The 55,145-nt window shown below is 56.5% G+C and carries 57 protein-coding genes and 1 pseudogene (1 of these 58 running past the window's edge); 36 read left to right on the forward strand and 22 right to left on the reverse strand.

Annotated elements, in window-relative coordinates; all coding sequences use genetic code 11:
• Positions 1 to 154 precede the first annotated feature (154 nt).
• The 4 genes from MWR57_RS09055 to MWR57_RS09070 form a co-directional block, all read right to left on the reverse strand.
• The gene (locus tag MWR57_RS09055) at positions 155 to 382 is read right to left on the reverse strand and encodes an addiction module protein (protein ID WP_423124488.1); all 228 of its coding nucleotides are present in this window, start codon (positions 380 to 382) and stop codon (positions 155 to 157) included.
• Positions 383 to 575: 193 nt separating this feature from the next.
• Positions 576 to 2,168, reverse strand: coding sequence for an imidazole glycerol phosphate synthase subunit HisF (gene hisF / locus MWR57_RS09060; protein WP_423124489.1), 1,593 nt, complete (start codon positions 2,166 to 2,168; stop codon positions 576 to 578).
• Between the two features lie 582 nt (positions 2,169 to 2,750).
• The gene (locus MWR57_RS09065; protein WP_423124490.1) at positions 2,751 to 3,758 is read right to left on the reverse strand and encodes a radical SAM protein; all 1,008 of its coding nucleotides are present in this window, start codon (positions 3,756 to 3,758) and stop codon (positions 2,751 to 2,753) included.
• 11 nt (positions 3,759 to 3,769) lie between these two features.
• Positions 3,770 to 4,279 (reverse strand): nucleoside deaminase, encoded by a 510-nt coding sequence (locus MWR57_RS09070; RefSeq protein ID WP_423124491.1) that lies wholly within the window; start codon positions 4,277 to 4,279, stop codon positions 3,770 to 3,772.
• 354 nt (positions 4,280 to 4,633) lie between these two features.
• Between MWR57_RS09070 and MWR57_RS09075 the strand changes: the two genes are divergently transcribed.
• Positions 4,634 to 4,936, forward strand: a complete 303-nt coding sequence (locus MWR57_RS09075; RefSeq protein ID WP_423124492.1) for a hypothetical protein — start codon at positions 4,634 to 4,636, stop codon at positions 4,934 to 4,936.
• A 92-nt stretch (positions 4,937 to 5,028) separates the two neighbouring features.
• Here the strand turns inward: MWR57_RS09075 and MWR57_RS09080 are convergent, their stop codons facing one another.
• Entirely contained in the window at positions 5,029 to 5,847 is an 819-nt protein-coding gene (locus MWR57_RS09080) for an SDR family NAD(P)-dependent oxidoreductase (protein ID WP_423124493.1), read from the reverse strand.
• A gap of 37 nt (positions 5,848 to 5,884) precedes the next feature.
• Positions 5,885 to 7,405, reverse strand: a complete 1,521-nt coding sequence (locus MWR57_RS09085) for a lytic transglycosylase domain-containing protein (RefSeq protein WP_423124494.1) — start codon at positions 7,403 to 7,405, stop codon at positions 5,885 to 5,887.
• A gap of 558 nt (positions 7,406 to 7,963) precedes the next feature.
• Here MWR57_RS09085 and MWR57_RS09090 point away from each other — a divergent pair.
• The 8 genes from MWR57_RS09090 (at position 7,964) to MWR57_RS09125 (ending at position 15,650) form a co-directional block, all read left to right on the forward strand.
• On the forward strand, positions 7,964 to 10,273 hold the full coding sequence (locus MWR57_RS09090) for a chemotaxis protein CheA (protein WP_423124495.1): 2,310 nt from the start codon (positions 7,964 to 7,966) through the stop codon (positions 10,271 to 10,273).
• Between the two features lie 93 nt (positions 10,274 to 10,366).
• A complete protein-coding gene (locus tag MWR57_RS09095; protein ID WP_423124496.1) occupies positions 10,367 to 10,870 on the forward strand; it encodes a chemotaxis protein CheW in 504 nt (167 codons plus the stop codon).
• 189 nt (positions 10,871 to 11,059) lie between these two features.
• The gene (locus MWR57_RS09100) at positions 11,060 to 11,920 is read left to right on the forward strand and encodes a CheR family methyltransferase (RefSeq protein ID WP_423124497.1); all 861 of its coding nucleotides are present in this window, start codon (positions 11,060 to 11,062) and stop codon (positions 11,918 to 11,920) included.
• A gap of 57 nt (positions 11,921 to 11,977) precedes the next feature.
• Positions 11,978 to 12,457 (forward strand): chemotaxis protein CheD, encoded by a 480-nt coding sequence (locus MWR57_RS09105; protein WP_423124498.1) that lies wholly within the window; start codon positions 11,978 to 11,980, stop codon positions 12,455 to 12,457.
• Positions 12,454 to 13,299, forward strand: a complete 846-nt coding sequence (locus tag MWR57_RS09110) for an HDOD domain-containing protein (RefSeq protein ID WP_423124499.1) — start codon at positions 12,454 to 12,456, stop codon at positions 13,297 to 13,299. Before MWR57_RS09105 ends, MWR57_RS09110 begins: the two co-directional genes overlap by 4 nt.
• A gap of 243 nt (positions 13,300 to 13,542) precedes the next feature.
• On the forward strand, positions 13,543 to 13,980 hold the full coding sequence (locus MWR57_RS09115; RefSeq protein WP_423124500.1) for a response regulator: 438 nt from the start codon (positions 13,543 to 13,545) through the stop codon (positions 13,978 to 13,980).
• Between the two features lie 116 nt (positions 13,981 to 14,096).
• On the forward strand, positions 14,097 to 14,555 hold the full coding sequence (locus MWR57_RS09120; protein WP_423124501.1) for a chemotaxis protein CheX: 459 nt from the start codon (positions 14,097 to 14,099) through the stop codon (positions 14,553 to 14,555).
• 63 nt (positions 14,556 to 14,618) lie between these two features.
• Positions 14,619 to 15,650, forward strand: a complete 1,032-nt coding sequence (locus tag MWR57_RS09125; protein ID WP_423124502.1) for a protein-glutamate methylesterase/protein-glutamine glutaminase — start codon at positions 14,619 to 14,621, stop codon at positions 15,648 to 15,650.
• Between the two features lie 7 nt (positions 15,651 to 15,657).
• Here MWR57_RS09125 and MWR57_RS09130 read toward each other — a convergent pair whose 3' ends face one another.
• Positions 15,658 to 16,206, reverse strand: a complete 549-nt coding sequence (locus MWR57_RS09130; protein WP_423124503.1) for a methylated-DNA--[protein]-cysteine S-methyltransferase — start codon at positions 16,204 to 16,206, stop codon at positions 15,658 to 15,660.
• A gap of 524 nt (positions 16,207 to 16,730) precedes the next feature.
• Between MWR57_RS09130 and MWR57_RS09135 the strand changes: the two genes are divergently transcribed.
• Complete coding sequence (locus MWR57_RS09135; protein ID WP_423124504.1) at positions 16,731 to 17,651, forward strand: D-alanyl-D-alanine carboxypeptidase family protein; 921 nt, start codon at positions 16,731 to 16,733, stop codon at positions 17,649 to 17,651.
• Between the two features lie 80 nt (positions 17,652 to 17,731).
• On the forward strand, positions 17,732 to 18,436 hold the full coding sequence (locus MWR57_RS09140) for a 5-formyltetrahydrofolate cyclo-ligase (RefSeq protein WP_423124505.1): 705 nt from the start codon (positions 17,732 to 17,734) through the stop codon (positions 18,434 to 18,436).
• A gap of 16 nt (positions 18,437 to 18,452) precedes the next feature.
• On the opposite strand, the gene MWR57_RS09145 is transcribed toward MWR57_RS09140, so the two are convergent.
• On the reverse strand, positions 18,453 to 19,286 hold the full coding sequence (locus MWR57_RS09145; RefSeq protein ID WP_423124506.1) for a YkgJ family cysteine cluster protein: 834 nt from the start codon (positions 19,284 to 19,286) through the stop codon (positions 18,453 to 18,455).
• A gap of 181 nt (positions 19,287 to 19,467) precedes the next feature.
• Between MWR57_RS09145 and tatC the strand changes: the two are divergent.
• Positions 19,468 to 20,225, forward strand: a pseudogene (gene tatC, locus MWR57_RS09150) (twin-arginine translocase subunit TatC).
• 21 nt (positions 20,226 to 20,246) lie between these two features.
• Here the strand turns inward: tatC and MWR57_RS09155 are convergent.
• From MWR57_RS09155 to MWR57_RS09175, 5 genes are all read right to left on the reverse strand, one after another.
• Positions 20,247 to 20,549, reverse strand: a complete 303-nt coding sequence (locus MWR57_RS09155; RefSeq protein WP_423124507.1) for an addiction module antidote protein — start codon at positions 20,547 to 20,549, stop codon at positions 20,247 to 20,249.
• Entirely contained in the window at positions 20,546 to 20,854 is a 309-nt protein-coding gene (locus tag MWR57_RS09160; RefSeq protein WP_423124508.1) for a type II toxin-antitoxin system RelE/ParE family toxin, read from the reverse strand. Before MWR57_RS09160 ends, MWR57_RS09155 begins: the two co-directional genes overlap by 4 nt.
• A gap of 110 nt (positions 20,855 to 20,964) precedes the next feature.
• Positions 20,965 to 21,342: a type II toxin-antitoxin system VapC family toxin gene (locus MWR57_RS09165; RefSeq protein ID WP_423124509.1), complete on the reverse strand. Its 378-nt coding sequence runs from the start codon at positions 21,340 to 21,342 to the stop codon at positions 20,965 to 20,967.
• Complete coding sequence (locus MWR57_RS09170) at positions 21,339 to 21,578, reverse strand: type II toxin-antitoxin system Phd/YefM family antitoxin (RefSeq protein ID WP_423124510.1); 240 nt, start codon at positions 21,576 to 21,578, stop codon at positions 21,339 to 21,341. Before MWR57_RS09170 ends, MWR57_RS09165 begins: the two co-directional genes overlap by 4 nt.
• Positions 21,579 to 21,734: 156 nt before the next feature.
• Positions 21,735 to 22,043 (reverse strand): hypothetical protein, encoded by a 309-nt coding sequence (locus tag MWR57_RS09175; protein WP_423124511.1) that lies wholly within the window; start codon positions 22,041 to 22,043, stop codon positions 21,735 to 21,737.
• 483 nt (positions 22,044 to 22,526) lie between these two features.
• Between MWR57_RS09175 and MWR57_RS09180 the strand changes: the two genes are divergently transcribed.
• From MWR57_RS09180 to sat, 7 genes are all read left to right on the forward strand, one after another.
• Positions 22,527 to 24,005: a flagellin N-terminal helical domain-containing protein gene (locus MWR57_RS09180; RefSeq protein ID WP_423124512.1), complete on the forward strand. Its 1,479-nt coding sequence runs from the start codon at positions 22,527 to 22,529 to the stop codon at positions 24,003 to 24,005.
• Positions 24,006 to 24,095: 90 nt separating this feature from the next.
• The gene (gene fliD, locus MWR57_RS09185) at positions 24,096 to 25,508 is read left to right on the forward strand and encodes a flagellar filament capping protein FliD (RefSeq protein ID WP_423124513.1); all 1,413 of its coding nucleotides are present in this window, start codon (positions 24,096 to 24,098) and stop codon (positions 25,506 to 25,508) included.
• A gap of 28 nt (positions 25,509 to 25,536) precedes the next feature.
• Positions 25,537 to 25,998, forward strand: a complete 462-nt coding sequence (fliS, locus tag MWR57_RS09190; protein WP_423124514.1) for a flagellar export chaperone FliS — start codon at positions 25,537 to 25,539, stop codon at positions 25,996 to 25,998.
• A 33-nt stretch (positions 25,999 to 26,031) separates the two neighbouring features.
• Entirely contained in the window at positions 26,032 to 26,328 is a 297-nt protein-coding gene (locus MWR57_RS09195) for a flagellar protein FliT (protein ID WP_423124515.1), read from the forward strand.
• Between the two features lie 168 nt (positions 26,329 to 26,496).
• The gene (locus tag MWR57_RS09200; protein ID WP_423124516.1) at positions 26,497 to 26,910 is read left to right on the forward strand and encodes a flagellar protein FlaG; all 414 of its coding nucleotides are present in this window, start codon (positions 26,497 to 26,499) and stop codon (positions 26,908 to 26,910) included.
• A gap of 99 nt (positions 26,911 to 27,009) precedes the next feature.
• The gene (locus tag MWR57_RS09205) at positions 27,010 to 27,576 is read left to right on the forward strand and encodes a hypothetical protein (protein WP_423124517.1); all 567 of its coding nucleotides are present in this window, start codon (positions 27,010 to 27,012) and stop codon (positions 27,574 to 27,576) included.
• A gap of 400 nt (positions 27,577 to 27,976) precedes the next feature.
• Positions 27,977 to 29,254 carry a sulfate adenylyltransferase gene (gene sat, locus MWR57_RS09210; protein WP_423124518.1) on the forward strand — a complete coding sequence of 426 codons (1,278 nt, stop codon included), beginning with the start codon at positions 27,977 to 27,979 and terminating at the stop codon, positions 29,252 to 29,254.
• A 92-nt stretch (positions 29,255 to 29,346) separates the two neighbouring features.
• Here the strand turns inward: sat and MWR57_RS09215 are convergent, their stop codons facing one another.
• Positions 29,347 to 29,817: a winged helix-turn-helix domain-containing protein gene (locus MWR57_RS09215; protein ID WP_423124519.1), complete on the reverse strand. Its 471-nt coding sequence runs from the start codon at positions 29,815 to 29,817 to the stop codon at positions 29,347 to 29,349.
• Positions 29,818 to 30,001: 184 nt separating this feature from the next.
• Here MWR57_RS09215 and aroB point away from each other — a divergent pair, with 184 nt between their 5' ends.
• Positions 30,002 to 31,081, forward strand: coding sequence for a 3-dehydroquinate synthase (aroB, locus tag MWR57_RS09220; protein WP_423124520.1), 1,080 nt, complete (start codon positions 30,002 to 30,004; stop codon positions 31,079 to 31,081).
• A gap of 93 nt (positions 31,082 to 31,174) precedes the next feature.
• Here the strand turns inward: aroB and MWR57_RS09225 are convergent, their stop codons facing one another.
• Positions 31,175 to 33,271 (reverse strand): formylglycine-generating enzyme family protein, encoded by a 2,097-nt coding sequence (locus MWR57_RS09225; protein WP_423124521.1) that lies wholly within the window; start codon positions 33,269 to 33,271, stop codon positions 31,175 to 31,177.
• Positions 33,272 to 33,564: 293 nt separating this feature from the next.
• On the opposite strand from MWR57_RS09225, the gene MWR57_RS09230 reads away from it, so the two are divergent.
• Positions 33,565 to 36,195, forward strand: coding sequence for a DNA topoisomerase (locus MWR57_RS09230; RefSeq protein ID WP_423124522.1), 2,631 nt, complete (start codon positions 33,565 to 33,567; stop codon positions 36,193 to 36,195).
• A gap of 45 nt (positions 36,196 to 36,240) precedes the next feature.
• Here the strand turns inward: MWR57_RS09230 and MWR57_RS09235 are convergent, their stop codons facing one another.
• Together MWR57_RS09235 and MWR57_RS09240 are read right to left on the reverse strand one after the other, a co-directional pair.
• On the reverse strand, positions 36,241 to 36,849 hold the full coding sequence (locus tag MWR57_RS09235) for a phospholipase D-like domain-containing protein (RefSeq protein ID WP_423124523.1): 609 nt from the start codon (positions 36,847 to 36,849) through the stop codon (positions 36,241 to 36,243).
• Positions 36,837 to 38,561 (reverse strand): FAD-dependent oxidoreductase, encoded by a 1,725-nt coding sequence (locus MWR57_RS09240; protein ID WP_423124524.1) that lies wholly within the window; start codon positions 38,559 to 38,561, stop codon positions 36,837 to 36,839. Before MWR57_RS09240 ends, MWR57_RS09235 begins: the two co-directional genes overlap by 13 nt.
• A 234-nt stretch (positions 38,562 to 38,795) precedes the next feature.
• Here MWR57_RS09240 and MWR57_RS09245 point away from each other — a divergent pair, with 234 nt between their 5' ends.
• The 3 genes from MWR57_RS09245 to MWR57_RS09255 are packed head-to-tail and all read left to right on the forward strand — an operon-like array spanning position 38,796 to position 40,686.
• Entirely contained in the window at positions 38,796 to 39,206 is a 411-nt protein-coding gene (locus MWR57_RS09245) for a DUF302 domain-containing protein (RefSeq protein ID WP_423124525.1), read from the forward strand.
• Positions 39,207 to 39,257: 51 nt separating this feature from the next.
• Positions 39,258 to 40,244 (forward strand): arsenic resistance protein, encoded by a 987-nt coding sequence (locus MWR57_RS09250; protein ID WP_423124526.1) that lies wholly within the window; start codon positions 39,258 to 39,260, stop codon positions 40,242 to 40,244.
• A gap of 37 nt (positions 40,245 to 40,281) precedes the next feature.
• A complete protein-coding gene (locus MWR57_RS09255; protein ID WP_423124527.1) occupies positions 40,282 to 40,686 on the forward strand; it encodes a NifB/NifX family molybdenum-iron cluster-binding protein in 405 nt (134 codons plus the stop codon).
• 2 nt (positions 40,687 to 40,688) lie between these two features.
• Here MWR57_RS09255 and MWR57_RS09260 read toward each other — a convergent pair whose 3' ends face one another.
• Positions 40,689 to 40,994, reverse strand: coding sequence for a DUF134 domain-containing protein (locus MWR57_RS09260; protein ID WP_423124528.1), 306 nt, complete (start codon positions 40,992 to 40,994; stop codon positions 40,689 to 40,691).
• A gap of 458 nt (positions 40,995 to 41,452) precedes the next feature.
• Between MWR57_RS09260 and dsrA the strand changes: the two genes are divergently transcribed.
• The 4 genes from dsrA (at position 41,453) to MWR57_RS09280 (ending at position 44,956) form a co-directional block, all read left to right on the forward strand.
• A complete protein-coding gene (dsrA, locus tag MWR57_RS09265; RefSeq protein ID WP_423124529.1) occupies positions 41,453 to 42,739 on the forward strand; it encodes a dissimilatory-type sulfite reductase subunit alpha in 1,287 nt (428 codons plus the stop codon).
• A gap of 64 nt (positions 42,740 to 42,803) precedes the next feature.
• On the forward strand, positions 42,804 to 43,934 hold the full coding sequence (dsrB, locus tag MWR57_RS09270; RefSeq protein ID WP_423124530.1) for a dissimilatory-type sulfite reductase subunit beta: 1,131 nt from the start codon (positions 42,804 to 42,806) through the stop codon (positions 43,932 to 43,934).
• Between the two features lie 117 nt (positions 43,935 to 44,051).
• Positions 44,052 to 44,285: a dissimilatory sulfite reductase D family protein gene (locus MWR57_RS09275; RefSeq protein ID WP_423124531.1), complete on the forward strand. Its 234-nt coding sequence runs from the start codon at positions 44,052 to 44,054 to the stop codon at positions 44,283 to 44,285.
• A gap of 128 nt (positions 44,286 to 44,413) precedes the next feature.
• Positions 44,414 to 44,956, forward strand: coding sequence for a YkgJ family cysteine cluster protein (locus tag MWR57_RS09280; protein ID WP_423124532.1), 543 nt, complete (start codon positions 44,414 to 44,416; stop codon positions 44,954 to 44,956).
• Between the two features lie 45 nt (positions 44,957 to 45,001).
• On the opposite strand, the gene MWR57_RS09285 is transcribed toward MWR57_RS09280, so the two are convergent.
• From MWR57_RS09285 to MWR57_RS09295, 3 genes are read right to left on the reverse strand one after another with little or no spacing between them, the layout of a single operon-like run.
• On the reverse strand, positions 45,002 to 45,565 hold the full coding sequence (locus MWR57_RS09285) for a tetratricopeptide repeat protein (RefSeq protein WP_423124533.1): 564 nt from the start codon (positions 45,563 to 45,565) through the stop codon (positions 45,002 to 45,004).
• On the reverse strand, positions 45,558 to 46,706 hold the full coding sequence (locus MWR57_RS09290) for a DVU0298 family protein (RefSeq protein ID WP_423124534.1): 1,149 nt from the start codon (positions 46,704 to 46,706) through the stop codon (positions 45,558 to 45,560). The genes MWR57_RS09285 and MWR57_RS09290 overlap by 8 nt, the downstream gene beginning before the upstream one ends.
• 2 nt (positions 46,707 to 46,708) lie before the next feature.
• Positions 46,709 to 47,332: a tetratricopeptide repeat protein gene (locus MWR57_RS09295; protein ID WP_423124535.1), complete on the reverse strand. Its 624-nt coding sequence runs from the start codon at positions 47,330 to 47,332 to the stop codon at positions 46,709 to 46,711.
• A 459-nt stretch (positions 47,333 to 47,791) separates the two neighbouring features.
• Here MWR57_RS09295 and MWR57_RS09300 point away from each other — a divergent pair, with 459 nt between their 5' ends.
• Together MWR57_RS09300 and MWR57_RS09305 are read left to right on the forward strand one after the other, a co-directional pair.
• Positions 47,792 to 49,189: a cobyrinic acid a,c-diamide synthase CobB gene (locus MWR57_RS09300; protein ID WP_423124536.1), complete on the forward strand. Its 1,398-nt coding sequence runs from the start codon at positions 47,792 to 47,794 to the stop codon at positions 49,187 to 49,189.
• A 101-nt stretch (positions 49,190 to 49,290) separates the two neighbouring features.
• Entirely contained in the window at positions 49,291 to 49,785 is a 495-nt protein-coding gene (locus MWR57_RS09305; RefSeq protein WP_423124537.1) for a DUF3617 domain-containing protein, read from the forward strand.
• 19 nt (positions 49,786 to 49,804) lie between these two features.
• On the opposite strand, the gene MWR57_RS09310 is transcribed toward MWR57_RS09305, so the two are convergent.
• Complete coding sequence (locus tag MWR57_RS09310) at positions 49,805 to 50,167, reverse strand: hypothetical protein (RefSeq protein WP_423124538.1); 363 nt, start codon at positions 50,165 to 50,167, stop codon at positions 49,805 to 49,807.
• A 295-nt stretch (positions 50,168 to 50,462) separates the two neighbouring features.
• Between MWR57_RS09310 and MWR57_RS09315 the strand changes: the two genes are divergently transcribed.
• The 6 genes from MWR57_RS09315 to MWR57_RS09340 form a co-directional block, all read left to right on the forward strand.
• Positions 50,463 to 50,648 carry an ATP-binding protein gene (locus tag MWR57_RS09315; protein WP_423124539.1) on the forward strand — a complete coding sequence of 62 codons (186 nt, stop codon included), beginning with the start codon at positions 50,463 to 50,465 and terminating at the stop codon, positions 50,646 to 50,648.
• Positions 50,649 to 50,769: 121 nt separating this feature from the next.
• Entirely contained in the window at positions 50,770 to 51,201 is a 432-nt protein-coding gene (locus tag MWR57_RS09320) for a hypothetical protein (protein ID WP_423124540.1), read from the forward strand.
• Between the two features lie 19 nt (positions 51,202 to 51,220).
• Entirely contained in the window at positions 51,221 to 52,375 is a 1,155-nt protein-coding gene (gene alr, locus MWR57_RS09325) for an alanine racemase (protein ID WP_423124541.1), read from the forward strand.
• Positions 52,376 to 52,401: 26 nt separating this feature from the next.
• Complete coding sequence (argS, locus tag MWR57_RS09330; protein ID WP_423124542.1) at positions 52,402 to 54,060, forward strand: arginine--tRNA ligase; 1,659 nt, start codon at positions 52,402 to 52,404, stop codon at positions 54,058 to 54,060.
• Positions 54,061 to 54,128: 68 nt separating this feature from the next.
• Positions 54,129 to 54,716: an SPOR domain-containing protein gene (locus MWR57_RS09335; RefSeq protein ID WP_423124543.1), complete on the forward strand. Its 588-nt coding sequence runs from the start codon at positions 54,129 to 54,131 to the stop codon at positions 54,714 to 54,716.
• A gap of 223 nt (positions 54,717 to 54,939) precedes the next feature.
• Positions 54,940 to 55,145 carry the 5' portion of an N-acetyltransferase gene (locus tag MWR57_RS09340; RefSeq protein ID WP_423124544.1) on the forward strand. It continues 262 nt past the right edge of the window, so only the first 206 of its 468 coding nucleotides appear in the window; its start codon is at positions 54,940 to 54,942; its stop codon lies beyond the right edge, outside the window.

Raw genomic sequence — 55,145 nt, forward strand, 5'->3', positions numbered from 1 at the left:
GATCAGGTCTTCCGGCTTTTTGTAATCGGCAATCAGTTGGTCAAGCACTTCTTTGGAAATGGCCATATCTCTCTCCTTGGTTGGGGGCGAACTTTTCTACCCCCGGAATGGCCATTTACACAATCCTTTTTACACCCTCGAAAGACGACCGCTTTCATGTCAGCGAGGCGTAGGCATTCTTGAATACGGAATCTGCATCGCGTAGCTGGCTTGCGGAATTGTCAACTTCAGCACAGCGTCGCCGAATTTCTTCTTGCCATTCCGCCGACAGGGGATTGTCAGGCATGTCAAGGCTCTCTATCAGTTTTTCGGCCACAAACGCCCGGAGTGCAGGGGGAAGGCCCATGGCCTCATGCATAATTTTTTCTACTGTAACAGCCATAGTTTCACGACTCCTTTCTCCCCTGAATTCGAGGGGAATGCCGAATTCGGATGAACGCCATCAGGTTTTTGGTGACTGATTTCCACCTGTACGACATTCTTTAACAGAATATGGAACACTAAAGAAAAAGTAAAGCGAAGTTCCGTTTAGCTCATCCTGCTCATTGCCATCGGTCGCCCATTCAAGGGGAAAGCTACCTCGTTTCAATCCCTTTTTCGCGCAGATGCGCCTTCACCGCGCTGATGGGCACCTCCTGTCGGTGAAAAATCCCCGCTGCCAGGGCGGCCTCGGCCCCGGTCTCCGCAAAGACCTCGGAGAAATGTTCCACCCGACCTGCGCCGCTTGAGGCGATGACCGGGATGGAAACCGCCTGTCGCACCTGATTGATCAATTCGAGGTCAAAGCCCGAATTGGTGCCGTCCTTGTCGATGCAGTTCAAGAGGATTTCCCCCGCGCCCAGGGCCTCGCAGGAGGTGGCCAGCTCCAGAGCATCGACCTCGCGGCCTTCGCGGCCTCCCTTGATCGTGCACTGATACCAGCAATACTCTTCGCCGTTAGGTCCGGGGAATTTGGTTTTGATGGTGTGGCGCGGGGTGTCAGCCGGCGATTTTACGTATACCCGGCGCGGATCAACGGAGATCACCACGGCCTGGTTGCCGTACACCGCCGAAATCTGCTCGATGGAGCTGGTCCCGGACTTTTTGCCGGTTTTCAGGTATTCCTCCGCAATCAGCACCGCGTCGCTGCCGATGGAGATCTTGTCGGCTCCGGAGCGGAAGTATTCCGAGGCCACGTCCAGGGCCGAGTAGTGTTTGCCGGTGGAGTCGGTGAACTCGCGGATGCCGCCGCCGATGGTGAGCGGCACGAAGACCTGCTCCGAGGTGCGCTGCAGGACCTCAAGCATGGGCTGATCCTTCATGGGGAAGTCCCTGAAGCCGGTGATGTTCAAGAAGGTGATTTCGTCGGCGCCTTCCTCGTAATAGCGGCGGGCCAGCTCCACCGGCTTGCCGAGATTGCGCACCTCGCCCTTGTCGCGCACATCGTACTGGTCGCCCTTGGTCACCACCAGGTCGCCGTTGTCGTTGCTGCGCACATCGAGGCAGGCGATGATCCGTTTGGCGAGCCGGGTTTCCGCCGGGGCGGTGGAGATTTCCATGGGGCTCACAGCGGAAAGATCCGTGGCTTCCAAAAAGTTTTTAAGGATCATAAGCCCGGCGGCGCCGCTTTTTTCCGGGTGGAACTGGCAGGCCGCCACATTGCCCTTCTGCACCGAGCTGATGAACTCCTCGCCGTAGTTGGTGGTGGTCAGCACCCATTCCTCGTTGCCTGCTTCGATGGCGGCCCGGTAGGAGTGGACAAAGTAGAGCTTCTCCTCCGCGAACCCGGCCAGCAGCCGGGAGGGTTTTCTGATATTGATGCCGTTCCAGCCGATCTGCGGCACCGAAAGGGTTGTCTCGGTGAATCTTCTGACCTGGCCCTTGATGATCCCCAGCCCGGCCACGCCCAAGGCCTCCTCGCTTCCTTCGAACAGGGTTTGCAGCCCCAGGCAGATGCCCAGGAATGGCCGGTCGGCCCGGAGGTATTCCAGCAGGGGCTCGACATAGCCGAATTGGTGCAGCCGCTGCATGGCGCTGCCAAAGCTGCCGACCCCGGGGAAGATCAGCTTTTCCGCGGCCAGGATATCCGCCGGAGTTTTGGCGTCGGTAACGGTGAAGCCGAGTTTTTTGATGGCGTTGCGGACGCTGCGGACATTGCCGGCCCCGTAGTCCAGAAGTGTTATGTTCATGGCTGTTCCCAAAAAAAGAGGGGATGCGTCCCCGAGAGCGAAAAGGAAAGACGCTATATTAGACGATTAGCGCGCAGGCAACAATGGGGAATTTTCCCCTTGGTTCGTGTTCGTAATGCTTGCGATAATGAGCGGAAAAAGGCATGATGAAAGCATGTGTTGCGCCGCCTCCATGGCATTGCAGTTCGCCGGTCGCGGTGCGGACCTAACCTCAACCATCAGGAGCATCAATCATGAGTAAAGCCAAGGACACCCAAAAAGCAGTCAAAAAGGAACCGGCTAAGAGCATGAAGGAAAAGAAGGCAGCCAAGCAGGCCAAAAAAAGCGAAAAGACCAAATTCACCCCGCAATGATTAGGCGGAGGCGGCTGCTTCTGGCAATGCTGTTTTTGATTGCCACTAATCTGCAGCCGGTTTTTTGACGTCATTCCCGCGCAGGCGGGAATCCAGAGGAATTAGCCAGGTTGCATGGATTCCCGCCTGCGCGGGAATGACTTGGCTGTGCCGAACGAACATGTGGCGAAAATTTGTACAGGCGGTTGCGGCGCAAGCCCGGCCGCCTTTTTTGCGTGCGGTGTTCTGACTATTTCGGCCGGATTTCCTGCTTGAGCAGGCAGCAGGAGATTCGGTGGCGCGGGCTGCCGTCCGGCAGGTATTCGAGGTTGCCGGGTTGCAGGAGTTTGTTCATCACGCAGCCCTCGGGGATGTCCAGCGAAAAAAGCTTTTTTTCGGTGATCCCGCTGTTTTCAATCAGGCAGTTGTCTTCAATGCGGAAGGTGTGCAGGGGGAAATCCTCGCACAGCGGGCAGAGGTAGACCCGGCCGTTGGGGAAGATGAAGTAGCTCTCCGCCACATTGCCCGCGCACTGAAATTCCTCCCCCGGCTCCAGGAAAACCTTGGGATAGATGACATGGATTCCCCTGCGGGCCGCATCCTTGGCCACTCCGGGGATCACGGCCAGCCACTCTTCCGGGGAGACCTGCAGCTTTGCCTCCTGTTCGCTGGCCGATTTGCCGCGCAACCCGATAACCTGGATGAAGAACCGCTTGCAGCCCAACCGCTCCAACAGCTCGGGCATGGCCGCCAGATGCTGGATATTCAGTTGGCTCACCGTGTAGATCACGCTCACCTCAAAACCCAGACCAATGGCCTTGTGCAGATTGGCGGTGCAGATGGCGAAAACCCCCTCCCCGCGCAGGGCATCGTTGACCGCCGGAGTCGGCCCGTCCAGGCTGAAACTGAGCACGGCCTCGTCGGGTTTGAGCCGGTTGAGCAGGTCGTGGTGCAGAAAGCCGTTTGAATCCACGGTGATGGTTTTGTAGCCCAGGGCCCGGGCATGCCGGATGCCGTGGATCAGGTCCGGGTGCAGGGTCGGCTCGCCGCCCAGGAAGATGACGTTGCTCTCCTTTTTGGGATCATAAAAAAGGGTGAGCCATTGCTCCATGGTTTCGCGGGAAACGGTCGCGGTGCCGTGCTGGGCCGGGTTGATGTAGCAGTGTTTGCACGCGAGATTGCACGCGGTCAGGATATGGAAGAAGATATTGCGTTCGTGCGGCTTAAAATGCAGGGTCTTGGCGACAGGCTGGTTCATGCGGGGGCCGTTCAGGGTTGGGCCAGGGTGTATGCTGCCAGCAGGCTGCCCTGCCAGTAGTTGTTTTCCGGGCCGGTGAAAAAGGATTTGAAAAGGTCCAGACTTTCCTGGCGCAGGATATGGGGCAGGATATGCACCTCCGGCCCCATGGCCTGGTACAGGGGGGCGAGATGGGTGAGCGGTAAGTTCGTGCCGCCGCCCATGGCGTCTTCATACCCATAGACAAAGGTGCGGATGCCGTTGAGCAGCATGGTGGAGTAGCACATGAGACAGGGCTCCATGGTGGAATAGACCGTGAGGGAGTCTCGGGCGATATCCGGCCTGCGGGCCAGCAGATCCCGCAGGGCGACGATCTCGGCGTGATCCAGCTCGTTGGCTGTTTCGTTCCGGCTGTTGGCGCGCCTGCCGAAAGCCACCGGTTCGTTTCCGGCAACAATGACGGCGCCCACGGGAAATTCGTTGCTGGCCAGGGCCTGTCGTGCCTGTTGCAGGGCAAGGTGCATGAATGTTTCGTGCTGCATGGGCAACCTTTAAGTGAGAAGTGAGCCTCTTGCAAAATTCTGCCAAATTGAATGCCCCCTCCCTTGACGGGAGGGGGTCAGGGGGTGGGTGAACAAGCAACCTGCCGATTTCATAGTTGTTTCCCCCTCACCCTAACCCTCCCCCGCCAGGTAAGCGCAGACTCCGAGGGGGAGGGAACTTTTTGGATTTTTGCAAGAGGCTCAAGTGGTTTTGTCTTACCAGTCTGCCCGGAAGCCGTCAAGCCGGAAAGCGGGCGAAACACCATGCTGACGAGGATCAGGGAATGCTTGAAAAACGCCCAAAAATAAGGTAGTGAGTACGGCTGAAAATCAAAAAAAAGCGAGGAGAAACCGATGAGCGCGGAAGATATGCAATGCATCCCCTATGAGGTGGCCAAGAAACTGGTCGGCGCGGTGATGGAAGAGGAGCACCTCCAAGAAACAAACCGGCGGGTGTTGACCGTGTATGGCACCAACGACCAGGAGCTCTGCTGGTTCGACGCCGAGGATATTTTTGCCGAAATGGCGGCCACCGAGGGCGGCGTCCCCAAAAACGACGACGACATGAAGGCCAAGGCCGTGGAGCTGATTCTGCATCAGATCCCGAAATGGGCGGTTGAAGATCTGCTTATAAAAATGGGGCTCGACAAGAAGTAAGGGGCAAGGTGAAAGGGGCAAGGTGAAAGGTGACTAATTTCAACGAATAGTGGTATTTCTGTCTCAAACCTTTAGCCTTTAACCTAGCACCTTTATCCTTTCACCTCGTTTGGCATGGGCGGGATTTTTTCGCCGCCCAGCACATAGCCGCCGTCCATCCGCAGCACCGACCCGGTCATGTAAGTGGCGTCTTGTAACAGAAAGAAGACTGCCGCGATGATTTCTTCGATTTTCCCGGTCCGTTTGAGCAGGATATGCTCACGGATCGCGGCCTGTTGCTCCGCGCTGAGCAGCCCCCAGCCCCGAGTCTGCTCTGCGTGTCTGGTTTCAAAAAATCCCAGCATCAACTCATTGACCCGCACGTTGGGCGCGCCTTCCCTGGCCCAGGTTTCCGTAAAGGAGGAGATGGCGCGATTCGCCGCGGAATAGCCATCGTTAAAGATGAGGCCAGCCGGGCCGCAGCGGCCGACAATCCCGGCGATGGAAGAAAGGGTGATAACCGCGGCTTCGGGATTTTCGCATAAAAGCGGGAGGGCGGAACGCATGACCCACCATTTGGCCCGTAGGGTGGTGGCCATCTCAAGCTCCCATTGCTCCGGGGTGTAATGGCCGTGGACAATGGGCATGCCGCCGCGTTCGATATTGTTGATCAGGATGTGGAGTCCGCCGTAGCGGGTCTGGATGGTGGCGAAAAGCTCCTGGATGGCGGCCGGGTCGCGCAGATCGACCTTGATCGCCAGATGGTCCCCGCCGAGGGCGGCAAGCTCATCCCGCATGGCGGCTGCTTCTTCCGGCCAGTCATGGTGGGTAAGCACAACCGTGGCTCCACCCTTGGCCAAGGCAAAACCGATGGCCTTGCCGATCCCCTTTGCCCCTCCGAGAACAAGGGCTGTTTTGCCTTGAAGTTTCATCAGCGATCCAAGCCTCTGGCAATAGCCGGGGAACGGATTAACCCTTTTTGCCGGCGCCGGTTTTCTTGGGCAAGGGTGCCGGAGATTTCTTTTTCTTTTCTTTCTTGACTGGCGATTTTTTTCCCTTTGCCGAAGGGGAAGCAGCTTTTTTTTGTGATTTTTTCTTTGTAAGGCCGCGGGATTTTTTCTTCTTGCCGACGGGAGGGCCGGAGGGTTCCACGCTCAAGGAAAGCAGGGGGATGCAGGCGACATTCCGGTCCAGGTGAAACGGTTCATCGCTCAGTTTGTAGTCGGTGGTTTGATAGGGGATTCTCAGATGTTGCCCCAGGGAGAGCCGCTCCTGCTCAAGATTGTTGGCCTTCAACAGGGTGGTTTTGCTCAGCTTGTATTTTTTGCGGATGGTGGTCAGGGTTTCCCCGCGTTTCACCACGTGCGTATTGAACTTGGTGACCGTGACCACGCGAACCTTGGGCAGATTCTCGATCACCGACTCCTTCGTGCCAGGCGGCACCCGCAACGGGTAATCCGCTTCGGAAGGCGGGGTGATGGCCTTGGACAGATGCCGGTTGAGGGCAAGAATTTCCTCATCGGGAAGATTGCAAGCCAGGGCGACCGCCTTGATCGGAGTTCCTCGGGGCACGCGGACAGTGTCGTATTCCAGCGGCTCGTCGTAATCAATGTCGTCAAACCCGTACTTCTCCGGATCCTTGGCAATCATGATGGCGGCGATGAGCTGCGGGACATAGAGCTTTGTTTCCGAATGGATATACTGGCTCTGGGCGATCTCCCAAAAATCCTCGGTGTCGGACTGCTTCATGGCCCGTTTGATTCGTCCTTCTCCGGCATTGTATGCGGCCACAGCCAGATGCCACGAGTCAAACTGCTTGTAGAGGTTCGAGAGATAGGCGACCGCCGCCTTGGTCGATTTGACCGGATCCCGCCGTTCGTCAACATACTTGTTGACCTCCAGTCCGTAACTCTTGCCGGTGGCCCGCATGAACTGCCAGGTGCCCACCGCGCTGGCATGGGACGAAACCGTGGGGTTGAAGCCGCTTTCAATCATGGGAAGGTAGGCAAGATCCTCGGGTAGTCCGGCCAGGGAAAGCTCTTTTTTTATCATGGGCAGATAGCGGGACGAGCGGGCGAGCCATTTGGCAAAGGTCTTGCGATGACGGTTCTGAAAATAATCCAGGTAATATTCCACCTGGTTATTCATGGCGAGGGGGAAATCGTAGGGTGCCGCCTCTTCTTCCGCGTCGAGCAAGGGAAGCGTATCCCAGGCGCTGAGTTGTGATAGTTCCCGTATTTCCGGGCTTACTGCAAGGTTGAGCGCGTGAGGGTCCGCCTTCGCCAGGGGTGATTTTTCCTCCGGCGGGGGGGAATTTCTCTGTTTTTCGCGGCTGGGCATGGTTTCCACGGTACTCACGGCAGGGCCGTGATGCTCCAGCGGCGCACAGGCGGCGAAGCTCCCCAGAACCAGGACGGCAACGGTCAGGATGAGAAAATGTCTGGGCCAGAGAGGAAGTGTGACCCTGAAAATCCGTGAATGGGTATGCAAGCAGTGTTTCCCTGCGTGGTAAATTTTCAGGCGTCAACCAATCCGGTATGCCTGGGGGAAAATCATAGAGTGGCTCATGCAGACTGATCAAAAGAATGCTGGGTTTTCCCATCGGGAAATTCTTGCACTATACCAAAATAACGCTCCGCCACTTTTACAGGACAACCTCCTTTCCTGCAATCAAAAAACAGGACGTTGCGCCTTTGTTGCCGCTATTTATATATTTATTTCAGCAAGTTAAGTCGTGTTCGATTTTGGGTGGAGCAGGGGGGCGCTTCTCGCGTCAACATGGATTTCGTTTCCGTGGAAGCGGAGTTTGCTCATTTTCAGGAAAACTCCGCTGCGAGATTTTTAATCAACCGTTATGGTGGGAAAAGAGGGGCGACATGTTGGCGCCCTTTGGCTCCATTGCGTGGCGTGGCAAGAAAAAACTTGCAATATTCATTGATGTTTGAGCAGGATGGAAGCATAATATGATACTGTCTCCCTGCTTTCTGGGGAAGCGGACGCTGTTTCCTGTGGGTCGTTGATTTTTTTCGTTTTGCAAGGAGTGCATGTATGGCAGATGGTCATAAACCATTGTCGGATCTTCTCGATGAAATGGCCTTGAAGATTCTGATGATTGAACCGGGTGACCTTTCCATTGTGGGAGAGTTGCTTGACCTGATAGAACAGTTGTTGCCAGGGCGCGCAGCCGCGGATACGCCGGTGGTTATCCAGCGAATGGCTACCGCGTTCAAGGGCGCTCTTGAAAAATTTATCATGGGCGAGCTGGCCGACTCCGCGGAAAACTATGAGTATCTCGGTCAGTGCATCACCGAAATGCAGGAATCTGCCCGAAAAGAGGGACATCCCGGCGAAAATATTCTTGCCCAATTCTGCGATAACATGAAAAAAATCGGCCTTGCCGTGGATCCCTCCTCGCTTTTGGGCGGCACAGACGCGGCTTTTGCCGGGAAAGGTGATGAGGAAGACGGGCTTCAGGCCGAGGAAGAATGCCTTGTCGCCGCACCTCCGCACGATTCCGGTCCGGCGCAACCCTCTGGGGGCGGCGGGCCGGGTCAGGAGGCAATTCCCGACTTCCTGCAAGACACGGACCTGCTTGCCGGGTTCATCGAGGAAGCCTTTGAGCATCTTGAATCCATCGAAGTCAACGTGCTCGAACTGGAGCAGAGTCCGGATGACCAGGATATCATTAATAATATCTTCCGGCCGTTCCATACGATCAAGGGTGTCTCCGGCTTTCTTAACCTGAAAACCATCAACAGGCTTGCCCATGCCACGGAAAATCTGCTGGATGATGTGCGCAATGGCAAGCGGCCCATGGATTCCGCGGTTATCGACATCGTCCTGACCGTCGGTGACGCGCTGAAATCCATGGTTGAAGACATCAAGGATGTCTTGCAGAATGGGCCGGCCAATTACAAGGATATCGATATCAGCGGTTTTCTGGTTAATATTACCCAGTTGCAAGAGGGAGGGGCTGAAGCCCCGCCGGTTGAACAGATCTCTGCTCCAGAGCCGGTTTCCCAACCGGAGGTTTTCGATGCCGAGGAAGAGCCTGAACCTCCCGCCGTCGAGGAGGAAGCCCCCGTTGCTCCGGCCAGGCCGGCCACCGTTCGGGGGGGCGTCCAGCCTGCCTCCGTTTCGAGGGTTGCCCCCCCGGCGAGTCCAGCCGCCCGCGCTTCTGCTGATTCTGCCCCGAAGAAAATCGGCGCCTCCATCAAGGTGGACGTGGAAAAACTCGATGCCTTGGTGAATGCGGTGGGGGAGCTGGTGATCATGCAATCGCTGGTTCGCCAGAACAAGCTCGTTTCCCGGATCGCCGACCCCAAGCTTACCAAGGATTTTTCCCAACTGACCCGGATCACCTCCGAGCTGCAGCGCACGGCCATGTCCATGCGCATGGTTCCCATCAAGCAAACCTTTGACAAAATGATTCGGTTGGTCCGGGATCTTTCTAAAAAATCAGGGAAAAAGGTTGACCTGATCATGGAAGGCGCCGACACCGAGATTGACCGTAACATGGTGGACTCGATCTATGATCCGCTTGTCCACATGATGCGAAACTCCGTGGACCATGGCATCTCTCCCCCGGCCGACCGGGCGCAGTTCGGCAAGCCGGAAACCGGCACCGTCTATCTCCGCGCCTACCAGAAGGGCGGCAGCATGATGATCGAGATCGAGGACGATGGCGAGGGCCTCAACACCAAGAAAATCAGGAAAAAAGCCATTGAACGCGGATTGATCAGTGAATCCGATGCCCTGTCTGATTTTGAATTGAACAACCTTATTTTTCTTCCAGGGTTCTCCACAGCGGACAAGATTACCGATGTTTCCGGCCGCGGGGTGGGCATGGATGTGGTGAAAAAAGCGGTGGAAAAACTGCGGGGCAAGGTGGAGGTGCAAAGCCAGTCGGGCAAGGGCTCCCTCTTCGTGATCCGTCTGCCCTTGACCCTGGCGATCATCGATGGGATCATTGTCCGGGTCGGCAGTGAGCGGTATATCATTCCCACCATTGCCATTCAGGAGTCCATGCATCCCGAGGAGAAAAACTACAGCACCGTGCATGGCCGAGGAGAGAATCTCTTGGTGCGCGGCGATCTGGTGCCCATTATCAGGTTGTATGAAATTTTTGGCGTAGCCCCTACCTATACCGACCCCTGTGATGCCATTGTCGTTGTGGTGGAGAACGAGGGGCGGCGTCGCGCCTTGATGGTTGATGAACTTCTGGGCAAGGAAGAGGTGGTCATCAAGAACCTCGGCGGCCTTGATGTGCCAGGCGTTGCCGGCGGCACCATTCTTGGCGACGGCAGGGTTGGGCTTATCCTTGACCTGGCTGGAGTCATGGCCAGCAAGGTTGATTGAGTTTTTTCGCAAACAGGCGGAATTGGGGAATGTTTTCATCCCCAGGGGCGGAGCAATCGCCCCGTGGGTCTTTCATGAAAAAGGAGGATGTTGATGGAAGCAGCAAGCGTAGCGCAGAATTTAGGCCCCGGGGCCGAACTGGCAGGGAAATACCTCACCTTTTCCTTGGGAAACGAGGATTACGGGGTGGGCATTCTCAGCGTCAGGGAGATAATCGGGGTCATGGAGATTACGGCTGTGCCGCATACCCCGGCGTATATCAAGGGGGTTATCAATCTGCGGGGCAAGGTCATTCCCGTGCTGGACTTGCGGCTCAAATTCAATATGAACCACAAGGAATATGACGAGAGAACCTGTATCATCGTGGTCGAGGTGCAGGGGCAAACCGCTCCGGTGCAGGTGGGCATGGTTGTGGACTCGGTTTCGGAGGTTTTGAATATCGCCGCCGCTGAAATAGAGCCTCCGCCCTCCCTGGGTTCTTCGTCGGAAACCGAAAATATTCTGGGTATGGCTAAAGTCAAAGGCGAGGTCAAGATCCTGCTCGATGTGGACAGGGTTGTTGGCGAAGGGCTTTTGCAGCAGTTCGCCGCCCAGTAACACCCAGTACAGCGAGCAAGCTTTCCGAAGAGGTGTTGGCGTTGCCTGTGGGGGGCGGGCAGAACCAGTGGGGCTTGGCTGTGGGGATTGTTGTGCGGTAAGCAAACCTAAGTCGCAGGCCGAGAAAGAGTTGTATCTGATTGCAGAGGGGAAGTGAATCTTCTGCAAGGATAACAAGGGAGCGGCTTTGTGGTATTGAACAGTGAAGGACCAAGCAATATTCGTTATCAGCAGCTCAACGACGGGTTGTTTCAGAAATTCAGCGACCTGGTGTATGAAAAAACCGGGATCTTTCTGAAGCCGGAAAAAAAGGAGCTGCTGAACGCCCGCCTCGGCAAGCGGCTGCGAGCCACCGGAATAACGTCGTTTAAGCAATACTATGAGTATGTCATCAACGACAGGTCCGGGGATGAGCTTGTTCATCTCATTGACAACGTTTCCACTAATTTCACCTCTTTTTTCCGGGAAAATTCCCATTTCGAAATCTTGAGCTCCACGGTTTTGCCCGCCTTTGTCAAGGAGGGGCGGGGGAAAAGCAAGGAGATTCTTCTGTGGTCCTCCGCCAGTTCCTCCGGGGAGGAACCATACACCATGGCCATGGTGGTGGAGGACTTTGTCAGCCGCCATCCGGGGATGCGCTACCGCATCATGGCCACGGACATCTCCACCCGGGTTTTGGCCCAGGCGAAGCGAGGCGTGTATGCCGATGAAAGAGTGACCAAGGTTCCCACGCCGTTCTTGAAAAAATATTTCCAGAAAGGGGTGGGAAACTCCGATGGCTATGTGAAGGTGAAGGATGAACTTCGGAGGATGGTGCACTTTGACCGGTTCAATCTCATGGGCGATTTTCCTTGGCGTGCGGCCATTGATGTTATTTTTTGCCGAAACGTCATGATCTATTTCAACCGGGAAACCCAGCAGGAGCTGGTGAGCAAATTCCATGAGGCGCTTACCCCGGGCGGATATCTTTTTATCGGCCACTCCGAAAGCATCAGCGGGTTGAAGCATAATTTCACCCAGGTTGACGCAACCGCGTACATGAAGCGATGAAGGTTGTTGCCTTGGGGGAGACGCCTGAGGCAATGACGGTTACAGGACAGAGAACGCATGAAGATAATCGTTGGCATTTCAGACATGAAAGTCAGCAACAAGCCAGAGGATGTCCTGATCACCTATTCCCTCGGTTCCTGTATCGGCGTGGTGATCTGGGATCCGGTGGCCAAGGTGGGTGGGTTGCTGCATTATATGCTGCCGGATTCTTCCCTTGACAAGGAAAAGGCTGAACTCAAGCCCTTTATGTTTGCGGACACCGGGATACCCAGGTTGTTCAAGGAAACGTACAAGTTCGGAGCCCTGAAAAACCGTTTGATCGTTAAGGTGGTCGGCGGCTCGCAAATCATGGACAGCGCCGGGATCTTTAATATCGGCAAGCGAAATCAGGCGGTTCTGCGCAAGATGTTCTGGAAGAACCAGATCATGCTCGCCAAGGAAGATGTCGGTGGCACGGGGAACCGCACGGTGAGTTTGGAAATCGGAACAGGGATTACCCACTTGAAGGTTTCAGGAAGAGGGGAGTTTGAGTTATGAGCCGTCTGGATGAGATACTTTCCCTGGTCAAGCATGTCCCGCCTTTTCCCAAGGTGGCCCAACGTGTTTCGGAGATGCTGAACGATTCCGAGGTGAGTGCTGCGGCCCTGGCCGAGGTTATCCAATACGATCAGGTGATTACGGCCAATGTGCTAAAAATCTGTAACGCCGCCTATTTCGGTCTCTCCCGCAAGGTTTCTTCCTTGGATGAGGCATTGGTTATCGTGGGCAATGACACCCTCAAGGATATCATCATTACCAGCAGCAGCGCCCGCTTTTATAAGGGCGCCGCCGGAGAGGGGTATAAGCTGGATCAGGGCGAGTTGTGGAAGCATTCCATTGCCGCCGGCATAATGGCCAAGGAGCTGGTCAACTATGTCAAGGGCGTTGAGCCTGGAAGCGCGTATACCGCCGGGCTGTTGCACGACATCGGCAAACGGTTTCTAAGCAGTTTTGTTGCCGATGATTTTAAGAAAATCATGATGAAGGTGGTTCAGGACAACTGCTCTTTTGTCGAGGCGGAGAAGGAGCTCTTGGGAGCCTCCCACGCCGAACTCGGCGGGATGATCATGAGCCAATGGGATTTCCCCAAGGAGATAGAGTTGGCGGTTTTGCAACACCATGAACCCGATGCCTTGGAAAAGGATCCCCTCACCGCCATCGTGGCCCTGGCCAATGCCCTGGTGATCAGCATGGGGATCGGAGTCGGCGCCGATGGCCTGTCCGTGAGAGTGCAGGGGGGAGGGCTGAAAAGATTTGGCATTACGCCAATGCATCTTGAGCTCTGCATGGCGAATCTTCTCACGGAACTCGATCGGGCTCAGGAACTTTTTCATATTTAGAAGGGTTAGGTGAAAAAAAACAGTGCTTGCACGGGAAGTTTTCACGGTTGGGCATGCCAGACAGTATTTCGGCGCCGTTGGCACTGCGGTTGCGTTTTTGTGCAAACAACGGTTCGGCAAAAGTAAATTCATCCCCTGCGTAGGCGCCGGCCTACTGGTCCGGCTGGAGCAGCAGGGGACAGGACAGGCGTAAGACAACGAATGTCCAGAGTGGGATAATTCAAGAAGGCGGGAGAGAGGGCGATGGCTTTCAATATTTTGGTGGCAGATGACTCTGAGACCATGCGGGCCGTGATCAAAAAAACCGTGAGCATGTCCGGAGTGCCTGTCGGTGAGTTCCATGAGGCGTGTAACGGCAAAGAGGCCTTGGCTATTTTGGCTGAAACCTGGATTGATGTTATTTTGTCAGACATCAACATGCCGGAAATGGGCGGGATGGAGCTCTTGAAAAAGGTCAGTGAAGATGAGGATCTGAGGAAAATTCCCCTGATCTTCATTACCACCGAGGCCAGCGATGCCCGGAAGGAAGAGGCGCAAAAGTTCGGGGTTGCCGGTTATGTTAAAAAACCCTTCCAGCCGGAGACCATCAAGGCCATTCTGTACGAAGTGCTGGAAAAGGCTTACGCGCACAGGCTTGAAGAGCAGCCCGGCGCGGAAGATGCCGGCGAGAGTGATTTTTAGAGGAAGATTTTTCTGCGCAGCCATGTGAACAAGGGACGGCATGGGCTTTGCGGCTGACCCGGGGCGCAGGATACGGGTGATCGATTATTGGGGAAAAAGCCGGGAGGATGGCTGACATGGATCAGGATTTGCGGCGGGTTATATTTGAAACGTTTTCAGAGGTGTTTGAGACCATGTTTTTCACTTTTCTGGAGCCGCTTGAAGAGACGCCGGGAAAGGAGGATCTCGGCCAAGGCAGATTTGTTGAAGCAGCGATCAGTTATTCCGGCGGTTGCAATGGCAGATTCCTTTTTTATTTTCCGTGGGAGCTTGGCAAGAATATTACCGTGAATTTTCTCGGGGTTGACGAGGATGAGGTGCAGGAAGGGCAGGTCAAGGATACGGCGGCGGAAACAGCAAACATGGCCATCGGCGGTTTGCTGGGCAAGCTGGATCCTGGCGGCAAGGCTTCGCTGGCTATTCCCCAAGCCCGGGTGCTTGCGGAATTTTCCCCAGAGACCTTGCTTGGCGAGTCGGGCCTGTGCATGTTTAACACCGAATTCGGGATTCTCTGGGTTGTGGGAATACATGCGTAGAATGGGTAAATCCGGAAAATAGCGCGTTGTTTTTTTGAACGAGCAAAAAGACAAGAAGAGATTATGAGAAAAATACGCGTACTTGTGGTGGATGATTCCGCGGTGGTCCGTAAGGTTTTCAGCGAGGAATTGTCACACGAAAAGGACATCGAGGTTGTGGCCACGGCCCCGGACCCCTATGTGGCAAGAGATAAGATCGTTGCTCTCAAGCCTGATGTGGTGACGCTGGATGTGGAAATGCCACGGATGGACGGCATTACCTTTTTGAAAAAGTTGATGCGGTATTTTCCTCTTCCGGTCATCATCGTCAGTTCCCTGACCAAGGCGGGGGGGGCCCTGGCCATGGAGGCCATGGACAGCGGGGCGGTGGATGTCATCTGCAAGCCGGGCGAGGCCTATTCCGTCGGCGACATGAGCGCCCAGCTTGCCGAAAAAATCCGGGCCGCCTCCCATGTCAACATGGCGCAACGGGCCATGCACCTTGCCTCGGTTCGACCCGCCGATGCGCCCAGGCTTTCGCTGACCAAGACGACCAATAAATTGATCGCCATCGGCGCTTCCACCGGCGGCACCGAAGCCCTGAAGGATGTTCTCACCCAGTTTCCTGCGAATACGCCGGGGATCATGATTGTCCAGCACATGCCCGCCAACTTTACCACCAGTTTTGCCGAGAGGCTGAACAGCCTGTGTCAAATCCGGGTAAAAGAGGCGCAGGACGGTGATTCCGTGGTGCCGGGCACCGCATTGCTTGCCCCAGGGAATTTTCATATGGTGCTGCGGCGAAGCGGCGCCCGCTATTATGTGAATATCAAAAGCGGCCCGCTGGTTTGCTATCAGCGCCCGGCCGTGGATGTGTTGTTTAATTCGGTGGCTGCCTACGGCGGGGCCAACGCGGTTGGCGTTATCCTCACCGGCATGGGCAAGGATGGCGCTCAGGGCATGCTGAAGATGAAAGAGGCCGGTGCGCAAACAATCGCCCAGGATGAAAAAACCTGTGTTGTTTTCGGGATGCCCAAGGAGGCCATCGCCGCCGGCGGAGTGGATAAGATTGTGCCGCTGCTCGATATCCCCGCCGAAGTCATGAAGATGCTGTAGCGCTTGTCTATAAAGAAATAGTATGTGCTCGCAGTAACGTCTCCTGTTCCAGAAGAAGCAGTGCTTTTTTCATCGCCTGCCCCCCGGCAAATCCTCCCAGCCCGGAAGAGCCTGTTACCCGATGGCAGGGAACAATAAGGGCGAGCGGATTTGCGTTGCAGGCCTGTCCCACCGCCCGTGCGGCGCCGGGATTTCCCAAGGCCTGCGCCAACTCTTTGTAAGTTTTTGTCTCTCCATATGGGATTTCGGCAATGCGCTCCCATACGGATTTCTGAAACATGGTCCCCTTTTCCACAAATGGCGATCTGGGCAGCGGCGGAAATTTTCGCCGCTGCCCCTCGAAAAATTCGCCAAGCAGTTCGGCAAAACAAGGGGAGCGGGTCGTTGCTGGCATGCCTGTCATCCCGAGGCGGGTGTGCAGCCACTGTTTTGCCATTTCGTGTCTTTCCGGGGAAAAAGTGAGATGGATCGGAAAGCCCTCAAGGCAAATTATCTGGCAGCGTATTTCCCTGAAAGCATAGGGGAAGGCAAGATAGTGAGTCGCGTGGTCCGGCATCGTCGTTCTCCTCAAAATATTGGGATATTGTCTTCATGATAACACGGCTGCGTTCGATAAGAGGGGTACGGAGAAGGCTTCGGCGCGGGTTTGTGAGATTGGCGGCCCCAGGCACCATCTCCGCTTGACACGGGACACCATGTTTCGCCCGGAGTGAACATGTATTTTTTTAAAGGCTGGAAAAACAATAAATCAACAAGATGGGATAAAAACCTCAAAAAAAACTTGATTTTACAGGCAAGTATAAATTATAGCTAAATACAGATCTAGTAATTTGAAATTATACGCTTTTTCCGAATTAACTTTTTTTGCCGGGATGTGGATACGCCATGGGTTCTTTTTTTTGCCGACGCCTTCTCTCTGTTTTCTTGCTTGTTTTTCTGCTCGCTTCTCCGGCAGGTGCGCAAAATGATGTAAAGAAGACCAAGGGGGTATCTCTTAAAACGTCGCACAAGTTTGTGCCGAAGCAGGCCAAGGCAAAGAAAAAACAGTACAAAAAGGCTCGGACAGCCAAGCGTCCTTCCGTGCAAGAATTGAAGCGCAAGGTGGCAGAGCAGTACAATGTCGTAGCCGCCGAGGTTCCCACGGAGCTGCAAGGGAAACTTACCTGCCGCAGCGCATATGTCATGGATGCCAAAACCGGCAAGGTTTTATACGACCTCAGTGCGGATCGGCCTGGTCAGCCGGCCAGCACCATTAAAGTGCTCACCGGACTCATTGCCATTGAAAGTTTTACTGGCAATGAGATGGTGCGCGCCAGCGCCTATGCCGCAAACATGCCGGCCTCGAAGATATATCTGAGAAAAGGCGCTTCCTATCAGGCCAGCGATTTGATTAACGCCGTGCTGCTTGCTTCGGCAAACGATGCCAGCGTGGCCCTGGCGGAAAAGCTTGCCGGTTCCGAGCAGGCCTTTGCCAGATTGATGACCAAAAAGGCCGAGGCGCTCGGCGCGCAGAACACCATCTGTAAAAGTGCCAATGGCTTGACCCGTCCCGGTCAGCAAACCACGGCCCGTGATTTGGCCACGGTATTCAACCGGGCCATGCGCAACCCCGAGTTTGCCGAGCGCATGTCCACCCTCAAGGTGCACACCAGCGACGGCAAGGTGTTGCGGAGCCATAACAAAGCCCTGTGGACTGTGGATGGCGCGGTTGGGGGGAAAACCGGTTATACGGCGGCGGCCGGGAAAACCTATGTCGGTAAGTTCCAGCGGGATGGCCAGGCCATTGTTGTTGCCTTGTTGGGCAGCGCCTCCATGTGGAATGATATCGCCACCCTGGTTGAGCACGGGTTTAGCAAACAGGAAATGATCGCCTCCCGTCACGATGGGGATGCTGTCGCTGGAGTACAGGTCTCGCAGGTCAGCCGGCAGGACCCTGGCGAGAAACATGTGGATTATGCCATGTTGACCCTCTCCGGGCAGAAGAAAAAAATCAAGATGTAGCAGTTTCCCACCAGAACACAAGCAAAGCCGACAGGAATCAGCCTGTCGGCTTTTTTTGTTGAAAGCGACAGCGTGGAATTATGATTACCAAGGAAGCAGTGAGGGCGGATTTTTCGGCTGCGGCGGAAGGGAAGGCCTCGGGCAAGTCCGCGGAGCTGGTGCGGCGTCTTGAGAAATACCGGGAGGCCAAAAGGATATTCGTCGGACCCACCGCACGATTGCAGCAGGTCAGGATCAACGCCCTGACCGACGGCAAGGAGCTGTTGGTGCCCGCGCCGGGCTTGAAGGAAGGGTTTTACCTTCTGGCCCCATACGAAATACCCTTCAAGCACCTGGCCTATGCCGTTGGGTATAAGGGACTTGCCCAATACGGTCGCCGGGTTGCGGTGGAGGAGCTGTGTCAGGGACCTGTCGGTCTGCTGGTCACCGATTGTCTGGCCGTGGATCCGGGGGGATATTTTGTCGGTGATGGCAAGGGGTTTTTCGACCTTGCGGTTGCCATTCTTGCCGAGCTGCGCGGTCTTGCCCCTGAAGCCGAGGCCTATGGCCTGGGAGAGCAGGCACAGATTCTGGACCAGGAAATCGAGCGGGGCGCCTGGGATATCCGCCTCAATGGCTTCATAGCGCCGGAGGGCATTGCCCTGAGCAGCGCGGGCACCCATGTGGACCGGCGGGTCTTGTGGGACGAGCTGGAGCCGAAAAGGGTCCGCAAGATAACCCCGCTGTGGAAATTGAACATGCAAATCAAGGATGCATTGAGCCAGGCGGCGGAAAATCGAGAGTGAAGGGGGCCGGTTAGGTTCAGGCCTTGTTCCATTTGAAGATCGGGGTAAGGCCGCAGAGCTGCGCGTAGGCGCCGATCTCCTCCCGAAGCTCTTGTACATAGGGGCAATCCCATATTGCCAGCAGCTTGCGGCGGGCGATATATGCCGGTCTTTCAACGGTATCATGCTCGGGCAGCCGTTCCAGCGCATAGGGGAAAATCTGTGGCCGTCTGCAGGTGTCAGGTCTGTCCGGATATATCGTGCATCCGCCGCTGGTTCGCTCAAGGTTGGGGCAGGCGCCCTCTTTCGGCAGAATGAGACTCCAGTTTTTCTTCCAGTGGTACAGGGCCGGAGGGGCCTGAAAGAATGGCGCGCCTGCCACCAGCAGCGGCGGCTCGGCATAGGGGTCGGTTTGCCTGCTTTCTTCGGTGTCGATTTTGGGGATGCTGAACAGGGTGGTTTCTTGCTCGTGCAGGGGGATCTCAAAAAAAACCTGATCCATCTCCCCGCTCGGCCCCAGGCAGCAGAGCGTGCAGCCGCACGGCCCGCACAACAGGCTGTTGATTTTTTCCAGCTCACGGGCGAGGATCTGCTGGGTCACCAGAAGTTCAAGGGATTCGAACCGGTCCAGAGGCTTCAGGGTTTCGTCGAGGACCAGCGGGTCCTCTTGCCCGGGATATTTAAGCTGCTCGAACAGTTGCAGGTCTTCAAGATAGGGTAGGAGCAGCGCTTTGGGATCAGGGTAGGTGCTGGCCGCCATCTCCACCGGTTCGTTGAATTCATCGAGAATCGGAGCGATGCGCTCAAAAGGGCCGGTGATATAGAGCATCTGGACAATGCGGACCAACGGGAGGATGGGGTTGGCCAGCATGGCTGCTCCCGTTGCGAATAGTGGGGATTTTTTATCGATCATGGCGCCAAGTAATACCGACTTTTGCCCCCCAATGCAAGAGGGGGATTTTTTCTCCGGCGCTCTTTCTTGACCGGGTTGGGGAGAAGGGGTACTATGGCGGGGCTTGGATTTTATCAACGAAACGGTCTTGGTGGTTGGCATGGATGATTTTCAAAAACAGGCACTTACGGAACATCTGACCGAGCTGCGCACCTGCCTGATCTATTCCCTGCTTGCCACGGTGGCAGGGTTTGCCTTGTGCTATTCCTACAGCAAGGAGCTGGGGCAGTTGCTGTTCAAGCCGCTGTATGCGGCCATGCCGGAAAATTCCAGCCTGATCTTCACCTCGTACCAGGAAGGGTTTTTTTTTATCTAAAGCTTTCCCTGGTTGCGGGGCTTCTCCTGGCCAGCCCGGTGATCTTCTACCAGCTCTGGCGTTTTATCGCCCCAGGACTGTACCAGCATGAAAAACGGGTGATGCTGCCGTTCACCCTGCTCTCCTCGCTGTTCTTTTTCGGCGGCGCCGCCTTTGGCTATTTCGTTGTTTTTCCTCCGGCTTTCAAGTTCCTGCTCGGGTATTCCAATGACTTCTTGAGCCCCATGCCCACGGTAAAGGAATATTTTTCCCTCTGCCTGCGTTTGCTCATTGCCTTTGGGGTTATTTTCGAGCTGCCCGTCTTCATGGTGCTGCTGGCCAAAATGGGCGTGGTGAATGCGGCTTTTCTCAACCGGCATCGCAAGTATGCCATCCTGCTTTCCTTTGTCATCGCCGCGATCCTCACCCCCACCCCGGATGTGATAAACCAGTGCCTCATGGCCCTGCCCTTGATCGTGCTCTATGAGGTGAGTATCGTCGCGGTCTGGTTGCTGGGGAGAAAGCGGTTGGCCGGGTTTGGTGAAACTGGGAAGATTGATTGATGGGATTTGGTGGGCAAAGTGTCAGTCATGAGTGGCTTCGGCGTGCAACTTCAAGCCCAGGGCATGCACGACTTTGAGGATGGTGTCAAAACCTGGGCTGCGCTCCCCGGAAAGTGCTTTGTACAAACTTTCGCGAGACAGGCCTGCATCGCGTGCTACCTGGGTCATGCCCTTTGCGCGAGCAATATCCCCCAGAGCCTTGGCAATAAATGCCGCATCGCCGTTAGCCTCTTCAATGCAAGCCTCTAGGTAAGCTGCCATTTCTTCGGGGGAGCGAAGATGCTCGGCGACATCATAGCGTGTAGTCGTTGTCTTGGTTGTCATTCGGTTTTATCCTTCTGCAAGTTGCAGGCGAGGTGTAAGGCGGTTTTGATGTCGCCGGCTTGTGTGCTCTTGTCGCCACCAGCCAGCAAGATTACCAGCTCGCGCCCGCGCTTTGTGAAATATACCCGGTAACCGGGGCCGTAATTGATCCGTAATTCCGAGACGCCTTCGCCTACCGGTTTGACATCCCCGGCGTTTCCTGCCGCTAAACGCTCAACCCTAGCCTGGATGCGTGCGCGTGCTTTAATGTCGCGCAGCCCATCAAGCCACCGGGCATATTTTTCCGTTTTCCGGATTTCGATCATGCAATAAGTGTAGCCACCAGGATACATAATGTCAATACGGAAAACGGCTGAGTGGGTTTGGCGAGGGCGGGAAAGTAGATGGGGCCGCAGAGTAAACGCGTCGATCTTTTTTATACGAAAAGAACCAGCTCTGAATATTGAATAAGCACTTTGTCGGCTGTCATAAGGTTGAGCGGTTCGCTGACCGCTTGGGCGATCAGCATCCGGTCAAAAGGATCACGGTGGATGTCGGGAAGACGCCGCACTGTGTCGGCATGCTCCCAGGTTACGGGTAATGGCTCGAACCCGGTCGCGGGCAGCGCCTTCATAAAACGGTCTTGATCGATCTTGAGCTTGCCCAGGGCCGCTTTGATGCTGACTTCCCAAATGGACACCGCGCTGGCATACACCACGGTTGCCTTGCTGATTGTCTCTTTTGCCGTCGAAGTCAAGGCGGCATCGTTTGTCATAACCCAAAGCAGGACATGGGTATCGAGCAGTAACCTCATTTGGCGCCCTCAAAGCCAGCCAAAACATCTTCGGGCAGCGGGGCATCAAAATTCTCGGCAATTTCCACCTCGCCTTGCATCAACCCGAATTGAATTTTCCGTACTGCTTCACGCAGGGGAACCAGCCGAGCCGCTGGTTTTCCTGCCTTGGCGATGATGATTTCCTCCCCGTGCATGGCTGTGTCAACCAGTTTTGAAAAATGGGTTTTTGCTTCGTGGATATTGACATTGCGCATGGCGTTCTCCTTGTCCGATAGTGATCCTGGATTCTAGACTTAGTCTAGTCGAGTCCGTCTAAATTTTCAAGCCCTACAAAAAACGCAGGGTTCTGGTTGGTTGCTTGGGCAGTCTTGCTGGTTGGGATGTGGAAAAGGAGGGGGAAATAATGGGGCTCAGGCAACCACATCGATGGCTTTGCCGCGCAATTGCTGCTGGCTGGCCCTGGTCGCCTGCTGTTCATCGGCTTTGGCCGCCCGAACCCTTTCGGCGGCTTGTTGTTCTTCGGTTTTGGCTGTTTGCAGCCTTTCGCGGGCAGCGTCTGCCTGGGCCCTTGCCTTGTCGGTGTCTTGGGCCTTTTGTTGCCGGTAGTCTTGGGCCTCGCGCACCTTCTGCGCTGCTTCCCGGCGGGCCGTGTCGTACAAGGGAGAGCGGTTTGCTGATTGGGGGGGCTGAGTTGATAGCCTGTCAATTGGGGGCGCCATCTTCTTTTCCTCCACTACTCAAGCTATATTCATTCCGCGGGCAGTGCCTCTGGATTGTTTCCTCGAGACTCTTGCGAAACTCTTTCAAATTGACTCCCCCTCCCCTCGACGGGAGGGATTTTTTGAGGAATTTTGCAAGAGCCTTCAATACTATTTCTTATATCATATATAATAAGCTGTAATCAAGAAAATGCCAGGCGTGATTCTGCGCGATGTTTCAGCCGGTTGGGTTGACCCCCCCTGCGGGCTTGATGGTTGGGGGGAAATGTAAAAAGAATGAAAAAGGTTTAAGTTGGCGACGGCGCTATCCGATATGAAAATCATGGGGACAATAAGAACCAAGGAGGTGCCGCCACCGAGAGATAAAAAACTGATTGTTCGATGATCGAGTACTTTGAACTAGCACAAGCTGTATAAAGAAGAAGTTGGTCCAGCAAGGATGCCGGGCCTGCTCGTAACACAACCAAACATGGAGGTTTCATCATGGCTATTGTCGTTAACACAAACATTTCTTCACTCACCGCCCAACGGAATCTTACCGGCTCTGGCAAACTTTTGAGCCAATCTCTGCAACGGCTCTCTTCCGGTCTGCGGATCAACAGTGCCAAGGACGATACCGCAGGTCTGGCCATCTCCACCCGGATGAGCGCCCAGGTTCGTGGTTTGAATCAGGCCGCCCGGAACGCCAATGACGGTATCTCCCTAGCCCAGACCGCTGAGGGTGCCATGGGCGAGATCACCAACAACTTGCAGCGTATCCGTGAGTTGGCCATTCAGTCCGCCAACTCCACCAACACCGCCACGGACCGCGCTTCTCTGGATGCGGAATCGACCCAGCTCATCGCGGAAATCACCCGTGTTGCCACCCAGACCCAGTTCAACGGCCTGGGTTTGTTGGATGGTACCTTCACCAGCAAGGCCTTCCAGGTCGGCGCCAACGCCAACCAGACCATTACGATCGACAGGATTGCCAATGCACAAGCCACCGCATTGGGAAGCAACACCTTGACGGGTGCTGGCACGATCATTGGCGCGGGCGGTGTTGGTGCCACCAAGGCCGCTGCAGCGGACCTCACCGGCGGTAACCTCGTGGCCATAGAGTCTGATCTCACGATCACCACCCTCAACGGCGGCACTACATCTGCTATCAGTTATGCCGCCCTTGCCGATGCCAAGGCCATCGCCACTGCCATCAATAATGCCGGAGCCGGCGTCGGTGTGACCGCCACCGCCACGAACACCGCTAGTATAGGCACCTTGGGCTCAGCCGGCGATATCACCATGACGCTTAACGGGAGTGCCATCTCGGCGACCGTCGCTGATACGACCGACCTTACGGCCTTGATGGGCGCCATCAATGGTGCGCAGGCCGCCACCGGGGTGACCGCCACTTTTACCAGCTCCACCTCGAAGGCCGCGTTGACCCTGACGACGGCCGATGGCCGTGATATCAGTGTTCTGGACTTCACCAACACCGGTGCCACCAAGACCGTTAATTTTTCCGGTGTAGTGTTGACCGGCGGTGCGGCTACCGACTCCTCCATCAAGAGTGGTGTGATTTCGCTTGCAAGCACCAAGGGCGCCATCACCCTGGCCAACGCAAACCTCGATGTGTTTAGTACAGCGACCCAGCAGAGTGCGTTTTCTGCTGTGGCCAACCTTAGCCTGACCACCGACACTGGTGCGCAGGCTGCTATCGCTGTCGTTGATGCCGCGTTGGGTCAGATCAGTAGCTCTCGAGGCAATCTCGGTGCTATCCAGAACCGTTTTGAGTCCACCATTTCTAACCTGATGAACGTATCTGAAAACATTTCTGCCGCGCAGTCTCGGATCGTTGATGCCGACTTTGCGGCGGAAACCGCCAGTTTGACCAAGGCTCAGATTCTGCAGCAGGCTGGTCTGGCCATGCTGAGCCAGGCTAATCAGGTACCGCAGGCAGCTCTGACCTTGCTTCAGGGCTAATTAGGTAGTCGTTCGTAATTATTAAAATCCCCATTGGGGAGGCGGATTTTCGCCTCCCCAATGGGGGATTCCGCAAGGCGGGAGAAAACCATGGCTATCGGTGTAAACGGCTTAATGTCCGGTCTCGATACCGAGTCTATTATCAGCCAAATGATGTCGGTTGAGCGGCGTCCTATTTCGCTCCTCCAACAGCAGGGAGCTGTTTATCAGGCGAAGATTTCCGCCCTGGGAACCCTGAAGGGGGCGTTGGCCGATGTGCAGACTGCGGCGGCTGCCCTGAAGGAGACCAATCTTTTTGCCGGTTTTTTGGCAACCACAGGTGATGCCAATGTGTTGACTGCCTCTGCCTCTGACGCGGCGGTGGCGGGGACCTATCAGGTGACGGTCAGTACCTTGGCCAAGGCTCAACAGGTGAGAGGCTCAGCCTTTACGGCCAGCAGCGAGGTGGTGGGCACCGGCACCCTGACTATTCAGGTGGGGACCAATACCGCGGTTAATGTAACGATTGATGGCACCAATAATACCTTGGCAGGCATTGCCCAGGCCATCAATGATGCAGGCACCGATGTTACGGCCGGGGTGGTCAACGATGGACTCGGCAACTACTATTTGACCTTGGCCAGCAAGGAAACCGGAACCAGCAACACCATCAGCCTGACCATGGCGGATGATGACTTAGTTAATGACGACGCCAACGGGTTATCCAAGCTTTATGACAACCCTGCAGGGCAGAGCATGTTCGAGACTCAGCCTGGGGGCAATGCCGCGCTTAAGGTGAACGGCATTGATGTAGTGCGGGCAAGCAATACCATCGATGACCTGCTGGAAGGCGTCACGCTGACCTTGAAGGCGACGGACCCCGATCCGATTGAGGTGAAAGTTTCAAGGAATGTAACCAGTATTACAAGTAAGATTACGGCCTTTATTGATAAATATAATGCTGCCCTGACCCGCTTGAAAGACTTGCAGGTTTCGGATCCGGAAGGCGGGGTGGTCGGTATCCTGCAAGGGGACGCCACCGCCCGTATTCTTCAGGCCAGGTTGCAGAATTTCCTCTATTCCCCGGTGAGTGGGGTTGACAGTGCGGTCAACACTCTGAGCGCCTTGGGGGTGAGTGCGGACAAGGAGGGCAAGCTGAGTTTGGACTCCGCTGTCTTCAGTGCCGCGTATGAAGAAGATCGAGAAGGTGTGGTGCAGTTTTTCACCCAGACCACTGCGGGTAGTGAAGGGTTTGCAGTCCAGGTGGATTCCTTTTTGGATGGTTATCTGCAAAGCACCAGTGGGTTGTTGTCCGCCAAAGAGGATGGTCTTGAACGTTCCGTTGAGCATATCGAGGACCAGATAGGAAGGATTGAATTGCGGCTGACCAAGCGGGAAGAAGTTTTGCGGCGGCAGTTCGAGTCGCTGGAATTATTGATGGGCCAATTTCAGAATACTTCTGGCGCGTTGAGTCAGCAGTTGGATGCGCTCAGTAACCTGAATGCGCAGATTTCCAAAAAATAAAACTTTAATTGCCAAAAGGGTACTCTCTATGAATGCTTACGCGAAGAACGCTCGTGCCGCCTATGTGAAAAATAACCTGGAGAACCTGAGCCGGGAAGAGATCGTGGTGAAGCTATACGAGGCCTTACGTATCAGGTTGCAGGCGGCCATTGAAGAAATCAATGACGGGAATATCGCGAAAAAGGCGGAACATCTGAGTCGGGCTCTTGCCATCGTTCTTGAGCTGCAAGCTTCGTTGGACATGGAGCAGGGCGGCGAAATCGCCGCAAACCTGAACGATTTGTATGATTATCTGGTGTCCGACTTACTCATGGCTAATTTGAAAAACGACACGCAGAAGATCGAGGAGGCCCTGAAGGTGGTGGAGCCCCTGCTTGAGGCGTGGACCGAGATCGCCAAGGGAAAAAAGTCGGAGGCAAAGTCGGCGGATGATGCAGTTGGCTATGTCGCGGATAATACTGACATGGGCTTTAAGGCGATCAATTATTAAGCCTCGGTTGTTCCGGGGATGATGGGTGGAGCGATGTACAAGTGGATTCTTGAGCTCACCGAGGAGATAGAGACCGTTATCCCCACCGATGACCATGCTCGGTTGGAGGAGCTTCGGGTCCGTCGTGCCGAGGCCTTTGCCGCGATCGAGGCGCAAGGGGAGCAGGCTTCGCAAGAGGCAATTGCGCTCATCGAGAAGATTCAGGAATGCGAAAAGCGTTGCCGGGAGCAGGCGCTCCGCAAGCTGGCTACGCTGAAGAAGGATATGGATGTAATCCGCAAAGGCAAGCGGTTGGAAAAGGCGTATGGCCGGTTCGTCGGCAATGTTTGAAATTGTTTATTGAGCAGGGATTAAATGAGTCATGCCCGAATTTTTTAGTCGGGCATCCACCCCCTGGACTCCCGCCCCGTCTCCGATCTGGCCGAGGGCAGACTCTTCGTGGGAATGACGGTTTACACATTTAATCACCGAGGCAATTTTGAGGAGTGGAGGTTGATTATGGATATCGCAAACGTCAGGCCAGAGATGAGCCGGGAGATTGTGAGTGGAGTTCCCGCGCAGCCGGTGGATCGAGAGGCACAGGTGAAAGCCCAGGTCCGGCCGGTGGAAAGAAGCGCGGAGGCCGCGCGGAATGCTTTGGATGAGAAGCGGTTGCGCCGCGAAGAAGATCGGGGCAAAAGCAAAACTTCCCGTGCCGAGCTGGAGGATGCGCTGAACGAGGTTCAGGCCCGTATGGATCAGATGGGCACCAATCTGCAATTTGCCATGGACAAGGTGGCGGAAGACATCGTTGTCAAGGTTACCGACAAAGAAAGCGGCGATTTGATCCGGCAGATTCCCTCTGAGGATGTGGTCAAGCTCAGAAAGAAGCTGGAAGAACTCTCCGGGCTTTTGTTTGACGAAAAAGCCTGATTGCGCGGTAGAAAGTCCGTATACTTGGGATGTTCGCACCGGCATGCGGCAGGGCTGGCAATCTTTAGTGCCGAGCAACTCTTACCATGGAGGTGGATCATGACGGAGATCGGGAAAACTCCATTGCCGGGCCAGCCTTTCAAGGCGAGGCAGGATAAACTTGTCAAAGAACAGCCTGTCAAGGAAAAACGCGGACAAGCCTCGGGACAGGCTGAGGTTGCGGATGCGTCTCTTGCCATGAAGGCGAAAATTGTCGATTTTCTGCTGGTGGTAAAGAGCAAGGGCGCCGAAGGTTTCGCGATCCAGTCCGGCGTATCGCAGCGGGTTGCCGGAGAGGGGCTTGATCTGGAAAAGCTCCAGTATAATGGTAAGTCCTTGGCTGAATTGAGCCCCACCGAGGCGCAGACCCTGATCGCCGAGGACGGCTACTTTGGCGTGACAAAGACGGCAGAGCGCATCGCCGGTTTTGTTTTGGCCGGAGGCGGCGATAGCCTGGAGAGATTGCAGGCCGGGCGTGAGGGTGTTCAGCAAGGGTTTCAGGATGCGGAACATGCCTGGGGCGGAAAGCTACCCGAGATCAGCTACCAGACCTTGGCCAAGGCCCTGGAGATGATCGATGCCAGGATCAATGAGTTGGGTGGCGCGCTGGTCGATGTGAGAGCCTGAGGGAAGTGATCGAATACAAGCCTTTGTCTCAGCCCCGGTTCCGGGGCTTTTTTTTCTGATAACCATCGAATTTCAGCCAGCACACGGGTTCCATGCCCAACCAGTTGATCGTGCGTGCTTTGAATGCCTTACTTGCGTAACAAGTCATTCCGGCCTCCGCCGGAATGACGAAAAAACTAGCTGAGATTAGCGGAGTAACCAGATTTTTTTGTTGCTAGTCCACCAAGGACTATTGGCCTAGGGCGACAAATCCCAACACTTTTCCGCTTTTTCCCCAAGACTTTTTTCTTGACAATTATTGGGGCCTCTCGTATACCTGATCGTCAAACTGAATCCGTGTTCATTGTGCAATTGTGCATTCTTTCAATATTTTTATCATTTATAACAAGGAGACTCGATCATGTCTAAGTTAGTCGCTCCCCATGGTGGAAAAGGTCTGGTATGTTGTCTGTTGCATGGCAACGAGCGTACCGCTGAGCAGGAAAAGGCCAAAGGCCTGAAGAAAATCAAAATCAGCGCCCGCGCCAAAGGCGACTTGATCATGATGGGCATCGGCGGCTTTTCTCCGCTGAATGGCTTCATGGGCAAGGCTGACTGGAAGGGCGTTGTTGAGAATTTCACCATGGCTGACGGCACCTTCTGGCCCCTGCCCATCACCCTGGATGTTTCCAAGGCCGACGCCGACGCGATCAAGGTTGGCGACGAAGTTGCCCTTGAGGCTGATGGCGAGGTTTACGCCACCATGAAGATCACCGAGAAGTTCGAGATGACCGAGGCGGACAAGAAGTGGGAGTGCGAGAAGGTCTTCAAGGGCGAAGGCGAAGAGTCTGCAGACGACAAGTTCTGGAAGATCGCCATGGAAGATCATCCGGGCGTCAAGATGGTTATGGCTCAGAAGGAAGTAAACCTGGCCGGTCCGGTAAAGGTTCTCTCCGAGGGCGAATATCCCGCCAAGTACAAGGGCGTGTACCTGACCCCCGCTGAAGTTCGCGCCATGTTCGAAGAGCGCGGCTGGTCCGACGTTGCTGCCCTGCAGCTCCGTAACCCCATGCATCGCTCCCATGAGTTCCTGGCCAAGATCGCCATCGAGGTATGCGACGGCGTTCTGATCCACTCTCTGATCGGCAACCTGAAGAAGGGCGATATCCCCGCTGAGGTTCGCGTAAAGGCTATCGACTGTCTGGTTGAGCACTACTTCGTAAAAGACAACGTTATTCAGGCCGGTTACCCCCTGGATATGCGTTACGCCGGTCCCCGTGAGGCTCTGCTCCACGCTACCTTCCGTCAGAACTACGGCATCACCAAGATGATCATCGGTCGTGACCATGCCGGCGTTGGCGACTTCTACGGCTTGTTCGAGGCGCAGACCATTTTCGACAAGATCCCCCAGAACTTGGCCGAAGGCAAGGCTCTGAAGTGCATGCCTCTCAAGATTGACTGGACCTTCTACTGCCACAAGTGCGACGGTATGGCTTCCCTGCGCACCTGCCCGCATTCCAAGGAGGATCGCGTTATCCTCTCCGGCACCAAGCTGCGCAAGGCCCTTTCCGAGGGCGCCGAGATTGTTCCCCATTTCGGCCGCGACGAGGTTCTCGTTATCCTGAAGGAGTACTACCAGGGTCTGACCGAGAAGGTAGAGGTCAAGATGCAGGGTGCTGCTTCCGGCGCTGCAATGTAAGATCGCAGTACTGAATTTTCGTATATGAAAAAAGGAGATGCCGAAAGGCATCTCCTTTTTTTTGTGGATGTTTTGTTGTTGGTCAAGCGGAATCAGAGAACTGAAATCTTGGCGCCGTCCTTGGAGAAGGAGATCTTGGCCTCCCGGGCCAGCCAGCCCAGCGCCGCGCCAAGGAGCGCACTGCTCCCTCGATTTTTCATGGCGCAGGCGATCTTTTCCACCGTGGCCGGGCCGTTTTCGTTCAGGTATTCAAAGATGTCTCCTGCCAGGAAGCCGATCTGGCCTTCCACGGTCATGCCTTTCCCCGGCTTGAACAGAGGGGATTTTTCCGATGTTGTGCAGGCGGGTTTTTTGTGGGTGAGTTCATTCACTTCTTTTTTTACCTTGCCGATGGCGGACTCCACGGTTTTCTCCGTTTTTTTCACTGCTTTTTTAACGATCTTTTCCGCGGCTTTCTTCATCTTGTTGCCGGTTTCTTCCATGGTATGGCCCGATCTGGCCAAGGCCTTTCCCACCTTTTTCCCTGCCTCGGTCAACGCGGATTTGTTTTTTGATGCTGCCATGATGTTGTGCCTCCCGTAACTCGATGTGGTTTGTTGGAACATTCCTTTACTCAGTCTAGTGATACTGCCGGACTTGTCAAGAAGGTTGCAATCTTGCGTGATTTTTTATAGGGTAGTCCGGTTTATTGGGAAGGAAAAAGTCGGATAAGCGAGACGGAGTCGAGACTCCGAAAGGCGGTAGGAGATGCGGACAATTCGGGTGGGTCTGGGCGACAGGGCTTACGATATCGTGATCGAAAACGGCATCCTCGCCTCAATCGGCGCGGATCTCAAGCAGCGCGGGATTGCCAAGCGGTATGTGGTTGTGGCGGATTCCCATGTCGCCGGGATTCTGGGCGGCAGGCTCATGGACTCTTTGGCTGCGGCAGGGATTTCCGCGGAGCTCATCACCTTTCCACAGGGCGAGGCAAGCAAGCATCTGGCCACGGTTGCCGAACTGGCAAGCAGGCTCGCCCAACTGGGGGTGGACCGAAAAGACGCGCTCGTCGCTCTTGGGGGCGGTGTAACCGGGGATATCACCGGATTTCTTGCCGCCATCTACATGCGGGGCATCCCATTTATCCAGATTCCCACCACCCTTCTGGCCCAGGTGGACAGCTCGGTGGGGGGCAAGACCGGGGTCGATATCCCGGAGGGCAAGAATCTGGTGGGCGCTTTCTATCAGCCCCGCTGCGTATACATCGACAGCAGTGTTCTGCTCTCGTTGCCGCCGGCCGAGCTATTGAACGGATTGGCCGAGGTGATCAAGTACGGGGTGATCTATGACGCAGGGTTCTTTCGTTTTCTGGCCGAACAGCGGCAGGCGATTCTGGGCAGGGATCTGCCCGTGCTTGAAGAGGTGATCGCCCGTTGTTGCGAGATCAAGGGGGCGGTGGTGGCGGCGGATGAACGTGAAGCCGACCTGCGGCGCATCTTGAATTTCGGCCATACCCTGGGGCATGCGGTGGAGGCCGCTTCCAACTTTGCCATGGCCCACGGCCTGGCGGTTGGGTTGGGCATGGTGGCGGCCTGCCGTCTGGCGGTGGGCAAGGGTATTTTCCCCCGGGATCAGGCTGATGCCGTGTGCGGACTCATCGCCGACTATGGTCTGCCAACGGAAATTCCCGCAGAATTCTCCCCGCAACATATCAAGGGATTTTTGAAAACAGACAAGAAAACCGTGGGCGGGCGGCCATTTTTCGTGTTGCCCACCGAGATCGGCAAGGTTGTCATCACCGATGCGGTGAGTGAGGAGCTGATTGATGAAATATTAGGTGAAAGGTGAAAGGCTAAAGGCCAAAGGTTAAAGGCGAAAGGAAAAAGTATCACCTCTTCTTCGGACCTTTAACCTTTCGCCTTTAACCTTGCTCCTTCTTTATTATACAGCACACCGGAAGCCGATGGTGTTTGCCCAGTAATTCCCCCGTTCGATCTGGCGCCAGGCTGCGGTCACGATGCTGCCGGTTATCCAGGAACCGCCCTTGAGGATGTATATTTTTTCCGTTGCTCGCCCCTCCGGCGAATCTGCCTGCCCGGCATGGACGGAGGAGGTCCATTCGGCAACGTTGCCCAATAAATCATAGATGCCGTAGGGGCTCATGGCCTTGCGCCCGAAATGCTCGACCGGACTTGTGCCGCCGAGGCAGGCGGCCTCGAAATTGCCAAGATCGGCCAGCCAGGTGTCGCCCCAGGGAAAGAGCTGGCCGCTGGCGCCGCGGGCAGCGGCTTCCCATTCCTCCTCCGTGGGCAATCGTTTTCCCGCCCAGGCGGCAAAGGCCATGGCATCGTGGTGGCTGACCTGCACCACCGGGTGGTTGTGTCTGCCTTCCAGGGAGCTGCCCGGACCGGCAGGATGGCGCCAGGAGGCCCCGCTTACATGGCGGGCAATGGTTCCCCGGGTCAGGCTGAAGATTTCCCTGCCGGTTTCCGGGTCTCTCTTGTTGGTGCAGCGACCCTCGAAGACAATTCCGTAGCCAGCTTCCTCCGCATCGGTGGCATAGCCTGTTTCCCGGACAAACATGTCAAACAGGTCGTTGGCTACGGGCGCTTGGCCAAGGTAGAACTCCTGGAGCATGACCTTGCGCAGGGGAGGTTCCAGCCCTTTGGGACTGGCGCTACCGACCAGATAGTGCCCCGCCGGGATCTTGATGAATTTCGGCATGAAACGCTCCAGGATCTGGTTGATAAACTCCTCCTGGGTTTCCCGGAGCAAGTCCTGCTGGTTCACCGCTTCATCCGCCTCGATGTATTTCGAGAGCACCTCCAGGGGCGTCGGCTGATGGGGCTTTTCCTCCATGGGTTCCGTTGCTTCTTCGATCTCCTCCAGTTCTCCATCCTCGAGGATTTCCACCTCCTCTGCCAAGAGCTCGGTTTCTTCGGGTTCGCCGTCCTCGGCCTCTTCGATCTCATCCTCGTCGAGAACCTCGACCTCTTCCGTAAGGTCTTCCTCCGTCAGCCCGTCTTCTTCGGCGCCTATCCCATCGGCGGAGACAGCTTCCTCGTCGAGAACCTCCTCAAGTTCGCCATCTTCGAGGATTTCCACCTCCTCCTCATGGAGTTCGGTTTCCTCAAGGTCGTGGTCCACAATCTCTTCGATCTCGTCTTCGTCTAAAACCTCCGCCTCTTCGGCAAGGGCTTCCTCTCCCGGTTCGTCTTCTCCCTCGCCCAATCCCTCGGCTCCTGCTGGGCCCCCTTCCTCAAGAACCTCCTCTAAGGCCTCCTCATCGAGGATCTCCACTTCCTCCTCAAGGAATTCGGTTTTTTCCAGGTCCTCGCCCGGGAATTCTTCGACCACCTCGGTCTCGTCCTCGTCGAGAACCTCGATCTCTTCACTTGCCTCAATGACTTCGATCTCATCTCCGTCAAGAAGCTCAATGGTTTCGGCAACGTCATCTTCGGCAGGTTTCTCTTCCGGCTCTGCAGGCTCGATGGTCTTTTGTTCGAGGGCAGGTTCCGATTCAAGGCCGGACAGCTCCCGTATTTTTTTTTGGGTTTCTTCAAATTCAGCCAGCAGATCCTTGATCTCCTGGCTGTTGTGGTCCTTGATGTTTTCGGAGAAAAATTTTTTAAAGGCCGCGAACATGTCGTGGAGCAGATGGGGGGAGTTTGGTGAAAGCCCCATCTGCTTGAGCAGGTCATCCTTGCGCTCTTCGGAAACAATAAAGACATTGTCCCTTCCCAGGATGATGCCGGCCTGATTTTTTCCTGCCTTGTCGAGATCCTTGAGGGATTTGTTGAGGGCGGACTTGAGGGAGCTGAAATTTTTCTTTTTGGCCTTGAGTTCCTCGGCCTGGCAAGGCCCCCAGATCTTGAGGACGATATCATCGGTGGGGATGCTGGTGATGGACTGCACGGCATGATCGTCAACGAAATACGACCGGATAACCCTGGCAAGTTCCGCCTTGAGGGTTCCCTGCTTCAACTCCAGGTTGGCCAAGGTTTCATCGATGCCTTGCAGGGTGATCAGGGAAGGCATGGGGGCTCCAAGGGAGAGGGTTGGCGGATAATTGCTTGAAGTCGCAAAGAAAACCTATGAAAAAATGCGGTGTTCCGCCATTCCGGCGAAGACTGGAATCCAGTATTGCCGGAGAGTCGAGGACAGGCTGGACACACGTTTTCCCCGGTGTGACGACTTCTTCCGCTCTGCCTCATAATTGATTGTATAAAGTTGTTGCAGATTATATGCTATTTTTCGTGAAGGAAAGGGAATTCCTTTACTGTTTTTCTGGGAGCTACTCTTTTTGTTGGAAAACCCGAGGGGAGAAATGCATGGCGAAGTCCGTAGTCATTGTTGAGTCCGCGGCCAAGGCGAAAACCCTGGAAGAGCAGCTTGGCGGAGAAGTGGAAACCATCCTTGTGCAGGCGGCTCCGGCGAAGGCGTCCTATATCCCTCCCAAAGATCATCTGCGTCGGGAACGGCCCCATTTTGATTTTGTTCCGGAAGCCAAGGAAAAGGTATTCTTGGACAGGCTTCTGGCCTGTCAGGGGAAGGAAGTGTATCTCGCCCTCGATGGCGATTGGCGGGGGGAATTCTGGGCCTGGCTGATCAGCGGCTACTGGGGGACAGTCGTCCCAGGCAGCAAACAGCCGAAACGGCTCGGTTTGACCGGTCTTGCCGGAGAGGCGCTCCGGGAATCCTTTCGCCGGGTGGAGCCTGTCAGCGAAGAGAAAGGTCCGGCGACCTATGTCAAGATGGTGTTCGAATCCTATCTGGCCAAGCACCTGCAACGCCTTCTCGGGAGCCGTTCCGGCCCCAATGGCCTCCCGCTGACCTATCCGAGTCTCACCGTTCTTTTTCTGCTGGCGGAACGGGAAACCGAGATCCGGATGTATACTCCCCTCGCCAAATGGAAGGTCAAGGTCAAGATCAGCAGCGGGGCGGGGGATTGTATTCTCAGTCTGGAAGAGGCATACGGCATCACGGATGACGGTTTTTTGCGCAACGAAAAAGAAGTCCATGCCGCCATTACCCTGTTTAACGCGGAACTGTTTCAGGTCCGGGAGGTGGTTGCCTCGCCTCTTGCGGTCCCTCCTCCCGGGCCGTACCATTTTATGGAACTCCTGCGGGATGGGGTTGTGCAGGGAGGGCTTTCGCCGCTGGCGGTAATGACCGCGGTGCGCAATCTGTATTACGGCGTGGAGGTGGATGGCCGAAGGCTGGGGCTGATCACGGCATTTCTGCCCCCGTCCATGGCGCAGGAAGCTTTCGGCCTCTTGTTCGGCAAGATTCGGGAGCAGGCCGGCAAAAGGTTGGGCGCGGCCTGTCTGGGGCCGGAGATCAGTCAGGAAAATACCAGGGGGGCGATTCTGCCCACGGAGCCTGCGCTTGGTCCGGAGGAGCTTTCGGGGAAACTGGGGCCGGCGGAGGACACGATATACCGGCTGGTTTGGGCCAGAGCCCTGGCCAGCCAGATGAAGGAGGCCAGGGGAGAGCTTCTCGCCGTCACGGTTGCGGCCGGGGAAGATTGCATCTTCCAGGGCAGCGCCAAGGTTTTGACGGATACAGGGTTTCTCGCCATCTATCCCGGCTGTCAGGAGCATGAGCTTTTGGCGCCTTCTTCGCCCTTGGCCGGTGCGCAACCGGGCCAGGCCTTGCGGTGCGTGCAGGTCATCCCGGAAAAAAATACCGGAATTCCCCCAGAGTATTACAGCTTTGACGGTTTGGCCGCCGATCTTGCCGATTTCTCCCTGGAAATCGATCCAATGACCGTGGCCATGCTCCAGCAGATGCTTGACAGCAATTATCTCCGCATGATGCCGGACGGATCGTTTCGCTGCGCCGAGAACACCGGCAAGCTTATCAGCGTCATGAACCGCGCTTTTCCGACCATGAAGGGGGTTCATCTTTCCGCCTATCTGGCCCAGACCATCGAAGAGGCGGTGAGCGGAAGAAAGAATCTGGCCGCGGCCTTGCAACAGTTTGATCAGACCATGATGATGCGGGGCGAGGTGCTGGTAAAGATGGCGGTGCCGCTGACCTCCCAGAAGCGGGGAATCAGTTCCCGCAGCGTTATCAGGCTGCCGGAAGAAGGGGTGGCGGAAAAGACCGGGAATTTGGAGGAAGAGGCTGCCTCTGTCCAAACGGAAAAGGCGCCGGTGTCCGCGCCCGAGCCTACGGAGGCGGCTGCGCTTGTACCGCCGCCGGTGGAGCAGATTCCGGAGGAAGAGGTTGCCGCGCCAGTGGTGCAGGCGGAAGAGGGTGCTTCCGGCGGGGGAGAGGAGCAAGAGCCCATCGTGCTGGAGGAGTCCGGGGCTGCGGAAGAGGTTGTCTCGCCCGAGCTTGCCGCGGCAACGGAAAAGATGTTTGCCGAGGCTGAGGCTGTCCTGGATGAGCCGATGGCAACGGCTGTAAAGACGGATGTCCCTCCTGCCGCCGAACCGGCTGCTCCGGCAGTGGCCGCGCCCGGCAAGCCGTGTCCGGATTGCGGCAGGGTGTTGCTCTTGAAGGAAGACCGGTTCGGCAAGTATTGGTACTGTTCCGGGCATCCCGAGTGCCGGCATTCGGAATCCTACGAAAAAGAGGGCGGGCCGTCCCTGCTCTGTCCGGTGTGTCAAACCGGCACCGTGGTGACCAAGCATACCCCCACCGGCAAGATTTTTTATGTCTGCCCCGAGCAGGATTGCGAATTCATGGCCTGGTCCAAGCCCCATGCCATTGCCTGCCAGCTCTGCGACTCCCCGTTTTTGGTGGAAAAAAAGAGCCTTGATGGAAGAACCTCCCTGCGATGCCCCAGGGCCGGCTGCACTTTTTCCCGGCCCCTGTCTGGAGGGGGGAGTGCGGAACAGGATTCTGCCGAAGCGCCCAGGAAAAAGAAGGTGCTGGTGCGCCGCGTTGCCCCGGGAAGCGGGGGGAGCGGGGGAGCAACGAAAAAGGTCCGGATTGTCAGGCGGAAGAAGTGAGAAGTGGCGACTGTCCGCTTAAAGCTGTCAGCTTGCGGCGGGGCGTTATTTGAGGATGGTCTCCAGGTAGGCCAGGATTTCCTCAGCGAGCTGCGGGTTGTCAAGCAGCAGGGAAAGTTCGTGATTGTGCTTGAGGGCCGATTGCGTGAGATTGTGGCTTCCCACCAGGCAGTAGCGGCGATCGATGACCGCCAGCTTGGCATGACTGGTTCGGTTTGGGGAGTCGAAAAAAACCGCGACCCCGCCTTTTTTGAGAAGTGCGGCTGTTTCCTGGTTCGCCCGGTTCAGCTTCTGGTCATGGCCGGAATATTCCAGGATCACCCGCACCGCCACCCCCCGTTGTTTCGCCGCCACCAGTTCCCTGACCAGCCCTGCCGGCCGATTGTTGCCGGCCGGGCTGGTTTTGAAAAGAAACATGGCGAGATCGATGCGCTGGCCAGCGTTTTTGATCAGGGCGGCCAGGGTGTCGTAATAGGCGGTATCGGGCACGGCCCGGATTGCTCCGGGTTGGACAAGCGGCCTTGCCTGCGCCTCGGCGGTGGCGGCCCAAGCCGCGCCTGCGGCAAGCAGGCAGAACAGGAGGATGGCCGTCACGGAGGTTTGGCCGGCGATCCTCCTCCTGCCTTGGAAGTCCGAAGAGATCAGTTGGGCCACCAGGCCACGCCCATCCGGCGGATGATGTTGAAGCCGCCGCCCAGGACCAGGTTGTTGCTCAGCCCCAGATAATCCAGAACGATCTGGATCTCGGAAGAGCGGGTGCCTGCGTCGCAGATGATGAGCATGGTTTTGTCTTTCGGCAACTCCTGGTACCGGTCCCGGATCTCGATGTAGGGCACGGAGAGCCACTTCTCCTTGCCGTATCTTTCGACAAAATGTCCTGTCTCGTTGGGATGGCGGAGATCGAGGGCCACCCAGTCTGGGTGCGAGGCGAAATCCTCCATCCAGGCGAGGAAGTCCCGGATGCTTACATAGCGGAGGCGGCCGGCGGCCAGGTTGTCCGCCGCGTTTGCCGTGGCATTCAGGGCATCAAGGGCCGTGGCAAAAGGCGGGGCGTAGGCCATTTCCAATTGGCTGAGGTCGTCGATGGTGCCACCCTGGCCGATGATTGCGGCCGCTGCGTCGATGCGGGCCAGCACTGCATCGCCCATGGGGCCGAAACCCTGAACGCCAAGCGCCTTGCGGGTTCGCTTGTCGAAAACCAGCCGGAGCGGGATGATCGCCTCGGTTGGGAAGAAGTGGGCCCGATCCGATTGGGCGGTGGTCACTGCGGCGGCATCGAAACCCTCGGCCAGGGCAGATTCCAGGGAGAGGCCGGTGGCGGCGATGCAGCGTTCGAAAGCCTTCATGGTGAAGCTGCCGATCCAGCCCTTGTATTTGGTAGGGATGCCGGCGATGTTGTCGCCGACGATCCTGCCTTCGCGATTGGCCAGCGAACCCATGGGGGCGATGGAGTTTTTGCCGGAGACCATGTTTTTGACCTCGATGCAGTCGCCAGCAGCGTAGATGCTGGGGTCGGAGGTCTGCAACCGCTCGTTGACCACGATATTGCCCATGGGGGAAACGAGCAGCCCGGCAGCCTGCGCCAGTTCGCTTCTCGCCCGGACGCCCACGGCCATTACCACCAAGTCCGCCTCCAGGGTCCGTTTGGGGGTGACTACCCTGCGCACCTTGCCGTTTTCACCTTCGATGGCGGAGGCTGCCTCGCTGGTAAAGACATCGACCCCGCTTTCCGTAAGATGGGTTTCCAGCATCCGGGCAAATTCCCAATCCACGATGCGGGGCATGATCTGCGGCATGAATTCGAGGATGGTGGTTTTGATGCCCCAGAGGTCGGAAAACGCTTCGGCCATTTCAATGCCGATGGCGCCGCCGCCGATGACCACTGCCTGGCTCACTTCGCCCCTGGCGATGCGTTCCTTGATGGCGATGGCCTTGTGCAGGTCGCTGATGGTGAACACCCCGTCCAAATCGGCGCCGGGAATGGGCAGCATGTTGGGTTTGGTGCCGGTGGCCAGGACCAGATTGTCGTAGGGGATGGATTCCTTGGCGCCGGTGTGCACGTCTTCGATATGCACGACCTTTGCCTTACGGTCAATGTCCAGGGCGCGGGTGTTGGTTCGGGCCGTAACCCCCTTGGCTTTGAGAAAAAAGGCTTCGTCCCTGGTCATATGGAAGCTGGTGTTGCGCAATTCCTTCTCGTCGGAGACATCGCCCGAAACATAGTAGGGGATACCGCAGCCGCCGTAGGAGATCAGGCTGTCCTGATCGATGATGGTCACCTCGGCATCGGGCAGGAGGCGTTTTACCCGGCAGGCGGATTTTGGTCCGGCGGCAACCCCGCCGATGATCACGATTTTTTTTCCCATGGTCGTTTCCTTATGGTTAACAGGTTGATCAATCTGTCTGGTGTCCTGGAGAATGGCGTAGCGTATCGCGAAAGAATCTGGCTGTCAAACGTTTCAACCCGGCATCTCAATATTTTATTATCTTCTTAAGTTCTCCCTTGACAGGCCTGTCCGCGCTCTTTATAAATGGGTATATGCACAAAACTTATGTTTTCTTCATAGACGGAAAAATACTTGGGCAAGGAGAGCAGCGGCATGAAACGGGACAACCTTTTTGCAACGGAAACCAGCAAGAGCAACACCCAATTTGTCAAGGATCTTGGCGGGGTGGTCAAAAAGTACGGATTTATCATCCACAACGAGGAAAAAATGGAGATGGCCCATTCCTTTGGCAAGCATGGGGCCGAGGTTGCCGAGGGGTTTGATCTGCACATGATCCAGGTCTGTAAGCCGGAAAAGGCGGCAAAAAGTCTTTCCGCCAATCCCGAGCGGGCGGTGCTGATGCCCAAGTTTATCATGACCTTTACCCAAAACGGCAAAACCCAAATCCGTTTTTTGAGCTTCAGCGCCGACAATATCAGGGCCGTGATCGACGATGAGCAGTTCCCGGCATCCCTGGCGGAGACGTACAATAAAATAATCGAGATGATTGAAGAGGCGAAATAGTCTCGGCCGGCGCACGGAGTGTTCGGGGCACAATACGGAGGGAGATTTGGCATGTGGAATTTTTTGATCAAGATCAACAAGCGGCTGGTGGTGGTCATTCCGGCCATGATGGCGGCGGGCTACCTGTTCGGGATCAGCGCCGGCCCGGCATCCCTGGGCGTCCTCAAGGGGTTGATTCTGCCCCTTACCTTTCTCATGGTCTATCCCATGATGGTGACCCTGAACATCAAGGCCTTGCAGGACGGGATCAAGAATGTCGGGCTGCAACTTTCCGCCCAGTCCATCAACTTTCTCGTGGTTCCTTTTATTGCCTATGGCCTGGGGCTTATCTTCTTCAGGGACCAGCCGTATATGGCCCTGGGGCTTTTGCTTGCCTCCCTGCTGCCCACCAGCGGCATGACCATTTCCTGGACCGGCTTTGCCAAGGGCAATCTGGCCGCCGCCGTCAATATGACCGTCATCGGCCTAACCCTGGGCTCGCTGGCCACCCCATTCTATGTGCAGGCGCTCATGGGCGCCAGGGTGGATGTCGATCTGCTGCTGGTGGCCAAGCAGATCCTCATTATTGTTTTTCTGCCCATGCTGCTCGGATACTTGACCAGGCAAGTGTTTTTGCAGAAATATGGGCCCCAGGAGTTTAAAAACACCTGGGCGCCCCGTTTTCCCTCCCTGTCCACGGTGGGAGTGCTGGGCATCGTCTTTGTGGCCATTGCCCTGAAGGCCAGGGGAATATCCGAGAACCCGGCCATCCTCGGCGGGATTCTGGCGCCGCTGCTCATCATGTATGGCTTGAATTTCGGCCTGAGCACCGTGATCGGCAAGCTGTTTTTTGCCCGCGGCGACGCCATCGCCCTGGTCTACGGCACGGTGATGCGCAATCTTTCCATCGCCCTGGCTATCGCCATCAATGCCTTCGGAGAGAAGGGCGCGGATGCCGCGTTGATCATCGCGGTATCCTATATTATCCAGGTGCAGTCCGCGGCCTGGTATGTGAAATTCAGTGACAGGATTTTCGGGCCCGCGCCCAGTGCGAATTAACAATCAAACACATTGTGTAAACGAGAGGAGAAATACCATGGACAAGAAGCGGATAGCAGTGCCGTCAAACAATCCTGGCGGACTTGAGGGCGGACGTTCCGAACATTTCGGGCATTGTGACCTGTTCACCCTGGTCGATCTGGAAAACGGCAACATCGTCGGGGTGGAAACGGTCGCCAGCATCGCGCATGGCGCCGGCGGCTGCATGGAACCGGTGGGCATGCTCAAGGATCATGGCGTGCAGGCCATTCTCGTGGCGGGTATGGGTGCAAGGCCGCTGCAGGGGTTTGCCCAGGTTGGCATTGACGTCTATTTCGCTGCCCGTCATGCCTTTGAAACGGTGGCCGAGGTTGTTTCCGGCATGCTTGAAAACAAGTTGATCTTGATGGAGCCCACCCAGGCCTGCCAGGGACACGGCAACTGTCATGGCGAGGGGCACTGATTTCATCCCGGTAGTTCTTCCTCGAGGAGGGGGCTGTCTTCGATGATGAGGGCGGCGCCCTCGACCAGCGCTTGGGCGACCTTGCTCCGGGCCGAGGTCAGGATTCTTTGCACCGTTCCCCGTGAAATCCCCATGCTGGCTCCGGCCTGCTCCTGGGTCAACCCCCGCAAGTCGCAGAGCCGCAAGGTTTCCAGTTCATCCTGAAGCAGGGGGATGTGGGTCAATTCCGTCAAGGGTATCCGGGCGGGTTTGAACGCTTTGCCGCATTTCCTCCCTTCGCAATGGCGTATTTTCTTTGGTCTCGGCACAGGAGCTTCCTCGTGGGGTAGCGTTTGTAACACAATAGTCTTGGTTTTGTCAGGATGACGAACGGTTCGTAAAGAGTGCCTGTACTGTACAGGAAAAAAAAGAGGAGATAAACCCCTTCATGCGACTGTTCGGCCAGAAGAAAAAACCGGACAAAAGAGGAGGATGGTGGTGCTCAATTTTTCTGGGGCAACCGGGTCGGCAACCCCTCTGGGCTGAGGATAATGGGCAGGGAAACGCGGAGATGAAAACACGGGCGGGAGCCTGTCATTTTTTATTGACAAAGAGTGCTCCACTGGCTATGGTCCTCTGACTGAATCACTGTTCAGATTTTACATGGAGTCACAATCGCCCTGCCTCGAAAGCCCCTCCAGTGCTGCGAGTGGGAAATATGGTGCGGGGCGAACTGTTTATTTATTGGAAACCTATTTAATTTACCTTAGTAAGGGAGGAATCGACAATGCCGAAGCATGATACGCCTTTGTTGGACGAGCTCGAAAAAGGCCCGTGGCCGAGTTTCGTCACTGACCTGAAGCGTCAGGCAGAGAAAAAGCCCGAATGTTTTGATATTCTGGGTCAGCTTGAGCTGTCTTTCAGGGACAAGATTACCCATTGGAAACACGGCGGCATCGTTGGTGTTTTCGGTTACGGCGGCGGTATCGTCGGCCGTTATTCCGACGTGCCGGATCGGTTTCCTGGCGTGGCCCACTTCCACACCGTACGTTTGAACCAGCCTTCCAGTAAGTTCTACAGCAGCGCGAAACTTCGCGACATCTGCAACCTCTGGGAGAAATACGGTTCCGGTATGACCAATATGCACGGCTCCACCGGCGACCTGGTTCTTCTCGGCACCACCACCCCGAACCTGGAGCCCCTGTTCTACGAACTGACCCACGATCTGAATCAGGATCTCGGCGGTTCCGGCTCCAACCTGCGTACTCCGGAATGCTGCCTTGGCCGCGCCCGTTGCGAGTGGGGTTGCTACGACACCCAGGATCTCTGCCACACCCTGACCATGCACTACCAGGACGAAATCCATCGTCCCGCATTCTCCTACAAGTTCAAATTCAAATTCTCCGGTTGCCCCAACGACTGCGTTGCCGCCATCGCCCGTTCCGACTTTGCTGTTATCGGCACCTGGCGTGACGATATCCGCATCGATCAGGCTGCGGTTAAGGGCTACATCAAGGGTGACTTCATTCCCAACGCTGGCGCGCACTCCGGCAAGGATTGGGGTAAATTCGACATCAAAAAAGAGGTTCTTGATCTGTGCCCCACCGAATGTATGTGGATGGAAGGCGATACCCTCAAGATCGACAACTCAGAATGCACCCGCTGCATGCATTGCATCAACGTAATGCCCCGCGCACTGCGTCCCGGTTTGAAGCAGGGCGCGACCATCTGTGTCGGCGCCAAGGCCCCGATTCTTGACGGCGCCCAGTTCGCCACCATGACCATCCCCTTCCTCGAGGTCAAAAAGAACGAGGACGGCGAGTACGCAGAGGTTGTCGAAGTTATCGAGAAGATCTGGGATTGGTGGATGGAAGTCGGCAAAAACCGCGAGCGCGTTGGTGAGACCATCATGCGCGTAGGTCTGCCCACCTTCTTGAAGGTTATGGAAGTAACCCCTCTGCCGCAGCATATCAAGGAACCCCGCTCCAACCCCTATGTATTCTGGCAGGAAGACGAGGTTGAAGGCGGTTTTGAGCGTGACATTAAGGAATTCCGCAAGCGTAACGCCCAGTAAGGAGCGTGGCTGTTGCTGATACTACACTGAACTTTTAGATTTCACGATATTAGGAGGAATTATCATGGGTTACGATCCAGAGAATCCGATGGCCGACAGAATCACAGACATCGGGCCGCCACATTACGAGCAGTTTTTTCCGCCGGTTGTTAAAAAGAACTACGGCAAGTGGCTGTACCACGAGCTCATTCAGCCCGGCGTTTTGATGCACAAGGGCGAGAGCGGCGACGAGTGCTACACCGTCCGTGTTGGCGCAGCCCGTCTCATCAGTATCGAACTGATCCGCGAGATCTGCGACGTTGCCGATAAGCATTGCGATGGCTACGTTCGTTGGACCACCCGGAACAACGTTGAGTTCATGGTTGACTCCAAGGCTAAGGTTCAGCCCCTGTTGGACGACCTGAAGGGCCGCGGCAACCGTTTCCCGGTTGGCGGCACCGGCGCTTCCGTCAGCAACTGCGTGCATACCCAGGGCTGGATCCACTGCCATACCCCGGCTACCGACGCTTCCGGCGTTGTGAAGGCGGTTATGGATGAGCTGTTTGACTACTTCGTCAGCCACAAGCTGCCTGCTCAGGTTCGTGTTGCCTTGGCTTGCTGCCTGAACATGTGCGGCGCGGTGCATGCTTCCGATATCGCCATCCTCGGCGTGCATCGGAAACCGCCGATGATCGACCACGATGCGATCACCGGTCTGTGCGAGCTGCCCCTGGCCATCTCCGCCTGTCCCCTGGGCGCTGTTAAGCCTGCAACCGTGAAGAACAGCGCCGGCGAGGACATCAAGTCCGTTAAGGTTAACGCCGATCGCTGCATGTTCTGCGGTAACTGCTACACCATGTGTCCGGCAATGCCTTTGGCTGATCCGGATGGTGACGGTATCGCCATTCTGGTAGGCGGCAAGGTTTCCAACTCCAGAAAGGCGCCGATGTTCTCCAAGCTGGTTATCCCCTTCCTGCCCAACACCCCGCCTCGCTGGCCGGAGACCGTTGCCGCGGTGAAGAACATTCTTGAGACCTACGCCAAGGACGCCCGTAAGTATGAGCGCGTTGGCGAGTGGGCTGCCCGGATCGGTTGGGAGAAATTCTTCGAAAAGACCGGTATCCCGTTCACCATCAAGTCTGTTGATGATTACCGCTTGGCGTACGATACCTGGAGAACCACCACCCAGTTCAAGTTCACCAGCCATATCAAGTAACGTGAACGGTTTTCACTAGAATCAGGGTCAGTAGTTCTTGGGTTCCTTGAACTACTGGCCTTGTTCTGTTGATTGATGATGTGCTTGCGTAAAACCTTATTGAAAGGAGTAAGTGCCATGGCATTAAGCAAAGATGAGTTGAAAGCAGCGATTCTTGAAAAAGCGCTGAATGGTCCCAAGGCCCAGCTCTATGTAAAGGATTTTTATGCCTGTGATCCGGAAGCCGGGCCCCGTGACGTGAAGAACGCGGCCAACGATCTGGTTAAAGAAGGCAAGATGGACTTCTGGTCCAGCGGCAGCACCACCATGTACGCTGCAAAAGGCCGGGCCAAGGACGAAGAGCATCGCTAGTTTTTTGTTTTTCAGCCGTTGTTATGAAAATGCAGAGGATTTCCTCTGCATTTTTTTTTGTGATCTTTTGTGGGATACCCTAAACAGGGAAGGTGTTTGGGAGAGCTTTTTGGAGAGTGAGGCAGGCCATGCGCAACGATTTGGATACTCTTTTTGCCGCCATTGACCAAGCGTTCAAAACCGTGCAGCAGGCCCATCCCGAAGCGGTTGCCTGCGGCAAGGGGTGCTCGGATTGCTGTCACGCTGTTTTTGATGTCTCTGAGGTTGAGGCGGTCAATCTTCTGGAGCATTTCCAGCGGCTGGCGCCATCGGTGCGGGAACAGATACGAGGTGCGGCGCAAGAATCCCTGCAGGCCTGGGAACACGCCATGGCTTCCCGCCTCGATCCGGCCGTGGCCCGGATCCGGTGTCCCCTGCTGGATGAGCACGGGCTCTGTCTCTGCTATGAAGCACGTCCGGTGAATTGCCGGACCTATGGCATCCCGACCGTGATTGACGGCAAGGGGCATGTCTGCGGTCTTTCCGGTTTCGAACCGGGAACCTCCTATCCCACGGTCAATCTTGCTTCCCTGCAGCGGGTGCTCTACGATCTTTCCGTCCAGTTGGCAGGCGAGGACAAGGGGGCAAAGCGCTGGCCCATTGCCGCGGTGATTCTCAATCTTCCCGGCTAACAGCTATTGCAAAGAAAAGAATATCCTTGCCCCTTTTGTCGGATGTTATCCCTTCTCTATCTCAGCCGCTTTTTCCAGGAATTTTTCCGCATGACGGCTGTGTTTGAAGCTCTTGTGGATTGCCGCCACGGTCCGGTAGGCGTCCGCAGCCCTCTTTGTATCCCCCTTGGCCAGATAGATCTCCGCCAGAATCTCCAGGGTATCCACCGAGCCCTGGGGGTTTCGCAGGGCGCCGTATTCATCAAGGACCTCTGAATACAAGCGGATCGCTTGCTCGTAGTCCTTGGCGTCGTACATGAGCTTGGCCTTTTTCTTTTCGATGGAAAAAAGGCTGAAGCGGTCCGAATGCTTCTGGCAGATGGCGTAGGTCCGGTCATAATGGCTCATGGCCGTTGCCACATCGCCGCGGGCGGCGCAGATGTCTCCCAGTTTGTCGGCTGCATTGGCAACGCCGATCTCATTGCCTTCGAGTTCAAAGGCGATGAGCGCGTTGTGAAAGGCGTTGGCCGCCTGGGCAGGCTCAAGGTTCTTGAGGAATTCCTGGCCAGCCTCGTAATCGAGCTGGGCCTGGCTTTTTTCTTTTTCTTCCTGTTTCTGCTGTTCAGTCATTTTTGGGCTCTTTTGCTGTGTGCAGCAGGGCGAGTGCTTCCCTGGCAAGTTCCGCCACGGTGGTATGCACGGGTTGCCCCTGCTCGTAAATGGTTAATCCGGCATGGTCGCCGGTGAGTTTTTCAATCTCGCTTTCCACTTCGGTGGCGGCGATCCGGCCGAAGAGCCGGACGGCATGGCCCCGGGTGATTGCTTCCGGGTGGGTGACGAAGGGGAAGAGGCTGTAAAAGGGAGTGGCGCGGACAATGTCCGGCCGTTTTTCCGCGATGGTCCCCAGGGCCCACAGCACCTGAACCCTGCTGGAGGGCGCGCCCCGATGCATGAGCAGATGCCTGGTAAAGCCGCCGTAGATGTCGGGACGCGCCGCGATGATGGAGCCGATGGATTCCAGCAGCCCCCAGTGGGTGGCGGCGGAATCGGAACAGGCCTCGTAGAGCCGGTGCAGCAGGTCGCTCACCGCCCCTGGTATCCGGGTGGAGAGCCGCCGGCAGACCTGGCCCAGAATATGGGCGCATTGCCAGCGTGTTCCCTCGTCCGGGGCATAGAGCAATCGTTGGATGAAACGCAGGGTCTTGAGATCGTCGAAGGCCATGTCAACCAAGCCGTCGATATCCTGTTCCGCCACCATTCGGGTGACTGCCCCTTTGTCGGCCCGCTTCTTCTTGCGCTTGGGATCGCGAGCCGGCTCCATGGCAGGGAGATCGCTTGCGGGATCTTCCTTGAGCAGGGCGCTGTCCTTGGCATTCTTGTCGGTGTGCAGCCGGTTGGCAAGGTCGGCCAGCTCCCGGTTGAGGCGGACAAAATAGAGAACCCCAGCCACCTTGCGGCCATCGACATTCTTGGTTTCGTAGACCTGATGGTTCTGTTCGTCGTAGTTGTCGATCCGTCCCGTGAGGTAGTCCTCGTCTGGAAGCAGTTCCCAGGCGAGATCCCAGTTGTCATCGCAGGCGTGGACTATGGCCTCGACCATGGCCGCTCCCACATTGAAACCGGTGGGATCGCAGGTGTATGTTGCGCCGCACTGGCATTCGCCCACGGTGAATTCATCCATTTTGCGCTGCACGGGTTCCTTGGGGCGGCCTACATCCTGGCCGCAGAACGGGCACCAGGGCCTGACTTTTATCTGCGCTTCTTTCGCCATGCTTACAGCTCGTTCTCGATGGCCTCGGCAAGGCGCGGGTCAACCGCATAGCCGAGTTCTTTCGCCCTGGCCAACGACTTTTGGGCTGCCGGGTAATCCTTGTTGTAATAGAGGGCCACGGCGAGATTGTTATGGGCCATGGGAAAATCCGGTTCAAGCTTGACCGCTTCCTTGGCCGCTTTGACCGCCAGTTCGAAATTGCCGGCCATGACCTGGGCTGAGGCCAGGTTGATCCAGGCCATGTGCATTTTGGGGTCGTTCATCGTGGCCAGGGTATAGGCCTCGATGGCCTTGTCGCTTTCGCCTTTTTGCTGCCAGATAAGGCCGATGTTGTTATGGGGCTGGGCCAGGGCCGGGTTGACCTGCACCGCCGCTTGGTTTGCGGCCAGCGCCTTGTCCAGTTCGCCCTGCTCAAAATGCATGGCCCCGATGTTGATGAGGGCCTCCACGGCGTGGGGGTCGATCTCCAAGCATTTTTCCAGCGACCGCATGGCATCGGCGGTTCTTCCCGCCTTGCGATACACCAGGGCCAGATGGTGGTGGGCCACGATATTGTCCGGGAGTTCAACGCATTTTTGCTCGAGTTCTTCAATTATCTTGGTCAGATCTTCCTGTTGGGCAGACATGGGGTATCCTCATCCTTCAAAATGGTTGAAAATCGTAAGCAGTTAGAACACAATAGCCATGCCGTTTACTGGTGAAACGGCTGAGGCGCCGTAACAGTGCAAGATACATGGCGATGGTTAAAAAAAACAGCAGTGCTAACGGCGATGTTTATTCCGTAACGGCTCCTCAATCCGCTTTGTAACCTTCGAGGGAAAGCAGATGGTGTTGCGGGAAAAAGGCTTATTCCGGAAAGCCCCGGCAAACAGCCGAAGTGCGATATATATAAGCATGGCGGAGCCGGTGTGCAAGTGGGCCAAAGTACCATATGCTGAAAACTTCGTCAAAATCTTTGCCGATTTCGGGTGTTGCCCGGCCCGGGCGGCGCAACCGCTTGACAGCCGCGGACCCAGGTGGTTTGCTGTGCGCGGGATGGACAGGGCGCGCAGTGCCGGCAGATGACGATTACGGGAGGGATGGGCTTGTCCGCGGAGAAAGAATGTTCAGCAAAAGGGTTGGTGGTGGCCGGTTTGGGCGGCGGCTCGGGAAAAAGCGTGATCGCGGTGGGTCTGGCCGCGGCCTTTGCCGGGCAGGGGCGGCTGGTCGCGCCTTTCAAAAAAGGGCCGGACTATATTGATGCCGGCTGGCTGGCCCTGGCGGGAGGATATCCCTGCTACAATCTGGACCCCTACCTCATGAGTCCGGAAGCGCTCGACCGCTCGTTCCGTCGTCATGTCCACGGGCGGGAACTGGTCATCATCGAGGGCAACCGGGGCCTCTATGACGGGGTCGATGCCGCAGGAACCTTCAGCACGGCGGAGCTCGCCAAGACCTTGGGTTTGCCGGTGTTGCTGGTGGTTGACTGCACCAAGACCACCCGCACCATGGCGGCCCTGGTTCTGGGCTGCCAACGCTTTGATCCGGAGGTGAGGATCGGCGGGGTGATTTTAAACCGGGTGGGTACGTCCCGGCACGAGTCCATTGTCCGGCAGGCGGTGGAGCACTATACCGGTATCCCGGTTTTGGGCGCCATGCCCCGTTCCAAGGAGGATGCCTTTCCGCAGCGGCATCTGGGGATTACCCCCTGTCCGGAGCATGCGGGCGCCGAGGCGGCGGTGCAGGCTCTGGCCGAAAAGGCTGCCCGCCATCTGGATCTTGCCGGGATAGAAAAGATGATGGTCCCCTGCGCCGGCGAGCCGGATGCGGGGCGCCCGGAGTTGCGGGGGACGGAAGCGCCGGTGCGGATCGGCATTCTCAAGGATGCTGCTTTTCAGTTTTACTATGCGGAAAACCTGGAGGCGCTGGTCCGTTGCGGCGCCGAGCTGGTGGAGATCAATGCCCTGACCGCCCCGGAGCTGCCGGGGCTCGATGGTTTATATATCGGCGGGGGGTTTCCGGAAACCAGCGCCGGGGCGCTTTCCGCCAATCTCTCCTTCCGGAATTCACTGAAAAAAGCTGCCGAGGACGGCCTGCCCATTTACGCCGAGTGTGGCGGCTTGATCTATCTCGGCGAAAGCATGGTGCTTGGTGACGAGGTCTTCCCCCTGGTGGGGATTTTCCCGGTGCGATTCGGCCTGAGGAAAAAACCCCAGGCCCATGGCTATACCGTGCTGAAGGCGGAGGGGGAAAATCCCTATTATCCGCAGGGGACCGAGATCAAGGGGCATGAATTCCGCTATAGCCGGGTGGAGGAGTGGGGCGGGGAGGCCGCCCAGCTTACCTTGCGGATGGAGCGGGGGGTGGGGTTTGCCGACGGCCGGGATGGCTTGGTGTTCAAGAACGTGTTGGCCCTGTATACCCACATTCATGCCCTGGGTACGCCGTCCTGGGCTCCGGCCCTGGTAGCCAGGGCGCGGGAGTATCATGCGGCCTTGGCTTGAAACAGGTGGTCCCTGCGTTGACAAGCGGTGTGATCCCAGCCATACTTGAACAGTATCGTGAACCGGTTGGCTTTTTGTGAAAAAAAACGGGAGGAGTACGGATGAATCAGGGCGTGCGGATGGTTCTCATGGCGGTGTCGGCGACATTGGTTTTGGCGGGGACGGCAGGGGCAGCGGATGATATCCGCGAAGGCAAGTGGGAGTTCACCTCGGAGATGCAGATGGAAGGCATGCCGCAGATGCCCGCGCTGCCTCCCGGCGTGACGCTTCCTCCGGGGATTTCTGTTTCCACCCGGGGAAATACCATGCATTCGACGGTGGTGAAGTGTGTCACCAAGGAAGATCTGCTGCCCGCGTCCTCCGAGCAGAAAAACGACGCCAAGTGCAAGACCACCAAGATGGAGCGCAGGGGCAATACGGTCAAATGGAGCACCGTCTGCAACGACGGGGGCATGAAGATGACTGGAAACGGAATTGCCACTTACACCGGTTCGGTCATGGACAGCACCATGACCATGACCACCGAGGGTCAGGGGCAATCCCTCAAACAGACCGTGAAAACCAAGGGGAAATATCTGGGGCTGTGCGGCAAATAGCCTGTGCCGACCAGCCGCTTTAGTGGCTGGTATATGTGCCGAGAACCTTGGCTTCGATCTTCATTCGCGTGGCACCATCGGGCATGGGTTCCTGCCAGTGGATGAACTGGGTTACCACTCGGGAAAACGGCCCGTTGTCCTGCTTGCAGGCATCGCAAATGCTTTCGGCCTCGTCCCGGTAGATGACCACCTTGCTGGCCGGCTCTCCCTTGGCGTCAACCGCCGCCATTTTCCGGCAACCGCATTCCAGGCGGATAACCGCCACGCCGATTCCGTCGGGACTTCCTTCCAGAATGCCGGCAATCATGGCCTCTTCATTTTTTTGCGCCTTGAGTTCCGGGCTTGGGGTGGTTTTTTTCTTGATTTTCGGTTTGCTGCTCATAACAATGACCCTTTTGCGGACAGGTTGAGAATGGCGCAGGTGAAATACCTGCAAAAAAACAGCGGCTGATATCCTAAAAGATCGAGGCAGACTGGTCAACCTGAATCGTCTTTCCCCTCTGCCGGCCCTCATTGCGGCGGGGATTCTTTTTTATTGACAAAAAAATGGTGGTGCATTAGAGGAAAGAGGAATTTGTGTCTCTTCCCGGAAGCAACGGACTCGATATTCTGCCTCGTTTTGTGGCAGTGCGATCTTGTTTATCAATTTTTTTTTAACCTTATACGGAGGAAGTACTATGTGGCAGATTGACATTGACAAGGACAAATGCGTTGGTGATGCAGAGTGCGTAAACGCTTGCCCCGCGCAGGTTTATGAGATGGTTGACGGCAAGGCTGAAGCAGTGAACGCCGACGAGTGCCTTGGCTGCGAGACCTGTGTAGAGGTTTGCCCCGAGGGTGCGATCACCGTCACCGAGGTGTAATGTAGAAATTGCAGAACATTGTGTGATGCGTGTAGGCCTATTCCCACGATTGGGGATAGGCCTATTTATTTGCTGCGAGGCACTGATTTGATATGGCACGGCAGGCTCGGAGGGAAAAAGGATGAGCTGGTTGGCGCGGCTGAAACCGGGGGCGAGCACCAACACCAATCTTCTGGTTGCCGCCCTGATGTGGAGTTTCATCGGTTTCTACCTCATGGTGCGCGGCTACCTTCTGGACCAGCCCCTGCCCGGGATGCTTCTTTTGCTGGCGCTGGGGCTGGGCACGATGAAGGCGTTTTGGCTCATCGAGCGAGCGGCCCGGAAAAATATCGCCCGGATTGTGGCGCGCCCGGATGGCATGTGTCTTGGCGGCGTCTATTCCTGGGGGATGTGGGGGATGGTCGTCTGCATGATGGTTGGCGGCCGCCTATTGCGTAATTCCGCCGTGCCTCCCCTGGTGGTCGGTGTTATATATGTTGCTGTCGGCTGGGCGCTCCTGTTGTCGAGTCGGCTCATCTGGCGGGAGTGGAACGCCACAAAGTCTCTTCGTTGAATGAACAGGTTGTCTTGGTATGGGAACACCTTCCTGGAATAGAGTGGAGGTTGATCGTGCCGCTCTGCGCCATAATTTTCGGCAGGTGCGACATCTGGTCGGCCCGGCGGTGGACATTCTGGCAGTGGTCAAGGCTGATGCCTATGGGCATGGCCTTATCCCCGCGTCCCAGGCCTTTGCCGAGGCCGGCGCCACCTCCTTTGGCGTGGCCGAGGTTGAAGAGGGTGTGCAACTGCGGCAGGCCGGGATAACCGGGCAGATCGTGGTCATGCTTGGGGTGGACCGTCAGGGGGCGGAGGAGGCGGTGGCCCACGACCTCACCCCGGTGGTCTACACCCTGGAAGCCATGGAAGCGCTTGCCGCCTGCGCGGCAAAGGCTGGTTGCCGGAAAGGGGTGCAGATCAAGGTCGATGTCGGCATGGGGCGGCTTGGTCTTCTCCCCCGCGAACTCGAGTCCTTCCTCGCTGCCTTGCGCCGGTTTCCCAATCTCTTCCTTGCCGGGATCGCAAGCCATTTCCCCAAGGCCGACGCGGAAGGCGACGCCACTACCGAAGAGCAGTATAGAGTTTTTCAGGAATTGCTGGCCGGGATTCAAAGTGCCGGTGACGGGCGGATCATCCATATTGCCAATTCCGCCACCCTGATGCGCTACCCGCAGATGCGTTGTGACCTGGTGCGGCCGGGTATTTCCCTCTATGGCTGCTACCCGGCCGACTGGCTGCAAAAGGCGTCATCCCTCGACCTGCGGCCGGTCATGCGTTTTGCCACCACGGTGTTGCAGGTCAAGGAGGTTCCGGCGGGGCAGGGGGTCAGCTATGGCCACAGGTATGTGACCGAGCGTCCCGCCAAGCTGGCGGTTCTGCCGGTGGGGTACGATGACGGCTATCTGCGGCGCATGACGGGCAAGGCCGAGGTGTTGCTGGCCGGGCAGCGGGCTCCGATTCGGGGGATGATCTGCATGAATGCCTGCATGGCCGAGGTGACGGATATCCCCGGAGTCAAGGCAGGGGATACGGCGGTATTGCTTGGATGTCAGGGCGCAGGGGAGATCCGGGCCGAGGAAATCGCCCGCTGGTCCGAGACCATCAACTATGAGATTCTCTGCCTTTTCGGTTCCTGCAACCGGCAGGTGTATTATGACAGCGAAGAACCGGCAACCCCGCCTGTTTGCTGAAAGAAAAATTTTTCCGGATTACCGCGATGATCAAGACACGCTTGAAAACACTGATAGACCACTGCTTTGACCAAGGGGTTGAGGCTGGATTCTGGTCCGCCGCCGCGGCGGGCGGGTATTCCCTGGATGAGCCCAAGCATGCGGGCCAGGGGGATCTGGCCACCAACCTGGCCATGGTGGTTGCGGGAAAAGACAAAAAGAATCCCCGGGCCGTTGCCGCCCAGTTGCTGGAGATGCTTGCCCCCCACACCGATCTGCTGGAGCGGGTCGAAGTGGCCGGGCCGGGCTTTGTCAACTGCTACCTCAACAAGACGGTCTGGCAGTCGGTGCTGCCCGAGGTCTGCGCCAACGAGGCGACCTTCGGCCGCAGTACCATCGGAAAGGCCAAGAAGGTGCTGGTGGAATTCGTCAGCGCCAACCCCACCGGGCCTTTGAGCGTCGGGCACGGGCGACAGGCTGTTCTGGGCGACGCCATCGCCGGCCTGCTTTCCGCCACCGGCCATCAGGTCACCCGGGAATATTACTACAACGACGCGGGCCGGCAGATGCGGGTGCTGGGCGAATCCACCCGGGCCCGGTATCTGGAAGCGCTGGGGCTGCCCTTCACCTTTCCGGAAGACGGCTATCAGGGCCAGTACATCCGGGATATCGCCCAGGCGCTCATTGAGGAGCACGGCGATGGACTCAAAGACGAGCCCGAGGTCACGCCGTTTAAGACCAAGGCCGAGCGGGTCATCTTTGACGACATCAACACCACCCTGCACCGCCTGGGCATCGTCTTTGACAACTATTACAACGAACATTCGCTCTATGAAAACGGCCTGGTTGACGATGTGGTCGCCTCCCTGCGGGAAAAAGGGCTGGCCTACGATCAGGACGGGGCGGTGTGGTTCAAGGGCACCGAGTTCGGCCTGCCCCAGGACCGGGTGATCATCAAGTCCACCGGCGAGCCCACCTACCGGCTGCCGGACATGGCCTATCACCGGGAAAAGTTCAAGCGCGGCTTCGACTGGATGGTCGACATCTTCGGCTCCGATCATATCGCCACGGTGCCGGATGTGCTGGCCGGGGTCAAGGCCTTGGGCTATGACCCGAGCAAGGTGACCGTGGTCCTGCACCAGTTCGTCACCCTGCTGCGCGACGGTCAGCAGGTGAAAATGTCCACCCGCAAGGCCAACTTCGTCACGGTGGACGAGCTGCTCGACGAGGTCGGCGCGGATGTGGCTCGCTTCTTTTTTCTTATGCGCAAGGCGGACAGCCAGTTGGAGTTTGATCTGGATCTGGCCACCAAGACCAGCCAGGAAAACCCGGTCTACTATGTCCAGTACGCCCATGCCCGGCTGCACAGCATCCGCAGGCAGGCCGAAGCCAAGGGGGTTGTTCTGGGAAGTTTGGCGGATGCGCCGATCGGGAGACTCACCCTGGATGACGAGATTTTGCTGCTCAAGGCCATGGCCGGATTTCCCGGGCTGGTGGAGGGCGCGGCCCTTGATCTGGCCCCGCACCGGCTTGTTTTTTTTCTCCAGGACCTTGCCGGGCAGTTTCATAGCTACTACAATAAGCACCGGATTGTTTCCGAGGATGAGGAGTTGAGCCGGGCCCGTCTCTGGCTGGCCATGGGCTTGCGCATCGTCCTGCGCAATGGCCTTGGTCTGATTGGGGTGAGTGCGCCGGAATCCATGTAGGGCTTTGGAAATGTCCTGTTAAAAAGATCAGCATGAGGAGGCGTTGCCTGGCAACGGATAATCTGGGTATGACCGCACCAAAGCAGAAAGGCAGATTTGGATTTGTTATCCGTTTTGAACTGGGGCTGTTGGGGATGTTCAGCCTGACCCTGGTCACCGGCTGCATTTTTTTCTGGATGTTCATTATCGGCATTTGGGCCGGGCAGACCATCCTTCAGCCCGCCCCGGGAGAGGTGGCGAAATCCCCGTTGGCAAAGCTTGCCGGGGCGCTTAAGCCTGGAAAACAGGATACTGTCGATTCCGGCGCCTCTTCCGCGCAAAAAGAAAACATGGAGCCGACAACCGAGATGCCGGTGGAATCCGCCCCTGCTTCCGAAACGGAATGGGCCGAAGCAGAACCTTCTTTCTTTGCCCTGCAGATCTCCGCTGTCCGTGACCAGGACCGGGCGCAACAGGATGTCGCCGAATGGCGCGGCCGTGGCTATGAGGCGTTTTCCCTGCCGCCGGAGGACGAGGATGATCCTTTCATTCGGATTTACGTAGGGAAATTCGACAAGCTGGCCGATGCCAACCAGCTCATCGCCAAGCTGGAAAAAGAGGAGAAGGTCAAGGCCTATATCGCTCTGTTGCCTGCTTCCCGGTTGAAATCCCCCTGATTCTTTTTGTGTGAAATCTTTTTCTTTGCGGGCTGGTATGGTAGAACGAACGGGTTCCTGCCAGCCAGCGGGGCGGAAAAGGTGAGAGGTTGTCATGATTGTTGAAATCGCACAAAGCCGCGATTACAGCAGGAAACGAAAGTGACCGGCGACGGTTGTTGCCTCGCACTCTTTGATTCAGTATTACGGACATGTGGATTGTTTCCCTTTTTGCGAGGTTGTCATGATTCGTGATGCCAGAATGGACGATGTGAAGGTGATGTACGCCCTGTTGCAGCATTTTGCCAACAAGGGCTTGCTGCTGGGGCGGTCCTTGAGTTCCCTCTACGACCAACTGCGGGATTTCAAGGTTTTTGTCAAGGACGGCGACGATGCCGCGGCCGGACAGATGCTCGGCATCTGCGCCCTGCATGTCTGCTGGGAAAACCT

Origin of the sequence: Hydrosulfovibrio ferrireducens, assembly GCF_046883345.1 — a bacterium.
Classification (GTDB): Bacteria; Desulfobacterota; Desulfobulbia; order Desulfobulbales; family Desulfurivibrionaceae; genus Thiovibrio; species Thiovibrio ferrireducens.

Excerpts from the sequence above, each read along its gene's own strand:
- MWR57_RS09055 (WP_423124488.1), bottom strand. The coding sequence starts at position 382 with ATGGCTGTTACAGTAGAAAAAATTATGCATGAGGCCATGGGCCTTCCC.
- hisF (WP_423124489.1), bottom strand. The coding sequence starts at position 2,168 with ATGAACATAACACTTCTGGACTACGGGGCCGGCAATGTCCGCAGCGTC.
- MWR57_RS09065 (WP_423124490.1), bottom strand. The coding sequence starts at position 3,758 with ATGAACCAGCCTGTCGCCAAGACCCTGCATTTTAAGCCGCACGAACGC.
- MWR57_RS09070 (WP_423124491.1), bottom strand. The coding sequence starts at position 4,279 with ATGCAGCACGAAACATTCATGCACCTTGCCCTGCAACAGGCACGACAG.
- MWR57_RS09075 (WP_423124492.1), top strand. The coding sequence starts at position 4,634 with ATGAGCGCGGAAGATATGCAATGCATCCCCTATGAGGTGGCCAAGAAA.
- MWR57_RS09080 (WP_423124493.1), bottom strand. The coding sequence starts at position 5,847 with ATGAAACTTCAAGGCAAAACAGCCCTTGTTCTCGGAGGGGCAAAGGGG.
- MWR57_RS09090 (WP_423124495.1), top strand. The coding sequence starts at position 7,964 with ATGGCAGATGGTCATAAACCATTGTCGGATCTTCTCGATGAAATGGCC.
- MWR57_RS09095 (WP_423124496.1), top strand. The coding sequence starts at position 10,367 with ATGGAAGCAGCAAGCGTAGCGCAGAATTTAGGCCCCGGGGCCGAACTG.
- MWR57_RS09105 (WP_423124498.1), top strand. The coding sequence starts at position 11,978 with ATGAAGATAATCGTTGGCATTTCAGACATGAAAGTCAGCAACAAGCCA.
- MWR57_RS09110 (WP_423124499.1), top strand. The coding sequence starts at position 12,454 with ATGAGCCGTCTGGATGAGATACTTTCCCTGGTCAAGCATGTCCCGCCT.
- MWR57_RS09115 (WP_423124500.1), top strand. The coding sequence starts at position 13,543 with ATGGCTTTCAATATTTTGGTGGCAGATGACTCTGAGACCATGCGGGCC.
- MWR57_RS09120 (WP_423124501.1), top strand. The coding sequence starts at position 14,097 with ATGGATCAGGATTTGCGGCGGGTTATATTTGAAACGTTTTCAGAGGTG.
- MWR57_RS09125 (WP_423124502.1), top strand. The coding sequence starts at position 14,619 with ATGAGAAAAATACGCGTACTTGTGGTGGATGATTCCGCGGTGGTCCGT.
- MWR57_RS09130 (WP_423124503.1), bottom strand. The coding sequence starts at position 16,206 with ATGCCGGACCACGCGACTCACTATCTTGCCTTCCCCTATGCTTTCAGG.
- MWR57_RS09140 (WP_423124505.1), top strand. The coding sequence starts at position 17,732 with ATGATTACCAAGGAAGCAGTGAGGGCGGATTTTTCGGCTGCGGCGGAA.
- MWR57_RS09145 (WP_423124506.1), bottom strand. The coding sequence starts at position 19,286 with ATGCTGGCCAACCCCATCCTCCCGTTGGTCCGCATTGTCCAGATGCTC.
- MWR57_RS09155 (WP_423124507.1), bottom strand. The coding sequence starts at position 20,549 with ATGACAACCAAGACAACGACTACACGCTATGATGTCGCCGAGCATCTT.
- MWR57_RS09160 (WP_423124508.1), bottom strand. The coding sequence starts at position 20,854 with ATGATCGAAATCCGGAAAACGGAAAAATATGCCCGGTGGCTTGATGGG.
- MWR57_RS09165 (WP_423124509.1), bottom strand. The coding sequence starts at position 21,342 with ATGAGGTTACTGCTCGATACCCATGTCCTGCTTTGGGTTATGACAAAC.
- MWR57_RS09170 (WP_423124510.1), bottom strand. The coding sequence starts at position 21,578 with ATGCGCAATGTCAATATCCACGAAGCAAAAACCCATTTTTCAAAACTG.
- MWR57_RS09175 (WP_423124511.1), bottom strand. The coding sequence starts at position 22,043 with ATGGCGCCCCCAATTGACAGGCTATCAACTCAGCCCCCCCAATCAGCA.
- MWR57_RS09180 (WP_423124512.1), top strand. The coding sequence starts at position 22,527 with ATGGCTATTGTCGTTAACACAAACATTTCTTCACTCACCGCCCAACGG.
- fliD (WP_423124513.1), top strand. The coding sequence starts at position 24,096 with ATGGCTATCGGTGTAAACGGCTTAATGTCCGGTCTCGATACCGAGTCT.
- fliS (WP_423124514.1), top strand. The coding sequence starts at position 25,537 with ATGAATGCTTACGCGAAGAACGCTCGTGCCGCCTATGTGAAAAATAAC.
- MWR57_RS09195 (WP_423124515.1), top strand. The coding sequence starts at position 26,032 with ATGTACAAGTGGATTCTTGAGCTCACCGAGGAGATAGAGACCGTTATC.
- MWR57_RS09200 (WP_423124516.1), top strand. The coding sequence starts at position 26,497 with ATGGATATCGCAAACGTCAGGCCAGAGATGAGCCGGGAGATTGTGAGT.
- MWR57_RS09205 (WP_423124517.1), top strand. The coding sequence starts at position 27,010 with ATGACGGAGATCGGGAAAACTCCATTGCCGGGCCAGCCTTTCAAGGCG.
- sat (WP_423124518.1), top strand. The coding sequence starts at position 27,977 with ATGTCTAAGTTAGTCGCTCCCCATGGTGGAAAAGGTCTGGTATGTTGT.
- MWR57_RS09215 (WP_423124519.1), bottom strand. The coding sequence starts at position 29,817 with ATGGCAGCATCAAAAAACAAATCCGCGTTGACCGAGGCAGGGAAAAAG.
- aroB (WP_423124520.1), top strand. The coding sequence starts at position 30,002 with ATGCGGACAATTCGGGTGGGTCTGGGCGACAGGGCTTACGATATCGTG.
- MWR57_RS09225 (WP_423124521.1), bottom strand. The coding sequence starts at position 33,271 with ATGCCTTCCCTGATCACCCTGCAAGGCATCGATGAAACCTTGGCCAAC.
- MWR57_RS09230 (WP_423124522.1), top strand. The coding sequence starts at position 33,565 with ATGGCGAAGTCCGTAGTCATTGTTGAGTCCGCGGCCAAGGCGAAAACC.
- MWR57_RS09240 (WP_423124524.1), bottom strand. The coding sequence starts at position 38,561 with ATGGGAAAAAAAATCGTGATCATCGGCGGGGTTGCCGCCGGACCAAAA.
- MWR57_RS09245 (WP_423124525.1), top strand. The coding sequence starts at position 38,796 with ATGAAACGGGACAACCTTTTTGCAACGGAAACCAGCAAGAGCAACACC.
- MWR57_RS09250 (WP_423124526.1), top strand. The coding sequence starts at position 39,258 with ATGTGGAATTTTTTGATCAAGATCAACAAGCGGCTGGTGGTGGTCATT.
- MWR57_RS09255 (WP_423124527.1), top strand. The coding sequence starts at position 40,282 with ATGGACAAGAAGCGGATAGCAGTGCCGTCAAACAATCCTGGCGGACTT.
- dsrA (WP_423124529.1), top strand. The coding sequence starts at position 41,453 with ATGCCGAAGCATGATACGCCTTTGTTGGACGAGCTCGAAAAAGGCCCG.
- dsrB (WP_423124530.1), top strand. The coding sequence starts at position 42,804 with ATGGGTTACGATCCAGAGAATCCGATGGCCGACAGAATCACAGACATC.
- MWR57_RS09275 (WP_423124531.1), top strand. The coding sequence starts at position 44,052 with ATGGCATTAAGCAAAGATGAGTTGAAAGCAGCGATTCTTGAAAAAGCG.
- MWR57_RS09280 (WP_423124532.1), top strand. The coding sequence starts at position 44,414 with ATGCGCAACGATTTGGATACTCTTTTTGCCGCCATTGACCAAGCGTTC.
- MWR57_RS09285 (WP_423124533.1), bottom strand. The coding sequence starts at position 45,565 with ATGACTGAACAGCAGAAACAGGAAGAAAAAGAAAAAAGCCAGGCCCAG.
- MWR57_RS09290 (WP_423124534.1), bottom strand. The coding sequence starts at position 46,706 with ATGGCGAAAGAAGCGCAGATAAAAGTCAGGCCCTGGTGCCCGTTCTGC.
- MWR57_RS09295 (WP_423124535.1), bottom strand. The coding sequence starts at position 47,332 with ATGTCTGCCCAACAGGAAGATCTGACCAAGATAATTGAAGAACTCGAG.
- MWR57_RS09305 (WP_423124537.1), top strand. The coding sequence starts at position 49,291 with ATGAATCAGGGCGTGCGGATGGTTCTCATGGCGGTGTCGGCGACATTG.
- MWR57_RS09310 (WP_423124538.1), bottom strand. The coding sequence starts at position 50,167 with ATGAGCAGCAAACCGAAAATCAAGAAAAAAACCACCCCAAGCCCGGAA.
- MWR57_RS09315 (WP_423124539.1), top strand. The coding sequence starts at position 50,463 with ATGTGGCAGATTGACATTGACAAGGACAAATGCGTTGGTGATGCAGAG.
- MWR57_RS09320 (WP_423124540.1), top strand. The coding sequence starts at position 50,770 with ATGAGCTGGTTGGCGCGGCTGAAACCGGGGGCGAGCACCAACACCAAT.
- alr (WP_423124541.1), top strand. The coding sequence starts at position 51,221 with ATGGGAACACCTTCCTGGAATAGAGTGGAGGTTGATCGTGCCGCTCTG.
- argS (WP_423124542.1), top strand. The coding sequence starts at position 52,402 with ATGATCAAGACACGCTTGAAAACACTGATAGACCACTGCTTTGACCAA.
- MWR57_RS09335 (WP_423124543.1), top strand. The coding sequence starts at position 54,129 with ATGACCGCACCAAAGCAGAAAGGCAGATTTGGATTTGTTATCCGTTTT.